64 protein-coding genes and 1 riboswitch (1 of these 65 running past the window's edge) are annotated in these 57,092 nt (G+C 36.2%); of the genes, 27 read left to right on the plus strand and 37 right to left on the minus strand.

Annotation, left to right across the window (positions count from 1 at the left end; genetic code table 11):
• Positions 1–92: 92 nt before the first annotated feature.
• The 6 genes from DEU40_RS19080 to DEU40_RS19105 form a co-directional block, all read right to left on the minus strand.
• Positions 93–1,415: a hypothetical protein gene (locus tag DEU40_RS19080; protein ID WP_110011321.1), complete on the minus strand. Its 1,323-nt coding sequence runs from the start codon at positions 1,413–1,415 to the stop codon at positions 93–95.
• Entirely contained in the window at positions 1,412–1,957 is a 546-nt protein-coding gene (locus DEU40_RS19085; protein ID WP_110011322.1) for a hypothetical protein, read from the minus strand. Before DEU40_RS19085 ends, DEU40_RS19080 begins: the two co-directional genes overlap by 4 nt.
• 146 nt (positions 1,958–2,103) lie before the next feature.
• Complete coding sequence (locus DEU40_RS19090; RefSeq protein ID WP_110011323.1) at positions 2,104–2,649, minus strand: cupin domain-containing protein; 546 nt, start codon at positions 2,647–2,649, stop codon at positions 2,104–2,106.
• 141 nt (positions 2,650–2,790) lie between these two features.
• Complete coding sequence (locus DEU40_RS19095; protein ID WP_110011324.1) at positions 2,791–3,558, minus strand: GLPGLI family protein; 768 nt, start codon at positions 3,556–3,558, stop codon at positions 2,791–2,793.
• A 59-nt stretch (positions 3,559–3,617) separates the two neighbouring features.
• On the minus strand, positions 3,618–3,887 hold the full coding sequence (locus tag DEU40_RS19100) for a hypothetical protein (RefSeq protein WP_110011325.1): 270 nt from the start codon (positions 3,885–3,887) through the stop codon (positions 3,618–3,620).
• 204 nt (positions 3,888–4,091) lie between these two features.
• Positions 4,092–4,667, minus strand: a complete 576-nt coding sequence (locus tag DEU40_RS19105) for a hypothetical protein (RefSeq protein ID WP_110011326.1) — start codon at positions 4,665–4,667, stop codon at positions 4,092–4,094.
• A gap of 83 nt (positions 4,668–4,750) precedes the next feature.
• Here DEU40_RS19105 and DEU40_RS19110 point away from each other — a divergent pair, with 83 nt between their 5' ends.
• On the plus strand, positions 4,751–5,263 hold the full coding sequence (locus DEU40_RS19110) for a thioredoxin family protein (RefSeq protein WP_110011327.1): 513 nt from the start codon (positions 4,751–4,753) through the stop codon (positions 5,261–5,263).
• A 77-nt stretch (positions 5,264–5,340) separates the two neighbouring features.
• Here DEU40_RS19110 and DEU40_RS19115 read toward each other — a convergent pair whose 3' ends face one another.
• From DEU40_RS19115 to DEU40_RS19130, 5 genes are all read right to left on the minus strand, one after another.
• Positions 5,341–5,940, minus strand: a complete 600-nt coding sequence (locus DEU40_RS19115) for a hypothetical protein (RefSeq protein ID WP_110011328.1) — start codon at positions 5,938–5,940, stop codon at positions 5,341–5,343.
• A gap of 128 nt (positions 5,941–6,068) precedes the next feature.
• A complete protein-coding gene (locus DEU40_RS19120; RefSeq protein ID WP_110011329.1) occupies positions 6,069–6,464 on the minus strand; it encodes a hypothetical protein in 396 nt (131 codons plus the stop codon).
• A gap of 51 nt (positions 6,465–6,515) precedes the next feature.
• Complete coding sequence (locus DEU40_RS22790) at positions 6,516–6,647, minus strand: hypothetical protein (RefSeq protein ID WP_262510407.1); 132 nt, start codon at positions 6,645–6,647, stop codon at positions 6,516–6,518.
• 82 nt (positions 6,648–6,729) lie between these two features.
• On the minus strand, positions 6,730–7,086 hold the full coding sequence (locus tag DEU40_RS19125) for a hypothetical protein (protein WP_110011330.1): 357 nt from the start codon (positions 7,084–7,086) through the stop codon (positions 6,730–6,732).
• A gap of 11 nt (positions 7,087–7,097) precedes the next feature.
• The gene (locus DEU40_RS19130) at positions 7,098–7,262 is read right to left on the minus strand and encodes a hypothetical protein (protein ID WP_228406568.1); all 165 of its coding nucleotides are present in this window, start codon (positions 7,260–7,262) and stop codon (positions 7,098–7,100) included.
• Positions 7,263–7,609: 347 nt separating this feature from the next.
• Between DEU40_RS19130 and DEU40_RS19135 the strand changes: the two genes are divergently transcribed.
• The 5 genes from DEU40_RS19135 (at position 7,610) to DEU40_RS19155 (ending at position 11,948) form a co-directional block, all read left to right on the plus strand.
• Positions 7,610–8,623: a nucleoid-associated protein gene (locus DEU40_RS19135; RefSeq protein ID WP_062674158.1), complete on the plus strand. Its 1,014-nt coding sequence runs from the start codon at positions 7,610–7,612 to the stop codon at positions 8,621–8,623.
• A gap of 60 nt (positions 8,624–8,683) precedes the next feature.
• Positions 8,684–9,646 carry a hypothetical protein gene (locus tag DEU40_RS19140; RefSeq protein ID WP_110011331.1) on the plus strand — a complete coding sequence of 321 codons (963 nt, stop codon included), beginning with the start codon at positions 8,684–8,686 and terminating at the stop codon, positions 9,644–9,646.
• 321 nt (positions 9,647–9,967) lie between these two features.
• Positions 9,968–10,171: a bacteriocin-like protein gene (locus tag DEU40_RS19145; RefSeq protein ID WP_110011332.1), complete on the plus strand. Its 204-nt coding sequence runs from the start codon at positions 9,968–9,970 to the stop codon at positions 10,169–10,171.
• A gap of 65 nt (positions 10,172–10,236) precedes the next feature.
• Entirely contained in the window at positions 10,237–11,091 is an 855-nt protein-coding gene (locus tag DEU40_RS19150) for a GLPGLI family protein (RefSeq protein ID WP_110011333.1), read from the plus strand.
• An 83-nt stretch (positions 11,092–11,174) separates the two neighbouring features.
• Positions 11,175–11,948: a cyclase family protein gene (locus DEU40_RS19155; RefSeq protein WP_110011334.1), complete on the plus strand. Its 774-nt coding sequence runs from the start codon at positions 11,175–11,177 to the stop codon at positions 11,946–11,948.
• 91 nt (positions 11,949–12,039) lie between these two features.
• Here DEU40_RS19155 and DEU40_RS19160 read toward each other — a convergent pair whose 3' ends face one another.
• From DEU40_RS19160 to DEU40_RS19185, 6 genes are all read right to left on the minus strand, one after another.
• Positions 12,040–12,792 carry a succinate dehydrogenase/fumarate reductase iron-sulfur subunit gene (locus DEU40_RS19160; RefSeq protein WP_110011335.1) on the minus strand — a complete coding sequence of 251 codons (753 nt, stop codon included), beginning with the start codon at positions 12,790–12,792 and terminating at the stop codon, positions 12,040–12,042.
• Between the two features lie 12 nt (positions 12,793–12,804).
• Complete coding sequence (locus DEU40_RS19165; protein WP_110011336.1) at positions 12,805–14,721, minus strand: fumarate reductase/succinate dehydrogenase flavoprotein subunit; 1,917 nt, start codon at positions 14,719–14,721, stop codon at positions 12,805–12,807.
• An 11-nt stretch (positions 14,722–14,732) separates the two neighbouring features.
• Positions 14,733–15,389, minus strand: a complete 657-nt coding sequence (locus DEU40_RS19170) for a succinate dehydrogenase cytochrome b subunit (RefSeq protein WP_110011337.1) — start codon at positions 15,387–15,389, stop codon at positions 14,733–14,735.
• Between the two features lie 16 nt (positions 15,390–15,405).
• Positions 15,406–16,836 (minus strand): anion permease, encoded by a 1,431-nt coding sequence (locus DEU40_RS19175; RefSeq protein WP_062674169.1) that lies wholly within the window; start codon positions 16,834–16,836, stop codon positions 15,406–15,408.
• A gap of 18 nt (positions 16,837–16,854) precedes the next feature.
• The gene (locus DEU40_RS19180; RefSeq protein ID WP_110011338.1) at positions 16,855–18,021 is read right to left on the minus strand and encodes a porin; all 1,167 of its coding nucleotides are present in this window, start codon (positions 18,019–18,021) and stop codon (positions 16,855–16,857) included.
• Between the two features lie 152 nt (positions 18,022–18,173).
• The gene (locus tag DEU40_RS19185; RefSeq protein ID WP_110011339.1) at positions 18,174–19,223 is read right to left on the minus strand and encodes a linear amide C-N hydrolase; all 1,050 of its coding nucleotides are present in this window, start codon (positions 19,221–19,223) and stop codon (positions 18,174–18,176) included.
• A 381-nt stretch (positions 19,224–19,604) separates the two neighbouring features.
• On the opposite strand from DEU40_RS19185, the gene DEU40_RS19190 reads away from it, so the two are divergent.
• From DEU40_RS19190 to DEU40_RS19200, 3 genes are all read left to right on the plus strand, one after another.
• Positions 19,605–21,803 (plus strand): ATP-binding protein, encoded by a 2,199-nt coding sequence (locus DEU40_RS19190; RefSeq protein WP_110011340.1) that lies wholly within the window; start codon positions 19,605–19,607, stop codon positions 21,801–21,803.
• A 21-nt stretch (positions 21,804–21,824) separates the two neighbouring features.
• Positions 21,825–22,376 carry a biliverdin-producing heme oxygenase gene (locus DEU40_RS19195; RefSeq protein ID WP_110011341.1) on the plus strand — a complete coding sequence of 184 codons (552 nt, stop codon included), beginning with the start codon at positions 21,825–21,827 and terminating at the stop codon, positions 22,374–22,376.
• A 117-nt stretch (positions 22,377–22,493) separates the two neighbouring features.
• A complete protein-coding gene (locus tag DEU40_RS19200; protein ID WP_034699354.1) occupies positions 22,494–23,420 on the plus strand; it encodes a malate dehydrogenase in 927 nt (308 codons plus the stop codon).
• A gap of 209 nt (positions 23,421–23,629) precedes the next feature.
• Here DEU40_RS19200 and DEU40_RS19210 read toward each other — a convergent pair whose 3' ends face one another.
• From DEU40_RS19210 to DEU40_RS19240, 7 genes are all read right to left on the minus strand, one after another.
• Positions 23,630–24,181: an REP-associated tyrosine transposase gene (locus tag DEU40_RS19210; RefSeq protein ID WP_110011343.1), complete on the minus strand. Its 552-nt coding sequence runs from the start codon at positions 24,179–24,181 to the stop codon at positions 23,630–23,632.
• Positions 24,182–24,336: 155 nt separating this feature from the next.
• The gene (locus DEU40_RS19215; RefSeq protein WP_110011344.1) at positions 24,337–25,254 is read right to left on the minus strand and encodes an alpha/beta fold hydrolase; all 918 of its coding nucleotides are present in this window, start codon (positions 25,252–25,254) and stop codon (positions 24,337–24,339) included.
• Between the two features lie 86 nt (positions 25,255–25,340).
• Positions 25,341–25,892 carry a putative glycolipid-binding domain-containing protein gene (locus DEU40_RS19220; protein ID WP_110011345.1) on the minus strand — a complete coding sequence of 184 codons (552 nt, stop codon included), beginning with the start codon at positions 25,890–25,892 and terminating at the stop codon, positions 25,341–25,343.
• Between the two features lie 113 nt (positions 25,893–26,005).
• The gene (locus DEU40_RS19225; RefSeq protein WP_110011346.1) at positions 26,006–26,236 is read right to left on the minus strand and encodes a hypothetical protein; all 231 of its coding nucleotides are present in this window, start codon (positions 26,234–26,236) and stop codon (positions 26,006–26,008) included.
• An 80-nt stretch (positions 26,237–26,316) separates the two neighbouring features.
• Positions 26,317–26,853 (minus strand): GNAT family N-acetyltransferase, encoded by a 537-nt coding sequence (locus tag DEU40_RS19230; RefSeq protein WP_110011347.1) that lies wholly within the window; start codon positions 26,851–26,853, stop codon positions 26,317–26,319.
• Between the two features lie 9 nt (positions 26,854–26,862).
• The gene (locus DEU40_RS19235) at positions 26,863–27,255 is read right to left on the minus strand and encodes a VOC family protein (protein ID WP_110011348.1); all 393 of its coding nucleotides are present in this window, start codon (positions 27,253–27,255) and stop codon (positions 26,863–26,865) included.
• A 19-nt stretch (positions 27,256–27,274) separates the two neighbouring features.
• The gene (locus DEU40_RS19240) at positions 27,275–28,060 is read right to left on the minus strand and encodes a hypothetical protein (RefSeq protein WP_110011349.1); all 786 of its coding nucleotides are present in this window, start codon (positions 28,058–28,060) and stop codon (positions 27,275–27,277) included.
• Positions 28,061–28,162: 102 nt separating this feature from the next.
• Between DEU40_RS19240 and pafA the strand changes: the two genes are divergently transcribed.
• Positions 28,163–29,809 (plus strand): alkaline phosphatase PafA, encoded by a 1,647-nt coding sequence (gene pafA, locus DEU40_RS19245; protein ID WP_110011350.1) that lies wholly within the window; start codon positions 28,163–28,165, stop codon positions 29,807–29,809.
• 92 nt (positions 29,810–29,901) lie between these two features.
• Here pafA and DEU40_RS19250 read toward each other — a convergent pair whose 3' ends face one another.
• Positions 29,902–31,032 (minus strand): tetratricopeptide repeat protein, encoded by a 1,131-nt coding sequence (locus tag DEU40_RS19250; RefSeq protein WP_110011351.1) that lies wholly within the window; start codon positions 31,030–31,032, stop codon positions 29,902–29,904.
• Entirely contained in the window at positions 31,029–32,636 is a 1,608-nt protein-coding gene (locus DEU40_RS19255) for a helix-turn-helix domain-containing protein (protein ID WP_110011352.1), read from the minus strand. The genes DEU40_RS19250 and DEU40_RS19255 overlap by 4 nt, the downstream gene beginning before the upstream one ends.
• Before the next feature lie 154 nt (positions 32,637–32,790).
• On the opposite strand from DEU40_RS19255, the gene DEU40_RS19260 reads away from it, so the two are divergent.
• From DEU40_RS19260 to DEU40_RS19270, 3 genes are all read left to right on the plus strand, one after another.
• Positions 32,791–34,104 (plus strand): T9SS type A sorting domain-containing protein, encoded by a 1,314-nt coding sequence (locus DEU40_RS19260; RefSeq protein ID WP_110011353.1) that lies wholly within the window; start codon positions 32,791–32,793, stop codon positions 34,102–34,104.
• A 137-nt stretch (positions 34,105–34,241) separates the two neighbouring features.
• Positions 34,242–34,420, plus strand: a riboswitch (cobalamin riboswitch).
• A gap of 31 nt (positions 34,421–34,451) precedes the next feature.
• A complete protein-coding gene (locus DEU40_RS19265; RefSeq protein WP_110011354.1) occupies positions 34,452–36,278 on the plus strand; it encodes a TonB-dependent receptor plug domain-containing protein in 1,827 nt (608 codons plus the stop codon).
• Positions 36,279–36,299: 21 nt separating this feature from the next.
• Entirely contained in the window at positions 36,300–37,358 is a 1,059-nt protein-coding gene (locus tag DEU40_RS19270; protein WP_146207879.1) for a YncE family protein, read from the plus strand.
• A 153-nt stretch (positions 37,359–37,511) separates the two neighbouring features.
• Here DEU40_RS19270 and DEU40_RS19275 read toward each other — a convergent pair whose 3' ends face one another.
• The 10 genes from DEU40_RS19275 to DEU40_RS19320 form a co-directional block, all read right to left on the minus strand.
• Positions 37,512–38,930, minus strand: a complete 1,419-nt coding sequence (locus DEU40_RS19275) for a CCA tRNA nucleotidyltransferase (RefSeq protein ID WP_110011356.1) — start codon at positions 38,928–38,930, stop codon at positions 37,512–37,514.
• Between the two features lie 37 nt (positions 38,931–38,967).
• Positions 38,968–39,312: a nuclear transport factor 2 family protein gene (locus DEU40_RS19280; RefSeq protein ID WP_110011357.1), complete on the minus strand. Its 345-nt coding sequence runs from the start codon at positions 39,310–39,312 to the stop codon at positions 38,968–38,970.
• Between the two features lie 107 nt (positions 39,313–39,419).
• Positions 39,420–39,968, minus strand: coding sequence for an L-threonylcarbamoyladenylate synthase (locus DEU40_RS19285; protein ID WP_110011358.1), 549 nt, complete (start codon positions 39,966–39,968; stop codon positions 39,420–39,422).
• Between the two features lie 112 nt (positions 39,969–40,080).
• Positions 40,081–40,677 (minus strand): hypothetical protein, encoded by a 597-nt coding sequence (locus tag DEU40_RS19290; protein WP_110011359.1) that lies wholly within the window; start codon positions 40,675–40,677, stop codon positions 40,081–40,083.
• Positions 40,678–40,683: 6 nt separating this feature from the next.
• Positions 40,684–41,130, minus strand: coding sequence for a hypothetical protein (locus DEU40_RS19295; RefSeq protein WP_110011360.1), 447 nt, complete (start codon positions 41,128–41,130; stop codon positions 40,684–40,686).
• Entirely contained in the window at positions 41,121–41,633 is a 513-nt protein-coding gene (locus tag DEU40_RS19300; protein WP_110011361.1) for a DinB family protein, read from the minus strand. The genes DEU40_RS19295 and DEU40_RS19300 overlap by 10 nt, the downstream gene beginning before the upstream one ends.
• Positions 41,634–41,721: 88 nt before the next feature.
• Entirely contained in the window at positions 41,722–42,171 is a 450-nt protein-coding gene (locus tag DEU40_RS19305; protein ID WP_110011362.1) for a GNAT family N-acetyltransferase, read from the minus strand.
• Positions 42,172–42,238: 67 nt separating this feature from the next.
• A complete protein-coding gene (locus DEU40_RS19310) occupies positions 42,239–43,378 on the minus strand; it encodes a cystathionine gamma-synthase (RefSeq protein WP_110011363.1) in 1,140 nt (379 codons plus the stop codon).
• Positions 43,379–43,510: 132 nt separating this feature from the next.
• Positions 43,511–43,834 carry a gliding motility protein GldC gene (gene gldC / locus DEU40_RS19315; protein ID WP_002977443.1) on the minus strand — a complete coding sequence of 108 codons (324 nt, stop codon included), beginning with the start codon at positions 43,832–43,834 and terminating at the stop codon, positions 43,511–43,513.
• A 32-nt stretch (positions 43,835–43,866) separates the two neighbouring features.
• Positions 43,867–44,850, minus strand: coding sequence for a gliding motility protein GldB (locus DEU40_RS19320; RefSeq protein ID WP_110011364.1), 984 nt, complete (start codon positions 44,848–44,850; stop codon positions 43,867–43,869).
• A 52-nt stretch (positions 44,851–44,902) separates the two neighbouring features.
• On the opposite strand from DEU40_RS19320, the gene DEU40_RS19325 reads away from it, so the two are divergent.
• From DEU40_RS19325 to DEU40_RS19350, 6 genes are all read left to right on the plus strand, one after another.
• Positions 44,903–45,541 carry a leucine-rich repeat domain-containing protein gene (locus DEU40_RS19325; RefSeq protein ID WP_110011365.1) on the plus strand — a complete coding sequence of 213 codons (639 nt, stop codon included), beginning with the start codon at positions 44,903–44,905 and terminating at the stop codon, positions 45,539–45,541.
• 10 nt (positions 45,542–45,551) lie between these two features.
• Entirely contained in the window at positions 45,552–46,082 is a 531-nt protein-coding gene (locus tag DEU40_RS19330; protein WP_110011366.1) for a GNAT family N-acetyltransferase, read from the plus strand.
• Complete coding sequence (locus DEU40_RS19335) at positions 46,079–46,612, plus strand: GNAT family N-acetyltransferase (RefSeq protein WP_110011367.1); 534 nt, start codon at positions 46,079–46,081, stop codon at positions 46,610–46,612. Before DEU40_RS19330 ends, DEU40_RS19335 begins: the two co-directional genes overlap by 4 nt.
• Positions 46,613–46,624: 12 nt before the next feature.
• Positions 46,625–47,416, plus strand: coding sequence for an NAD(+) synthase (gene nadE / locus DEU40_RS19340; RefSeq protein WP_110011368.1), 792 nt, complete (start codon positions 46,625–46,627; stop codon positions 47,414–47,416).
• A gap of 52 nt (positions 47,417–47,468) precedes the next feature.
• On the plus strand, positions 47,469–47,972 hold the full coding sequence (locus tag DEU40_RS19345; protein WP_110011369.1) for a ribonuclease domain-containing protein: 504 nt from the start codon (positions 47,469–47,471) through the stop codon (positions 47,970–47,972).
• Between the two features lie 184 nt (positions 47,973–48,156).
• Positions 48,157–48,465 carry a barstar family protein gene (locus tag DEU40_RS19350; RefSeq protein ID WP_110011370.1) on the plus strand — a complete coding sequence of 103 codons (309 nt, stop codon included), beginning with the start codon at positions 48,157–48,159 and terminating at the stop codon, positions 48,463–48,465.
• Between the two features lie 276 nt (positions 48,466–48,741).
• Here DEU40_RS19350 and DEU40_RS19355 read toward each other — a convergent pair whose 3' ends face one another.
• Positions 48,742–49,224: a cytidine deaminase gene (locus DEU40_RS19355; protein WP_110011371.1), complete on the minus strand. Its 483-nt coding sequence runs from the start codon at positions 49,222–49,224 to the stop codon at positions 48,742–48,744.
• A gap of 99 nt (positions 49,225–49,323) precedes the next feature.
• Between DEU40_RS19355 and namA the strand changes: the two genes are divergently transcribed.
• The 8 genes from namA to DEU40_RS19390 all read left to right on the plus strand — a co-directional run.
• Entirely contained in the window at positions 49,324–50,376 is a 1,053-nt protein-coding gene (gene namA, locus DEU40_RS19360) for an NADPH dehydrogenase NamA (RefSeq protein ID WP_110011372.1), read from the plus strand.
• A 29-nt stretch (positions 50,377–50,405) separates the two neighbouring features.
• A complete protein-coding gene (locus DEU40_RS19365; protein ID WP_110011373.1) occupies positions 50,406–50,684 on the plus strand; it encodes a DUF2752 domain-containing protein in 279 nt (92 codons plus the stop codon).
• Between the two features lie 267 nt (positions 50,685–50,951).
• A complete protein-coding gene (tssD, locus tag DEU40_RS19370) occupies positions 50,952–51,356 on the plus strand; it encodes a type VI secretion system tube protein TssD (RefSeq protein WP_002977458.1) in 405 nt (134 codons plus the stop codon).
• A 147-nt stretch (positions 51,357–51,503) separates the two neighbouring features.
• A complete protein-coding gene (locus DEU40_RS19375; RefSeq protein WP_110011374.1) occupies positions 51,504–53,435 on the plus strand; it encodes a type VI secretion system Vgr family protein in 1,932 nt (643 codons plus the stop codon).
• A 1-nt stretch (position 53,436) separates the two neighbouring features.
• Positions 53,437–53,607, plus strand: coding sequence for a hypothetical protein (locus tag DEU40_RS22520; protein WP_156106421.1), 171 nt, complete (start codon positions 53,437–53,439; stop codon positions 53,605–53,607).
• Between the two features lie 61 nt (positions 53,608–53,668).
• On the plus strand, positions 53,669–54,643 hold the full coding sequence (locus DEU40_RS19380) for a DUF2931 family protein (protein ID WP_228406569.1): 975 nt from the start codon (positions 53,669–53,671) through the stop codon (positions 54,641–54,643).
• 34 nt (positions 54,644–54,677) lie between these two features.
• A complete protein-coding gene (locus tag DEU40_RS19385; RefSeq protein ID WP_110011376.1) occupies positions 54,678–56,090 on the plus strand; it encodes a T6SS phospholipase effector Tle1-like catalytic domain-containing protein in 1,413 nt (470 codons plus the stop codon).
• Positions 56,091–56,144: 54 nt separating this feature from the next.
• A protein-coding gene (locus tag DEU40_RS19390; RefSeq protein ID WP_110011377.1) for a hypothetical protein crosses the window boundary here: on the plus strand, positions 56,145–57,092 show its 5' portion. 96 nt of this gene lie beyond the right edge of the window; only the first 948 of its 1,044 coding nucleotides appear in the window; it begins with the start codon at positions 56,145–56,147; the stop codon falls past the right edge of the window.

Raw genomic sequence — 57,092 nt, forward strand, 5'->3', positions numbered from 1 at the left:
TTTTGATGATTTTTTGTTGTGTTGTCATAATACTTAATCTGTTTTAAAGTTATTTAATTTGATTATAACTGTCAGATTAAGTATTGACTAATTCATCTTAAAGCATCAAGATTTCCAATGTACTTACTAATTAAATGTAAATCATCTCTTTCCTCGGTATTTAAATCAGTTTTGTTAAGCAGTGATACGATTTTAGCATAGAAATTATTATTAAAACCATCATAGGCCTTTTGATATTCAATATCAGTATGTGATATTTTAAAATCATCAAATGAAAACGTAAAACCGATATTTGAATCAAATAGCATATCAATCAAAATTTCCTCGGTTAATATAAGTGAAGGTTTATCTTTTGGAACAATTTCTTTTAATTTGAAAGTCGTTTCATATTTTTTAAATTCTTCAGATTTAAGCGTTTTCTTTGAAACTTTTCCCTTTTCAGATGTACGTTTAAGAGATATGGTAGTGACAAGTTCACCGATATCTTCTTGAGACAATGTTTTTGTTGTTAGTAGTTCTTTTTTTTGCTTGTTAACAATTTTTGGAATATACTTTTTTGAAAATGAATCGGTATCATAAACTCCGATGCTATAGCCTGAATTATTTGATTTGATTTTAGCTAGAGGTCTAAAAATTTCATTAATTTCCTCCTCTGAAAATTCTTCCTTAATTTCACTAATTTGTTGTTCACCAAGAGGATTAATGAATATCTCATTATGGAAAGTTTTTACAATATTTGACTTTAAATTAACGATTTCCTTTTCTTCGTCATTTCTTTTCATCCAGTCATTAGCAATTGAGAATCGAAAGCTTCCATAACTTGAGTTAGTTATGACTGGATTGATAATTCTGTCAATTTCCTTTTGAAGGTCACCGATACTATCATCTCTAAACTTAGCTAAACGCTTTACTTTAGTAAGTGCAAACGCTTTTAAAGATTTCAAATAATTATCTGTAAAATCTTTAATCATTTCTAAAGTAACCGAATGGCCGAATTCAAGTTTAGTAGGCTCAATAGTATAATGTGTGCTGTTTTCCCGAAGAATGCTTAAGTAGGTATATTCTTTGGTCTGACCAAAAGGATTAATGTTTTTTAAAGAAACTAAAATCTCTAAGGCATCATCTAATTGCTGTTTAACTTCCTCATCGTTACTATTTGTTAAACCAAAAAAAATAAATTTTTGTGCTTGTTGAATTTCTCCTGCCTTTAAATTTAGAAATGCTGCACTCCTAACCAATATACTTCTTGTAGGTTCAAGGTCTGGTTTGTCGAAATAGAAATCTGCTACTTCACTTTCTAATTTAGCGGCTTTTTTATACAGTTCTAATGAAGCTTCAAAGTCACCTTCATCTAAAGCCTGTTTTGCTTTAAATGAGTATTCCATAGCTTCTCTATGTTGTAACTTTGGTTTCATTTATGAATCTCTTTTACGGTTGTTGGTTTAGCAAAAAGTGTGACAACTACTGATGATGATTGGTCTCTCTTTGAGCCTCTATTAATTTGTTCGTGCTTGTTCTTGATACGATTAACTAAAGTATTTGATTTTTTTTCTTCCAAAATACCGGATATTTCTACAAAATGATATTCTTCATCAAGAAAATTTAAATCGTCATCATCGGGTTCGGTTTTGGAAAACCTGTAATCAACGCCATCGCCAATTTCCGTTTGCTCCACGTATTTGTAATCCATTATGACAGACATTACAAACCAAGCTAATGCAACGCCACCGTGGTTAGCAATATCTTTGTCTTCTTTCATTGCAACTTTTGGAAATTTTGAGTCCCAGGTAACAATGTTTTTGGTTGATATCCCATCAATGTTAAATTCAAATTCAGCTTTAGAGTTCTTATGATAACGATCAAGCCCAACAGCAGCCCAGTAATTATTTACTTTTATATGCTCTTTAGTTGGTCCGCTTAGTTTATCTATAGTAAGATCAAGATGAAGTTCTGTCATTAAGTTATAGCAGTTATTGTTTTCATCAAATATACAAATTAATCGTTTCAGTATTTAAATTGTGATTTTAAACCACTTTTATTTAAAATAAAACTGTAAAACAAAATATCAGTACATATGAACATAATAGTTATTTGTTGCAAAGCTTAAATTTCTAAACCTAAATCCATTATGTTATTTATAACTTTTAATGTTTTAAAAGCATTTTCCCATCCACCACAACATTCAGGACTTAGAGCAATTGTCAGAACATCTATTTTATCCATATTTTCCAGCAAAATTGTTGCGACATTTATTATTAGTTCATCAGAATAAATCTTGTAAAGTTTTTTGTGTTGAGAGTAGAAATAGTCAATATCCAAATTAACAATTAAACCATTTCTTGAGTTTTTAATCCAAAAATTTAAGTTCCCAAGAAATTCTTCTATAGTTGACTCGAAATCAATAAACTCACTAGTGGGATATGACTCTTCCGGTACAACAAAAAGAATGGTACAGCCATGTTCAGATTTCACGGAATGTTTGAAATCAGGCGGAGTATGTAGATAATCTCCTTTTTCAAGTCGGGCTCCTGCAATAGTTGCAACACCTTCCAGTATAAATAATTCCTCTCCTGCAGGATGGTTATGATAAGGATAGCTGGCTTCTGGTTCAAATTTTAAATTGATGTAACTGGATGGAACAAAACGGATATTGTAGAAATCCTTTTGATGATGCTACAACTGTAATTACAGGTACACAGCTCACTCATAATGCTGGCTATAATGATATAATGATGTATAGAAATAATGAGTAAAAAATGGAAAACCTGTAAATTCAGGTGTTCCATTTTTTTATTCTAAAGAATTGTTATATTTCCTTTTATTATCCTCAATCATTTTTCTATACTCAGGGTTATTAATTTTACCTTGATACGGGTCATTCATATATTCTTTTCTCTTTGTTATAAATTGATCTTTGGATACAATTAACCCTTTTTTTTGCTCAATGGGTAAACTCGTTTTATTTATTGATATAAGTTCAAAACCTATATAATTATTCAACTCATTGATCTTTAATATTAATCCAGGAAGTCCTCTAAATTTGTATGGACCATCACTTATCGGAATATCATAAGTAAACCAAGCTATAAACTTTTTTCCTCCTACACTTACAACTGCTTTATTACATTTATAGCCGCCAATAGTAGAAGTGCTTTTATTATCAATTTGCCAGTCAAGTTTATCAGGACTCTCATAGGTGTAATAATTTCTCCCTAAATAATTTGATATATAGATTTTGTTTTCATCCTTATATACATTATGCTTTACCTTAGATCTCGGAAGAGAGCCGGGATCAACAATATTTCCGGTCTTCATTGCATCTTCCAGTTTTTTCCCAAAACCATCCACTGCAGCCTTATAATTTTCACTATAATATATAGATTTTTTCCCATTAGTGAGTAATACCATAGGCTCATTAATTGTAGATAATTTATCCAAAGTATCTTGTACAAAAGTATATTTATACTTTACTTCGATTTCCGAATAATCTTTTTTTTCTTGACCTCTCACATAGTTAAAACAAAGAAATAACAAAAAAATTCTAAAAAGTGGTTTCATAGGTACTCAAAATATTATAATTAAATAGGCTGTTAAAAGACAGCCCATTATTTTTTTCATTACGTCATTGGATTTTCATAACTGGAATGTCCACAATCTTGATTGTTATACATTTCCCATTCGTTGTAAAGGCAATCACTTGAATCAAATTCAGAATCAAAAACTGTTTGATAAGTAGTTCCACAAATAGTTTTGATAGTCACCAAATACCTTGTAAAGGCTGCAATTTGCTGTTTTTCCTTTTTTGCCTCTAATTTGTTAGAAGTGCTTTCTTTAGCACAAACAAGTCCAGCAACCATAAATGCTGAAAGTAATAATACTTTTTTCATAATTATATTTTTTAAATATTTAATAATTTAAATATAAAATTATTATTCTAATCATAAAATGTGGAAAACCTTAAGGATATTAAAAAGATTTTAAGTCTTGTTTGAATACTCTTTAAAATAAAACCATTATCCAACGAAAATTCGGCGGGTATAATAATATTTTTTATACTTTTGGTTTTGCCGATTATATTGAGCAGATAAATTTTAGTTTGATTTTTTATTATCAATTTTTTCTAACTGCTTTTTAACTGCATTGATATTTTCTTCCGTAAGTTTCCCATAACCCAGCTCCTTGATTTGGTCTAATTGTAATTTTGATATTTCATCTTGCTTATCTTTATTTTTTAATAACTGATCCCGCAGCGAAATATAATACTGGGTAGAGTATACTTCATCTTTTAAAAATTCTGAAATATTTTTATTTTTTCCAACACAGCCTTGAGTATATTTCATAATCAAAGGATTGGCGGAATAAAATGTATAGATATCTAAAAATCTTTTATCATTTCTTTTAAATAGTTCCTGACCAGCATAAACCCTTAAAGAATTGCTACCATTCATTGCAAAATAATAGAGTTCATCATTACTGGCTATTTTGGCAACTTTTTTAAATTGACTATAAATTTTGCTTTCTTCACCTCCAACTCCAATATTAGGAGACTCTGCATATGAGACATTGTCTAAAGGCTGTGCCAGTTTTTTTACTGCTTCAGAGACCTGAGCATTAGATATTGTAAGACTAAACGTGAATAGAAAACAGTAAAAATATTTATAGCTCATTATTTATAAGATAATTAAAGTTAGATAAAATAACTGAACGATTAAATACCTAAATTCGTTTAGATTTTAAATAAAAATTCAGAATGAAATACTCAAAAATTATTATCGTTATAACCCTGTTATTGTTTCAGTTGGGAGCAGCACAGGAAAAAGCAGATGTTGTCTTAAATAAGGCTTTCACAGAAGCTAAAGCAGGTAAGAAAAATGTTTTACTGGTGTTCCATGCTTCATGGTGCAAATGGTGCAAAATGATGGAAAAAAATATGGATCTTCCTGAAACCAAACCTATTTTTGATAAGAGATTTGTCACAGCCTACATTGACGTTCAGGAAAGAGGTGATAAAAAAAGTCTTGAGAATCCCGGTGGACAAGAGCTGATGAATAAATTTAATGGCGAAAATGCCGGACTCCCTTTCTGGCTGATTCTTAATTCCAAGGGAGAATTTTTAGCGGATTCTTTTGATGCCAAAGGAGAAAATCTGGGATCACCGGTCACACCGGAAGAAGTTACAGCTTTCATTACAAAGCTAGGGAAAGCCTCAAAACTAAGTAATGAAGAAGCACAGATCATAGAGAAAGTATTTGTGAAGAAATAAGATCTATCACCTTTTATAAACAAATCCCCGGAACTTACTTTTTCCGGGGATTTGCTTTGGATAATCATACATGACAATTATTCCTGATAAGAATATTCAATATTGCTCCATAAAACCTGATCTCCTGTTTTGATCATTTCAGAAGGTTTGGAGAATATATTACCGAAAATATTTTCGTATTGAGTTGTTCCAAAATGAGAACTTTTGGTAATTAATAGTGCGTCCTGGTCATCTCGGGGAACTTTTTTAACGTATCGGTACGTTCTTTTTAAGGTGAATGAAGAAGTGTCTTTATGGAAATCACCAATGTAAGATGGTTTATTATTGTTGTTCTCTTTGATCAGCACAGAGTCATTTACGATGGTGAAGCTGTAGGTAAAATCTGTAGTTGAGGTTTCTGAGGATAACCTGATCGTCTTGCTTTTAAGATCCAGGTTTATTTTTTTCCAGGCAGGTTCCTGGTATAAGCTCCAGTAATCGGTAAGATAAGATTCATCCGGAGTAGATTTTTCTCCGTTTGATCCTTTGTACAAAACCGTATTTTTTACAGTATAACTTTTAAAGTGAAACGAGTAAACATTTTTATCAACAGGTCTCGGATCATCAATTATATTATCGTTGTTTTCACACGAGATCAATGACAATGTCATTATCAGGGTATAAAAAGAGTATTTCATGGTATATTTATAAAGAAGTTTCACATCTATTAGGGAAACGAAATAGAGTGGAAGTTATAATTGGGCAAAGGTAAAAATAAAAGGTGAAAAGGTAAACATGTATTTACCTTTTCGCCTTTTGACTTAATTTATTTCCCAAAATATATCTGATCCTGCTTCTGCTGTTCATTATAAATGATCTGGAAGCTGACAGGCATATATTGGTAAAGAAGTTTCCAATGTTGGATCTTTGCGTGTTTCTTGAAGCTTTCGAAAGATCTTACAAACAGGTTTTCAATCATGGTTCTTACATAAGAATTCCCGTTTCTGTAGATCCAGTCCATCAACTTGATGTGATGGGCAATGATATTGATCTTCGATTCCTGCAGCAGGTGCTTCAGATAATTTACGGTAGCCTGCATGATCCCGGCGAAATTGTCCTGTACAGACAGCTGGGTGATTTCATTGCGAAGTGGCGGATAGAAAAATTTTAAGTATTCAACAGCTATTTTTTGATTAATAGTTTGCATTTGTACTTTCATCATAATTAAGAATTTTTCAAACACTTTTTAGTGCAGCGAAATGTATACCAAAATTTAAAGACAGGCTGCAAAAATAAATACTCCGACGATCACAGCAATGTGAGTGAGTAATATCTCTGCATTGTGCCTGTTAGTCGTTGTTTTCCAGGTTTTCCAGTCTGAAATTTTTCTGATTTTGTTTTTCATAATCTATTGATTGTGAGTTATTTTTAATTTTGTTTAATTTAAACACTTTGTAATGAAACGGATAAAAAATGTAACAAAACGTTTATATGCCGTGAGTGTAAATTTGTCTTGAATATACTTTCTGAAGGTTGGCAGAAATATGACTAAAAATCACTTTTCTGTATTCCTCACTGCAGAAAGCAGTACAATTGTCCAGAGAATAGATAAAGGTTGTCTCAATTGCATTCTTTAAAACTGTATCTCCGTCAGTGTAAATTTTGTCCATCTTTTGTAAACTCCTGAACAGCAGATTTCTGTCATTCTGTCGGATCATGTTTTTAATACGTTCCGTGAAGGTGCGGATAATGCTGTATGAGTTTTGAATTTTAATTTCCTGTACTTCTTTTTCAAAATCGGGAACCACATCGGTGATTTCCTTTACGGCTTGTAAATAGTTCATCGTATTATATTTTAATGGTGATAGTGTTCGAGTATTTTGATGAAAGCTCCAAAAATGAAAATGGTTAAAAAAGCAAAAAAGAGCATATGATAGGGCTTAAGCCATTTTGGAGTTGCAGGTCCTTTGCTTTTTAACCTTCTGAGCTTGTCGATTCTGTTTAAAGTCTTTAAGTCCATTTTTCTATGTTTTCAAATGATGATGCCAATGATATTCCGATGAAAATGGAATTTAATTAAGATATTGATATATAATCTGTTGTGATTTTGTAGTTGAATTTTTAAATCAAAAAAGCCTGTCAAAATGATAAGGTTTTTATCAATTTGGAAAAAATAAAAAGACAAAAATTGCTGCTATCACACCTTCTTACTAATCTGAGGACTGATAATTCCCATCCTTTGGAGGGGTGGCGAAAATTCAAAGAATTTTTGACGGGGTGGTTAAAAGAGAGTGATATAAAATGACAATTTTTAAGTTTCGCAGAAAGAATAAGAATGAATATCTTTGCAGTCCAAATATTCAGAAAATGTTTTCAAAAATAATAGTACACAGAGTCGGAAATAAGATCAACGGAGATTCGCTGACACTTTCCCAGGAGGAGTTGAAGTTGGAAGAAGGAATGGCAGAAATGCTTGAAGATTACTTTTTAGGATCCTTCAAATCAGAAGAAACTTTTCATTTTTACAGTGACACCTATCTGGTGAATAATCCGGTGTACAGTGCTGTTTCTGAAATTTTTGATGATAAATCCAAATTTATCTGGGAATCCGAGAACATTGCCAAACATCTTTTTGAAGCTGCAGAAAACCCAAGGGTTCAGAGCGGTGAACTTTTCATCGTACTTTTTGAAGATGAAAGCGACCGTCCGGACAGGGTGGATAAAATCGGTATTTTTAAAACAGAAAAGAGAGAATCTTTCCTGAAAATCAATCCTGCTGAAGAAACATTTGATATTGAAAAAGATCAGGGAATCGGGTTATCTAAAATTGATAAGGCTGCTTTGATCTACAACAATAATAAAGAAACCGGATATGTACTTTCCGTGGTTGACAACAATAAAAACGGAGATATGTATTACTGGTTCGAAGATTTTCTGAAAGTAAAACAGCGTGATGATGAATATTTCCACACGCAGGAAGCTTTGATGGTGTATAAAGATTATATTACCAAACAGCTTCCTCAGGAATTTGAAGTTTCCAAAGCAGACCAGGCAGATTTCCTGAACAAGTCTATCAATTTCTTCAAAGAAAAAGAAGAATTCAAGCTGGATGAATTTGCCAATGAAGTCTTGGGAGATGAGCATGTGATTGAAAGTTTTGTAAACTTTAAAACAGACTACGAACAGGACATGCAGGTAAATATTGCTGAAGAGTTCCCGATCAGTGAAGCAGCTGTAAAAAAGACGCAGAGACACTTTAAAAGTATCATTAAATTAGATAAAAACTTCCATATCTACATCCACGGAGACCGGCAGAAAATCGAAATGGGTGAGGATGATAAGGGAAAATATTACAGACTTTATTTCGAAAAAGAGGTATAAAAAGAAATCTCCCATTCATAATAATATCATAACTTTATTCCTGATTACAAAATAACAGTTATGAAATTGATGATCATTTTCTGGGGAGCTTTTCTCTTCTTTTTCTGTGTTCCTTTTCCAATTTTCATTTACATGATGACAGAGGAGCTGGCAACAGAACCGAGAAATTCATTAGCGGTGAGCTATGGGTATCTCGGTTTTTCTTTGTTAATATGGGGATATGTGATTATTTTCTTTATCAATAAGCTTTTCATAACAACTTTTAAAGAGAAAAATACGATCCGGTCCATTGTACAGAATGGAATTCCAAGAGAAGCCAAAATTATTGATTATAAGCTTCTGAAATACATTCCTAAAAAAAACATGAATCTCATTCAGGTCGGGCTTTCATTTCCCAATCTCAGCAATACGCTGATAGAACATGAAATGATGTTTCATGATTCCAGACCGCAGGAGAAAAGATTTGATGTAGGAAACAAAATCAAAGTACTGCTGAATCCTAAGGTATCACAGGAACCTTATTTTATTTTAAGTGACCAGAAAGTGGGATTCAATACATCAGGAATGATTTTAAGAATCGTATTTCTTGTATTATTGATGGCTTATGTTATTGGCATATACTCTTATTTCTATTGGCGAGAATCTTTTGATTTCGGCTGGAGGTTTCTGACATTCATGCACCCGATTATTTTCAGCGGGGTGATGACCATTATTTATGTCCTGGTTTTTCAGCTTATTTTCGGGAAGTTTTTAAAAAATACAAAAGAAGAACGTATTCTTTTTTCAGGAAGAAATGCTGAAGCCAATATTATCAGTGTAAGCCAGACAGGCCTTACAGTGAACGATCAGCCACAAATCATGTTTCAGGTAAGTTTCAAGGATTTCAGAGGGACTGAACATATTGCTGTTTATAAGAAAATTGTGAGTCTTTTAAAGCTTTCTTCCATTCCTCAACAAGGAACTATTGAGATCATGTATGATGAAAATGATCCGAAGAAGATTATGATTCCCAGAGGGTTGTAGAGAGTAAAAGACAAAACAGCAAAAAGCAAAAACGCTAAATCTGATAATAATACATCAGAATAATTACATGTTTTCAGACTTTAGATGTAAAGTCTCTGTTTGACATTGACCATTTAACATATAAAAAAATATTCAGATGAATTTTTTTAATGAATGCATTTTGTTTAAGTAACAGGATAAAAATCAATTCAATTTTATACAGAAATTTTTAAGTAAAAAATATGTTTTTATCAGATAAACAATTATTTAACATAATGAAAAATATCCTTCAGATGTGAGTTAGTTGTATATATTTGAGACTTAATTTAAAAAACATATTTTATGAAAAAAATTAAAAAATTGACTCGTGAAGACCTTAAAACTGTAAAGGCAGGTCAAGTTTGGTATGCTGAAACTTCTTGTGGAGTAAAAGCTACAACTACTCAAGATTGGACCGCTGAGCAAGCAAATGCTTGGATTGATGCTCTTGAAACAAATTATTGTAAGCCAGCTTCTCACTATGGACCTAGTAATAATCTAGCCTAATTAATGTAAATGCACTTATAGTAATAGTTAATACTATAAGTGCAATTTATAAAAAAAAATCTCTTATGCATTACCATAAAAAACTAATACAAATATTCATTTTATTTTATAGTGTTTTATTTTATACACAATCATACAAACAGGATACTCTGCGTGGGGAATTTACCTATCAATTAAAAGCAAAATTCGATACACGGACTGATTATCGGCATGAAGAACAATTCTCATTACAGATAGGAGATAACCGTGCATTTTTTGCAAGTGTTATATCGCTAAAAGGTGATTCGGTAATGGCCACTTCAGGAACAAGTACAAAGAATGCTGATGGCAGTATAACTCTTGGCTGGAAAAAAGGGGTAGTGATTCCAAAAACAGGTTTATCTTTTGCCATAATTCAATCCAACGAAAATATACAATATTTTAGATCAGCTGGAATGTCTTTACTTACCTATAAAGAACCAATAATAAAGAACTGGAGGCTTGTGGATGAGACCAAAGTAATCAATACAATTATTTGTAAAAAAGCAGAAGTTACTTTTAAAGGTCGGAACTGGATAGCATGGTATGCTCCCGAAATTCCGTTGCCTTACGGTCCATATAAATTTAGCGGATTACCAGGACTGATTGTTAAAATAACAGATGATAAAGGAGATTTTGATTTTGAATTGGTAAAATCTATACCTGCATCTAAATTAAATGGTAAATTAATTACCATTAAAAAGAGCAGATATACAGATGCTATAGAAACCACACAACAAAAATTAAAACAAGCAGTTAGAAATAATGAAGCCAATGCCGCTGCTGTACTCGCAAGTTATGGAACAACCATTATACAAGGTCAAGAAATAATAAGGCAAAGACAAAAAGAACGGGAAGAAAATAAAAAATACGAAAACCCATTAGAATTAGAAAAAGATTAGTAACAGCTAATCTTTTTTTCGTTTGCTAATATCTATTCGTTTTTTTACCTTATTCATTATCTTTGTCTTCTTAGCTAAATCATATGAAAACAAAAATTGTCGATCTGACAAAGCCTATCCAATACAATGCAGGAGATCCGTGGTTTATGCGGGTGAAAATTAAACATAAAGCACATAGAAAATCACATTGGCTCATTCGTCTGGCATTAAAACTTCCATCAAGACTTTTTCCTAAAAACTGGACAGGCTGGGCTGATGACACGATCAAAAATATGGGGCTTCATGCTACAACACATATTGATGCTCCCTGGCATTATGGCCCTGTAGTGGAAGGAAAGCCTGCTAAAACGATAGACCAGATTCCACTGGAATGGTGCTACGGAGATGGAATTGTGATTGATTGTTCGCATAAAGAAGATTTTGTTGCTATCACTGTTGAGGATTTGAAAAAAGATCTCGATAAAAACGGAATTACCATTCAGGAAGGAAATATTGTTCTGATCAGAACGGATCGTGACAAAATGATGGGCACTCCGGATTTTGTGGAAAAAGGAACGGGAATGAGCAAAGAAGCTACAGAATGGCTGATTGACCAGGGTGTAAAAGTAATGGGAATTGATCAGTGGGGCTGGGATCTTCCTCTGAAATATATGGCTCAGAAAGCGAAAGTACTCAATGATCCTGAATTCTTCTGGGAAGGTCATCGTGTAGGAATCGAAAAAGAATATTTACACATCGAACAGCTTACAAATCTCAGTGCATTACCTCCATCCGGATTTAAAATCTGTGTATTTCCGTTAAAAATTGTTGGCGGCTCTGCAGCTCCGGCGAGAGTGGTGGCGATGATGGATGCATAAAAAGAAAAAATCATCTCTGACAAAAAATAAAAAGGGCGAATTTGAAGATTCAAATTCGCCCTTTTAAATGTAGCATCCTTATTTTCTCGGGTTAATTCTTCTTTCTGAAAAACAAGGCCCTGTTATATTCAAAATTCATTCTGGCAATATTCAGGACAGAAATTCCCTGAGGACATTCTACTTCACAGGCTTCTGTATTGGAGCAGTGCCCGAATAATTCCGTATCCATTTGGGTTACCATATCCAGTACTCTTTTGCTTCGCTCTTCTTTTCCCTGAGGAAGGAGTGCCATGTGAGTGATTTTTGCAGAGGTAAATAAAGCTGCACTTCCATTTTTACAAGTGGCAACACAAGCTCCACATCCGATACACGCAGCAGAATCAAAAGCTTCCTCAGCCGTCTGGTGAGTCATGGGAATTGCTGTGGCATCAGGAGCCTGGCCTGTATTCACAGATACAAAACCTCCCGAAGATATAATTCTGTCAAAAGCAGAACGGTCTACTTTTAAATCTTTCTTCACCGGAAATGCTTCAGCACGGAATGGCTCTATCAGAATCGTTTCCCCATCTTTAAAGGACCTTAAGTGAAGCTGGCAGGTGGTTGTATTTTTCAAAGGACCATGGGCAATACCATTAATCATCATCCCGCATTGTCCGCAGATTCCTTCACGGCAGTCGTGGTCAAACTCAACGGGTTCATCACCCTCAATAATCAGTTTTTCATTTAAAGTGTCCAGCATTTCTAAGAAAGACATGTGTGGATTCAACCCTTTAAGGTCGTAAGGAACCAGTTTTCCTTCACTTTTTCTGTCTTTCTGTCTCCATATCTTAAGATGTAAATCCATAATTTTCTGTTTTTATTTGTAACTTCTTACAGTTGGCTGAATTTCTTCAAAGATTAAAGGTTCCTTAATTAGTTCAGGTTCACCATTTTCACCTTTCCAGGCCCAGGTAGAAATAAATTGGTATTCTGCATCATTTCTCATGGCTTCTCCGTCCGGAGTCTGGAATTCTTCTCTGAAGTGAGCACCACAGGATTCGTTACGGGTTAATGCATCGTAGCACATCAGTTCTCCGATTTCGAAATAATCGGCTACACGGCCTGCTTTTTCCAGTTCGGTATTCATTTTATCTCCCTGTCCGGAAACTCTTACGTCTTTGTAGAATTCCTGTTTCAGTTTTCGGATTTTCTGAATGGCGTATTTCAGTCCTTCTTCATTTCTGGCCAGTCCGCAATAATCATACAGGAGTTTTCCTAATGTTTTGTGGAAATAATCAACGGTTTTGGTTCCTTTGATATTGATGAAGCCATTAATTTGATCTTTAACGGCCTTTTCAGCCTGTTCAAATTCAGGAGTATCCGGTGAAATTTTTCCGGTGTGAATTTCATCCGCAAGATAATTGGCAATGGTGTAAGGCGCAATGAAATATCCGTCAACTGAGGCCTGCAGAAGTGAGTTGGCACCTAATCTGTTGGCTCCGTGATCGGCAAAATTAGCTTCACCTAAAGCAAACAATCCCGGAACAGTAGTCATCAGTTCATAATCTACCCAAAGGCCGCCCATTGAGAAGTGCGCAGAAGGGGAGATCATCATAGGTTCTTTGTACGCATCATATCCTGTTATTTTAAGATACATATCGAATAAGTTTCCATATTTTTCTTTAATCTTATCTTTTCCCTGTTCCTGTATTGCTTTGGAAAAATCAAGATATACTGCATTTTTCAAAGGTCCGATTCCGAAACCTGCATCAATTCTTTCCTTGGCTGCACGGGAAGAAATATCTCTTGGAGCAAGGTTTCCGAAAGCCGGATATCTTCTTTCAAGATAATAATCCCTTTCATTTTCCGGAATGTCATTGGGTTGTCTTGTTTCCCCTTCTTTTAATGGAACCCAGATTCGGCCGTCATTACGTAATGATTCAGACATTAAGGTCAGTTTAGACTGATAATCTCCGGATTGAGGAAGGGAAGTAGGGTGTACCTGAATCCAGCTTGGGGAAGCCATTAAAGCTCCTTTTTTATGGGCTCTCCAGATGGCAGAGCCATTACATCCCATGGCAAGGGTAGACAGATAATAAATTTTTCCGTAACCTCCGGTTGCCAATATTACAGCGTGTGCTGCATGTCTTTCAATATCTCCCGTGTCTAAATTCCTTACGATAATTCCTCTGGCTTTGCCGTCAACAGTCACCAGATCCAGCATTTCATGTCTTGAAAATAATTGAACGGAACCTTTTCCAACCTGTCGCATTAAAGCCTGATAAGCTCCCAGAAGAAGCTGCTGCCCCGTTTGCCCTCTCGCATAGAAAGTACGGCTTACCTGAACTCCTCCGAAGGATCGGTTGTTCAGATATCCGCCATATTCCCGCCCGAAAGGTACACCTTGTGCAACAGCCTGGTCGATGAGGTTCAGAGAACATTCTGCCATTCTGTAGACATTGGCTTCACGGGCTCTGAAGTCTCCTCCTTTCAGTGTGTCTACAAACATTCTGTAGACACTGTCGCCATCGTTTTTATAATTTTTGGCAGCATTCACGCCTCCCTGTGCTGCCACAGAGTGTGCCCTCCTCGGGCTGTCCTGGAAACAGAATGATTTGACATTATATCCCATTTCTCCCAGAGAAGCAGCAATTGAGCTACCCGCCAGACCTGTTCCAACAACAATGACATCCAGTTTTTTACGATTGGCAGGATTAACGAGTCTTGCTTTCTTTTTATAATTTTCCCATTTATGTTCCAATGGGCCTTGTGGTATTTTTGAATCTAAAATCATGACCGTTCTGTTTAATGATAAGTAAAGAATACATAAATTGGCATCAATGCAAAGCCTGCACAGATAATAATTGAATAAGCAATTCCTATCGTTTTGAACCAATGTACAAACTTAGGATGATATAATCCCAGGGTTCTTACAGCACTGTGTATTCCATGAATCAGGTGATAACACAAAGCGATCATTGATACAACATAAATGATAACGTACCACCATTCTTTAAAGACATTCACTACCAGAATGTAGAGGTCTTTATTTCCGTTCTCATCCAAAGAAGGATTTCCGAATTTGTAGATATACCAGAAGTTCTGGAAATGGATCACCAGGAAAATCAGAATTAATGTTCCCAGGATTCCCATATTTCTGGAAGCCCACTTGCTAGCTCTTCCACGTCTGTCCGTTTGATAATCGCCTCCTGATTTTTTATTTTTTAAAGTAATCATCAGTCCGTCTACTGCGTGCAGAATAATACTGGCATATAAAACGTAAGAGACTATTTTGATAATGATATTTCCTGATAAAAAATGCGAATAAGCATTAAACTGCAGGTGCGCTTGTTCTTGTGGAAGAAAAAGCTGAAGATTTCCAAGGAAATGAATCAACAGGAAGAATCCCAGAAAGAGTCCTGTAAGGCACATCAGCATTTTTCTTGACAGTGTTGATAACATATTTTTGATTTATTGGTTAATAATATCCTAAGACTTTCATCCACAATCCTCCTACAACCATATAAATGATCAATAGAACGATTCCAATTTCAAGACCTCTGAGCCACCAGACTTTCAGGTCAACATATCCGCTTCCGAAGAATACCGGTGCAGGACCGTGGCCGTAATGAGTAAGTACCCCGTAAATTGAACCCATGAAACCAAGCATCATTGCCAGCAGCATTGGTGGGATTCCTAAAGAAACACCGACACCCAGCAAGGCAGCATACATAGCCGCTACGTGAGCAGTAGCACTGGCAAAAATATAGTGACTGAAGAAATATACTACAATAATAACCGGGAAAGCTACCTGCCAGCTCAAACCTCCAATCTGTACTTTGATAAGATTACTGAACCATCCAATGAACCCCAACTCATTTAAAGAGCTTGCCATCATCACCAGTACAGCGAACCAAACGATCGTATCCCAAGCTCCTTTTTCACCTTTTACATCTTCCCAGGTTAATACTGAGGTTAGTAGTAATAATGTTAATCCGATAAAGGCTGTAGTAGTAGCATCAATAGAAAGTGCTCCTCCAAATATCCAAAGGGCTAACAGAATGAAGAATGCCAGCAGCATCAGCCATTCATTTCTTGAGATAGGCCCCATTTCTTTTAATTTCTGAGCTGCCATTTTAGGAGCATCACCCGTTTTTTTCAATTCAGGCGGATATAATTTATACAATACCAAAGGAACGATAAAGAATGCTACTGCACCCGGAATAAAACCTGCTGCTGCCCATGACATCCAGGTAATATCAATACCAAGGTTGGCTGCAAACTTCTGACACATCGGGTTACTGGCTGTCCCGGTAAGGAACATAGAAGAAGCGATCAGGTTCATGTAATAACTGTTCAAAGTCAGGAATGACCCTAGCTTTCTATGGGTTTCCGGCTTTTCAGGAACAGAATCAAAGCTTATCGCCATAGATTTCATGATAGGATAAATAATCCCACCACCTCTTGCAGTATTACTCGGAATAGCAGGCGCAAGACAAACGTCGGCAAGTCCTAACCCGTAAGCCAGTCCCAGTGAGCTTTTTCCAAAAACTCTGATGAATAAAAAGGCAATACGGTTTCCCAATCCGGTTTTGATAAATCCTCTGGCAATAAAGAATGAAATCCCGATCAGCCAGATTACTTTGTCTCCAAAACCGGAAAGCGCTTTGGTAATGGATTTTCCTGCGTCTCCCGGAGCTACCACTTGCGTAAGGGCTGTAAAACCAATGGCCATCATACACATTGTTCCCATTGGTGCTGCCTTAAGAATGATTCCTAAAATGGTTGCCGCAAAGATGGCAAACAGATGCCAGGCATTCTCTGCAACACCTTCCGGAGCAGGAATGAACCATATGATCAACGCAACAACAAATGTGATCGCTACGTTTTTAATATTAATTTCTTTCATGATACTACTATTTAATCGTTAAAATCTACTTTGTACCTGTACAATGAATAGATTATTGTTGTATTGTGATGTATTTTCTATCTGATGTTTATAGCGGTCAAACTGAACTCCCAGCTGAATTCTTGCCCCATAATTTTTCAGGAATTCCAATCCGAACATCGGGGTGATCGTCTGTCTTGGGTTGGAAGCCATTCTGAAATTGGTATCAAGATATTCGTAACGGCAGGATAATTCGAAGGCGCTGAGGTTTTTGTGGTTGATCTCATATCTTAGGTTCGGAAGAAAATAGGCACCACGGATCAGATATTGATCTGGGTTTTCAGGACGAATTTCAGGAGCAATAGAATTGTACAGAACATGGTTGGTAGCCTGCTTAGCTTCCAGCTGCATATCAAGGCTCCATTTTGGATCAAACTGAATCAGTGAGCTCAGATCTACGCCCAGCGCATATACTTTTTTGCTGAAAACTTCCCCGATACCGCCATTCAGACCTACATTGAAATTGTATTTTTTTGATAATCCGAAAACAAGGCGGGTAGAATACTGTTTTCCGTTGTCATTATCATTAACCTGGTTTTTTCCGTTTCCGTTCACCACTGAAACCGCATATTGGAAAGGAATTTCTCCCAGCTGAAGCTGTCCTGTAGCAGACATTCCGATCTGGAAACTTGTCCAGCCCAGCTTTCCGAATTCCGTATACTGGTTAGACCAGTCTAAAGATTTAATAATATCAATAGGGTAAGTCTCTTCAATACCGAACCAGGGTCTGAACTGTCCTACAGTAATCGCTAATTTGGGATTGAAAGTATACTTCAGGTAAGCATTTTCAAGAACTCTGCTTTTGGGATCATTTTTAAAATCGGCAAGGTTGGCCAAAACTACAACTTCAGTACGTTTACTGATCTGCGCGCGAACCTGAACCCTCATGTATTTGAGCATGAAATTATTGTCAGTTCCGGAACCATCGGTGTGATGAAGTCCGTTTACGTCTACATCTTTACTCATCCCAACAAGGTAACGTGCCTGAAAAAGACCTTTGATCTGCAACTGCGGATATTTAACATCATTTTTTTCCTGTAGAGCAGAGGTGGTCTTAAGAGAATCCTGATTTTGTGCATAAGCAGATAACCCACAGGCCAGCATACACAGAATCAGGCTTTTCTTTTTAATCGAAAAAAAGGCCATATCTATTTTGTTTTTTTAATTGTGAATTTTATTTTACCACATGTATCTGATGCATTTTGAATGATCATACATTCACTCATAGTGCGGAATACTTAGGTCTTCATCTGCAGGGACCAGATTTACTTAAGCATAAGTAGTTTGTGGTGAAATATCTATTTTAATCCTAAGAATGTGAACGGAGCAGATTCTTTAAATTCTGCATTGGATTTTCCGTTGTAGGTGCGGTAATTACTAAGATCCAGTTTCATTACTTTACCTTTTGGACTTAAATCAAATTCTTTAAGATCTACCCAAAAAGTGTTTGGAGTAAAGACTGTTTCAAAATAATACACAAGGTTTTTCTGATCAGAAACAGAACGCCATCTTGTAGAAGAAATATTAGGCTCTGTGGCAGAAGTGATCCCGTAAGGAACAGAGCAGTTTCTGATTACGCTGAAAACACTGGCTACTGCTGTGCGGGTATCTGCAGTCTGAGGAATCGCGTTGATATAGTAAGAAGCTCTTACGAAGCGGTCTGCTGCCCGGTTGGTTCCCGGAAGCATAACGGTCCCCGGAATACCTTTCCAGTAATTGTTAAGGGCAAGCTGCTCCTCAAAAATAGGAGAATTGGTCATTACCGTGTAAGACGGGTCATGATGAATGACAAGCTTTCCGTCAATATATTCAAATACTGCATTGTCTCCTGAAGCATCCGAAATGGAAAGATGGACGGTTGTAAATCTTTCAGTTCCCGGAATATAATCACTAACAATTACGAAAGGCTCTTTGCGTGAAAATTCTACGGCTTCTTTTACTGTAGCGAAATTATCAAGATAATATTGTGCCCATAATGAAATGGCAATACCTTTTTTACTACCTTTTCCATCAAATTTAGGATATTGAGATTCTCCCAGCCAAAGCAGGTTGGCAACCAGCCCTTTTTCGTTCATGCCGTCAGCTGAAGCAATATCCCATGAAGAGCTTACAAGGCTTCCATATTTGGCGGTCCATTTCACAGATTTAGAGCCTACCAGTCCATTTCGTTCTATCCCTTTTGGGAGAACCCAGAGATTGACAGGGATTTCGTCACGCCAGTCCATGGAACGGGCTGTAATAACGGTATTCTGGGGACCTTTGTACACTACTCTTGTACATGCTTCAGAAGGATTCCATAATCCTATAGAAAGGATCAGAGAAAATAAAATTAATGGGAACTTTTTCATAATAGTATTATTTGAATTTAAATTTTATATTGAATTTGTTGTGAATAATTCAATGTATTTTAATCATATTCATTATTTAGTGATATAAATTTAGCAAAATTTGTTTAAATAAAGTAATCATTTGGATTAATAATATGTAATTTATGTTATGAATCATGGTTAAAGAATGATAATTGGATAGTTTAATTTTTTTTTGTATATTTTAATGATATGATATAAAAGGGATGAAAAAATAAAGAATGTTTTAATGTTTTTTTTCTTCTGTATTTTCACTGTTTTGTGTTGTAAAGTGTTGGTATTGTGTGTTTTAAAATTAGATACCACAAAATAGAAAGCTGTTCAGAAAAATCGTTATATTTGATTAACAGACTGAAAAGATATATGAGTTTTATAGAATGCCATGAAGAGCCTATCCATATTCCGGGTTCTATACAAAGTTTTGGCTATTTGATTGGCATTGACGCAGAGTTCCGTACCATTACTTTTTTTAGCAGGAATATTTCGGATCTATTTAAAATTGAGCGCTCAGAGGAGCTGTTCGGAAGAAAGATTACTGACTTTCCGGAAAGTTTTCAGGGCATTATTGATTCAGAAATCTATACTTCACTGGATAAGTTTACCAGACGTAAGAATGAAACTTATTTCGATAAGATTTTTATTAATGGTACAGAATATCATTTCTCTGTTTTCAGAAGTGAACTTTATATTTTTCTGGAGTTCGAAGAGGTTATCATTAATCCCAATAAACGAATTTCCAATAAATATGATAACTTTTACATCATCGATAATGAAAAGGAACTCTGGAACCATCTTCTGGAAACTCTTTCAAAGGTGGTGAATTATGATCGTATGATGGTCTATAAATTCATGATGGACGGTTCCGGAAAAGTAATCGCAGAAAAGAAAAACGAAAATATGGAAAGCTTTCTGGGGCTTCATTACCCGGAGTCTGATATTCCGAAACAGGCCCGCGATCTTTATCTGAAAAAAAGAAAAAGAATCTTCAGCAATGTATATGCGGATACGGTTCCTATTTTAAGCAGAAGCCCTGAAAATATTGATCTTACTTACTCCGCATCCAGGGGAATGTCACCGGTTCATGCACAGTATCTGAAAAATTCGGGAGTGGCGTCCAGCTTCAGTGTTTCCATTATTATTGATGATCATCTCTGGGGCCTGGTAACCTGCCAGAATGTTGAAGCTAAACATATTGATCTTGAAGATAGAGTACAGGCCGGAATTTTTACGGCTCTGGCAGCGAATGCCTATTCTTCTTTTAAATCAAAAAACGAACTGAATTACCGGTTGGAACTCAATGAGAGAATGTCTCAGCTGAAAACGGAATTTTTAAAGCATAACAATCTCTTTGATTCTCTTATTGAATGTAAAAAAGAAATCAGAAACTTACCGGAAGCTGATGGTCTTGCCATTGTTTCTGATGAAAATATAATAACAGACGGAAGTACTCCTGATCATGAAAATATTGGACGAGTTGCAGCATGGGCTCTTAGTAATACCAATGAACGTATTTATGTGAGCCGAAACTTCCTTAAAGATTATGGCAAAGAACTTGAACTGACTGAAAATGCAGCAGGAATTGCCATCTATTTTATTGAAAGGGATAAAAATGAAATGCTGATCTGGTTCAGAAAAGAGTTTGATGAACATATCAACTGGGCAGGAAATCCGGAGAAGAAAGTAAGTGTGTTTTCTCAGAACGGAGAGGAAAGACAAATGATATCTCCCAGAACTTCATTCCGCATTTTTACAGAAAATATCAAAGGGCATTCAAAAAGATGGAATTCCAGAAATGTAAGTGCAGTACAGGCTGTAAGGGATCTGATCTTAGAAACTTCCCATAAAAATTACAATGCGATTAAAAGGCTTAATGATGAGCTTAAAAAAGTAAATGAGGAACTTGACAGTTTTTCATACACTATTTCTCATGACCTGGGAACACCTCTCACCGTGATGAAACTGAATGCACAAATGCTTCTGGGAAATCTTGCTGATAATTCTGAAAAAAGTAAAGCCAAGATCAATGCAATTATTGAAGAAATTGATAATATGGCTGAAATGATGCATGACGTCCTGCAGCTGAGCCGTGCCAAGCACAGCGAAATTCAGCTTGAAAGTCTGAAAACAACGTATACTATTGAGAAGATATCTGAAAATGCCAAGATGACCTACGGAAGTGCCAACAGTGAGATTATCATCAAAGAGTGTCCGGATGTACTGGCTGATAAGACAATGCTTCATCAGGTGTTTCTGAACATCATCAACAATGCTGTGAAATATTCTTCCCATAAAGATCTTCCAAAAGTAGAAATTGAAGGGATAGAAGACGGGCAAACCATTATTTACAGGATCTCAGACAACGGTATTGGTATTCCTGTGGAGGAAAAACATAAAATGTTTAAAATCTTTAACAGGATGGATAATGCCAAAAAATTCAAAGGAAACGGAGTGGGACTATCTATTGTGCACCGCATTATGCAAAGACTTGGAGGAAATGTTGATTTTGAGAGTAATAATGAGGGGACTTCATTTATTTTAACGTTCAAAAAGCCTTACATTTGAGAAACTTTTAAAACGTTATTTATGGTATCAGAATATCTTAAACAGAATACAGCAGAGTATCACGATGCAGCAGAAAAACTTTTTAATTCTGAGAAGATTTTCAACAAAACCTTCACTTTAGAGGATTATAAAAAAATCATCCATACCAATTACCTGATGCTTCTTCACAGTGAAGATAAAATATTCAGCAGCCTTTCTGACAAGTATACAGAAAAACTTCAGCTTGACGCAAGAAAGAAGCTTTCCCTTATTGAAAAAGACCTGAAAAGCCTTTCTATTGAAAATCAGGAAGTTTTTCAACCTCTGGATTTTAATAATGAGCATGAAGCGCTTGGAGCAATGTACGTGATTGAAGGTTCTACCCTTGGTGGAAATGTGATTGCAAAGCAGCTTTCTAAAACAGAAGGTTTCGATGAGGTTACCTTCAACTTTTTCGGATGTTATCAGGAAAATACAGGATCAATGTGGAAAAGCTTCAAGGAAGTTCTGGATACAGAAGTCGCTGAAAAAAACTACCATGAAGTGCTTTCCGGTGCGAAAAAACTATATACGTTTTTACTGAACGTCAACTAATTTATTTTAAATCTAATTAAATTCCTGAAAAATTGCGCAATTTTTCAGGAATTGTTAAATTTGGGGAGTTTCAAATTAAAATTTAACTAACAAAAAAATAATTTAAAAAGTAACAATATGAAAGTAACTGTAGTAGGTGCAGGCGCTGTAGGAGCAAGCTGTGCAGAATACATCGCGATGAAGAACTTCTGTTCAGAAGTAGTTTTGGTAGACATTAAAGAGGGGTTTGCTGAAGGGAAAGCAATGGATTTGATGCAGACAGCATCTCTTAACGGATTTGATACAAAAATTACGGGTACAACAGGAGATTACAGCAAAACTGCAGGTTCTCATGTAGCAGTAATCACTTCAGGAATTCCTAGAAAGCCTGGAATGACAAGAGAAGAATTGATCGGTATCAATGCTGGTATCGTGAAAGAAGTTACTGAAAACTTAGTAAAACACTCTCCGGAAGTAATCATCATCGTGGTTTCTAACCCAATGGATACTATGGCTTACCTTGTTCACAAAACTTCAGGTCTTCCTAAGCACAAAATCATCGGAATGGGTGGTGCATTAGACTCTGCAAGATTCAAATACAGATTGGCTGAAGCTTTAGAAGCTCCGATTTCTGATGTTGACGGAATGGTAATCGCTGCTCACAGTGATACAGGTATGCTTCCATTATTGAGCAAAGCAACAAGAAACGGAGTTCCTGTAACTGAGTTCTTAAGTGATGAGCAACAAAAATATGTCATCGAAGAAACGAAAGTAGGTGGTGCTACGCTTACCAAATTATTAGGAACTTCAGCTTGGTATGCTCCAGGTGCTGCTGTTTCTGTAATGGTTCAGGCCATTGCATGTGACCAGAAGAAAATGATTCCTTGTTCTTTAATGCTTGAAGGAGAGTACGGACAAAATGATATCTGCTTAGGTGTTCCTGCGATTATCGGAGCGAATGGAGTAGAATCAATCGTAAATGTAACTTTAACTGCTGAAGAGCAATTGAAATTCGCTGAAGCTGCTAACGCGGTAAGAGAAGTGAATGGAGATTTGAAATTTTAATGATTACCAGCTTTTAAGCAGGGAATTAAAATAAATATAATCCGGCTGTTTCAATTTTGAAACAGCCGGATTTTTTTATGAATGTTTGAATGGTGGAAGTTTTTGGCGCGGCCGGTGGCCGCGCCGAAAACTTTTCATAAAAATAAACAACTGTTATTACTTCGTTGTTTTCCCTTTTGCTGGCGCGAGCGTCCCTCTCGTGTCCACAATCATGAATTAACATCTATTTCAAGAATCTCATCATAATCATCACAATAATTCCTGGCACTACTGTGTTTCCATTCCCAAGGCTCCATGACAAAGCCCGCCTTCACAGGGTTTTGATGAACGTAATTTAGTTTTTGCTCAAATACTTTCAACGTCCATATTTCTATTGGATTATTATTCTGCTGCCAAAACTGGTATTTTTTTATATTAGAATTTTGGCTTCCTGCTTTTTTGAACATCCACAATAACCATTCTTTTCTGCTTTCCTGATTATTTTCTTCTATGGCCTTAAGCAACTTTTTAGCAGTAAAACCCTTAAAATCTCTTATTAATTCTGAAGGTTGACCTTTTTCTGATCTGAAAATTAAATGTATATGACTGGGCATGATACAATATCCGAAAATAGTCATTCCTTTATTCTTTCTACAATAATTTAATGCTTCAATAATGATATTGAAATATTCAATTCTTGTAAAAATATCAATCCAAAATACCGTAGCAAAGCTTATAAAATATGCTCCTTCTTTTTCATGAAATTTGTGTTTTCTGCTCATAATCTAAAAGTAATAAAAACTCACATTATTATTTTTAGAAATTAAATTTTTAAAAATAAATTATTGTGGGGGAGACGCTCGCGCCAGCGTAGGGAAAGTTTTTGGCGCGGCCGGAGGCCGCGCCAAAAACTGATTATAAAAATAAACAGCTGCTATTACTTCGTTGTTTTTACGAAATAAATAACAGCCTTCACAAATTCTTTATTTTTTTCGTAGTACAAAAGATGTCCGCCAACAATAGGAACTACTTTTTGATTGGGAAACCGGAAGGTTTTATAATGCTGAGTTCCGACTGCTTTATCATTTTTTCCGGTAATGATAAGTACCGGAACACGAATGTCTCTGGTGATGGGTGCATAATCGGCATAATATTCCGGGAATTCTTTGGGTTTTGAGATCACTGCCATTCCAAAGTCGATGATGCGGGGATGAAGAGAATCTATTTTATCAGACTTTTTTATGGTTTCAATATCTTCGGTCAGGAATTTATATCCGATTCTTTTCTTTCTTAAAGCGCTGCTGACTTTTGAAAGCTCTGAAGAAAGATTGTCTTTAGGAATCACTCTGTTTTTTAACTGTAAAAGGCTGTTTCCGTATTCAATCTGTTCTTTCACAGATTCATCATTCAGAAAATGAAGGGTAACGTTCGCAAGAATGAGTCCTTTGGTATACTCTGGATATTTTTTTGCATAATTGACTGCTATGATTCCGCCAAAGGAATGAGCCAGCAAGAATACCTTTTTCAATTTCAGATGCTGTCTCAATTCTTCAATATCCTGAATCATTTTATCAAGATGATAGTTGTCCGATGTGCCGGATTTTCCGGAACCCCGCTGATCCATATAGATCATCCGTAAGTTTTTTTCCAGATTATTTCCACCCATCAGCTCAAAAGATGGATATCCCTGTCCGGGACCACCTGGAATATAAATACAAGCTTCTCCTTTTCCGGAGACTTTATATTTGATCTTTACGTGATCTGAGGTTTCAAAGAACCCTGCTGATGGCCTATTCTGAGCGGAAACGACAGTCAGGAAAGTGAGAAAAAAGAGTAGGATAGCAATTGTTTTCATACTATTATAACAATTGTAAGGGGTTATTTATTACTAAAATAGCCAATTATCTTCCTTTGCTTTATCACCTCTTAATTCTTATGGTATTAAAGTTCTGCAATCTTTTCAAACAATTCAGGGTAGCAGGTGACTAATCCACTTTCGTCCACCGAAATTTCAGCCTTAAAATCGGTTTCGATATTTTCATACAGGTATTTATTAACAGCTGTCCGGGTATATTGTTGTTGAACAGGTCTGATCTCATGTTTTAACACGTCAATGTACAGAACATCAATTTTTTGAGAATCCCTCTCAGGAAGTTTTAAATTGTTGATTGGTAGAGTGTTGGTGAACGGAGTGAGCGAAATGTCTATGAAATTGAAATAATCAAATTCAGGATTTACAACACCATTGATTTCCCATTGACCTTGATTTCTTTTACCCAAAGAAGTTCTTTTAATTGTATTGACCTCGGATTCGATCAGAAAATCCTGAACGATCCAGTTTTTATCAGAATGGATTTTATACTCTACATTGTATATTTTATCTTCAATACAACCGATGATTTTTGATTCTATAGTGTAATTTTTATCATCGGATAATAAATTGAAATATTCAAGGGACTGATAATAGATTCCTTTCCAGATTAATGTCTTCATAATGATATTCTTTGATGTATTATTAAGAGATGCAAGTTAATGAATGCTATGGCTGATTGCAAAAAAAGAGCGGTAAACACCGCTCTTCCAAAATTTTATCTAACAAAATGCATTTACATATAAACACATCCACATCCTGTTTCCCATTCCTGGCACAGGCGCATTGGCTCATTACATCCGGGATTACTGCCACCACCCGAAACTCTGTAACAGGTACCATCACTGCAATAGTAGGAACCTATTGTCGGAGGGCAGTTGCCATCCAGATCACATAAAGCATAGGGAGTGTCACCACCACTGATCAGCACCAGCTGATTTCTCTTTAGTTTTTTAAGGTTTTTCATAGTAATTATTTTTAATTTGTTGATTACTAATGTATAAAAATTTTAACACACCAGCAAGTGTTTTAATGAATAGGATGAAATTACTCTATATCCAAAGTCATGAAAAGCGCAATTTCCTCTGTATTTTCATACAACCTTGTGTTGAGCCCGGTAATATTAAATCCCATTCTTCTGTAAAATTGTATCGCAGGATAATTGGTATTTTGTGTTTCCAGTTCAATAACCCTGCAATTTAATCTCCTGGCCTCTTTAATGGCATTTTTAATCAGCATGAGGCCGATTCCCTGCCGTCTGTGTTTTTCGTCAACCAGAATGTTTTCTATATAAAAACTATTGTTCCACGTTCTGTGTTCGCAGATGATCCAGCCTGCCAGCTCTTCATTGACAAAAGCACCAAAGGAATTTCCCTGTTCAATGATGGTATTCATTTCTTCAAGGTCTTCGGAAGTCGTTTCCCAGATTTTGGTATAAGGCAAAGACTTTTCCTTTATAATAAACTCAAAAGAACCTTCAAATTCAATAGAGGAGACCACATATCTTATGTCTGTTGTATATCCGTTATGTCCCCATCCTGAGCTGGGATTGGAGGACAGCTGCTGTAATTTTTTTATTTCCACCTTTACATTTTATTGCATTTCAGTACAGATTTCTACCAGATAATTGCTGGGATCTTTGATATAAGCTGTTTTTTGTCCCCATGGTTTTACCGCGATATCTTCGTAAAGAACAGACCCGTTTTTTAGTGCCTTTTCTACCAAGGCTTCCACATCATCCGTTGCAAATCCCAGTTCTATTCCAAAAGGTTTGTCTTCTTTTTTTGCAGTTAAAAAGCCCTTTTTGATATTGGAATTGGCCAGGCTCACAGAAGCAAATGAAAGACTTGTTTCCCCGGTCAGCAGTTCGCCATAATCTTTTTCAGGAGTGATGAATTTTATTTCGGAACCAAAGGTGTTTTTATAAAAATTCATGGACAGTTCTACATCTTCCACGTACAGAATAACATATTTGAATTTGATCATAAGATTGAATCTGAAAGGTTTATTTCTTGTTTACAATATATTCTTCATCTACTATCAACACTGAATGGGGTCCTTGTAAAGGATATTCCTTAAAGCTTCCGAAATGACCGAAATGAAGAGGGTATTTCCGGCTAAGCTGCCTCACTTTACGTCCAAATGAATTGATGTCAACCTTTTGCAAGGAATCTTTTTTCTGTCTGCCATTGGTGAAAAAGAGCATCAGATTACAATGATCTTTACAATCAAAATCATTATAGTAAAATACATGGAGGTTTTCTTCTCTGGAAATCCGGGTCAGGTCATCAATCAATTCTTTTTTATGCTGTAAAGGCAGATTACAATCTATTCTGGCTGCATAATTTTCTGCATTACTTTTTTTGAAGTCAGAACCCACCATCTGAATGAAGTGGTGTTCTATATTTTTGAATTCCTCCTTTTCCGGAGGATAGTTTTTGCTGGATTGAATGGCAAAAGGAAGACTTGTATCCAATAATACTGCATTTTCACGGATCAATAGCTCTTCAACCTCTTTAGCAAACTGAAAATGAAAATCAAAAAGCATATGGTCTCCAATATTGATGATGATTTGATTTTCATCGATATTCAGGTGTAAATATGTTTTCTTGAAATCTGATTTTAGTGCTTCCAGTTTAGGAATAAAGTCATCTGTATTTTCCACTTGTACCCTGGCAGTCAGTTCAGCAGGAGTATCGGCATGTCCTCCAAGTCCAGGAGAAAATTTGAAAAACTGGAAGTCATATAATTGTTCCGGAAATTTGAAATACCAGTATACGCCTAAAATCATAGAAGATTGGTTGATAATTGTACAATAATCAAAATTAAATAAAATTTCACACTCCAAAACTTTCAAAACCCTTAAATTTGTCAACAATAAAAATTTACTTGGATGCTTAGGAACATTTCAATTGCGGCAGCTACTTTATTCTCCGTAGTTACAATCAATGCACAGAAGAACAGAAATACTCAACTGGAAAGACCTAAATTAGTCGTTGGTCTGGTAGTAGACCAGATGCGTTGGGACTATTTATACCGTTTTTATGGTAAATATGGAAATGACGGTTTCAAAAGACTTTTAAATACAGGATATTCTTTGAATAATGTACATATTCCTTATGTTCCTACCGTTACAGCGTTGGGACACACATGTATCTATACAGGTTCTGTACCCGCTATTCACGGAATTGCAGGAAATGACTGGACGGATAAGGAAACAGGTAAAGGTGTTTACTGTACTGCAGATGAGAACGTTCAGCCGGTAGGTACTACCAATACAAAGACGGGAAGTCACTCTCCGAAAAACCTTTGGTCTACCACAGTAACTGACGAATTGAGACTGGCAACAAATTTCCAGGGAAAAGTAGTCGGTGTCTCTTTGAAAGACCGTGCTTCCATTCTTCCTGCAGGCCATACTCCAAACGGGGCTTTCTGGTTTGATGACAGCACAGGAAATTTCATTACCAGTACATGGTATATGAATGATCTTCCACAGTGGGTAAAATCATTCAACTCTCAGAATCTCCCTGAGAAATTAGTAGCCAATGGCTGGAATACATTACTTCCAATCAATGAATATACAGAAAGCGCACCAGACAATTCACCTTGGGAAGGCTTGTTGGGAAGTGCAAAAACACCTACTTTCCCTTACAGTAATTTAGCAAAAGATTACCAGACTAAAAAAGACAATATCCGTTATACACCTTTTGGAAATACATTGACTTTAAAACTGGCAGAAGCTTCTGTAGAAGGTGAAAAGCTGGGTGGAGATAATATTACAGACTTTTTAGCCATAAATCTGGCATCTACGGATTATGCAGGACATAAATTCGGGCCGAATTCTATTGAAGTAGAAGATGTATATATCAGATTAGATCAGGATTTAGCTGAGTTTTTCAAGTATCTTGATTCAAAAGTAGGAAAAGGCGAGTACACGGTTTTCCTTTCTGCTGACCACGGTGGAGCACACTCTGTAGGATTCCTTAAAGAACATAAAATCCCTACAGGCTTCTTTGGAGAAGATGCGGAAAAGAATCTGAACCAGAAACTGAAAGAAAAATTCGGAGCCGATAAACTGGTCAACGCCATTGATAACTATCAGGTTTATTTCGACAGAAAAGTATTGGCAGACAACAAGCTTGAATTGGATGATGTTAGAAATTTCGCTATAAAGGAAATTGAGAAAGATCCTACCGTTTTATATGTTGTTTCTGTGGACAAAATTCAGGAGTCAAGCATTCCAGAGCCAATCAAACAAAGAATTATTAACGGGATCAACAGACAGAGAAGCGGAGATATTCAGTTAATTTCTCACGATTCTATGCTTCCGCCATATTCTAAAACAGGAACTACACACAGTGTTTGGAATTCTTACGATTCTCATATTCCACTGATCTTTATGGGGTGGGGAGTGAAGCAGGGAGAAAGCAATAAAGAATATCACATGACGGATATTGCACCTACAGTATCTTCTTTATTGAAAATTCAATTCCCAAGTGGAAATGTAGGAAACCCGATTACTGAAGTTATTGGTAGATAAATGAATGGTTCACTGAACATTTTATTGATAAATTAAACAATTACAGTATAAAAAAAACATTCCAACCCGGAATGTTTTTTTGTTTTCATGGCTTAAGTTCTTCTTATCATCTGCTGTATCTCATGATGAAACTTCTTATTTTGCTTTCTGATTTTTATAATAAGATATAACAGTAGAATTATAAGAATACCTCCCAGGAAAACAGAACCTATTTTAATATAACGATCATCAGATTTTAGTTTCTCACTTTTTAAAACGGTTTCCCTGTTATGATTGTCGATCACCTGATTAATAGACTTCAGTTCATTCTGCTTTCTTTGAAAACGCATTTCCAGGTATTTTTTATTATACTGCTGATAAAGATCCTGTTGTCCTAAAGCAAGATAATTTTCAGCCAATTCCTTGTAAAGCCCTTCATTCAGAATGATATCTCCGGTATTTTTACAAAGTTCCCCGGCTTTTAGTAAGAGATCTATTGCGGCTTGATTTTCATGCTTTTGTTTGTGTATTTCAGCAATTCCTTTCAAAGCAAATGCTTCCAGACTTTTACCATAATTCTTCCGGGCATAGCTGACAGACTGTAAAAATGACTCTTGTGCTTTGTCAATCTCATTAAGGTTCAGATAACAGTATCCAATATTGTAGTATACCACACTCATATTGGAGTAAGTGGTTTTCTTTACAGGAACCTTTTCATAATTCTGTATGGAAATCAGGAACTTTTCCAAAGCAATTTCTGAATTAGACTGGCTTTTGTAAACCATTCCTCTTATCGCATAGCTTGCTGCAGTCTCACTATATTTTTCAGGATTTTTTTCAGGAATTTTTGCAATATACTGTTCAGCCTCATTCAGTGTTTCAAGACATTTGTTAAAAAGTTCCATTTGCTGATACTGGATAGCGACTGAAATGAGAACCCCGGCCTGGCTTCTGGGATCATTGGTTTTTTGTAGAAGTTCTTTTGCTTTTAAAATATATTGTAAAGATCCCTCAAAATTTCTTTTAGCAATATTGGCTGTTGAAAGCAGCATATAGAGATCAATGGAGGTTTTTATATCATGAGATTTTTTTAATAATTGTTCTCCGATTTTGATGGTGTTATCGGGGTTGTCATATATTTCAAGTTTTGCCTTTTTTATTAAGACACTATCGGGTGTCTTTTGGCCTTTCACACAATGACAAAAAACAGCCAGCAGCAGTACTATTTTTAAAATTGATTTCATAAGACTTTTGTTTTACTGATTTCCTGAATATAGGTGTTGGGAGACATGCCGGTAACAGATTTGAAAACAGTTGTAAAAGCACTGTGTGAAGAAAACCCGGAATATTCTGCAAGATAGCTCACTTTATAATTAAGAAAAGTAGAATCAGTTCTTAATAGCTGTACAATATGATTGATTCTAAGTTTATTAATGTATCCATTGAAGTTTTTTTCCTTACTGTTAATAATTTCGGAAAGGTACTTTGTATTGATTTCCAATTGAGAAGAAAGCAGCGACAGAGACATGTTTTTATTGAGAAACCTATCGGATTTTTCAAATTCTTCTAGCTTTTGGAGAATTTCATCTTCTTTTTCCTTTGATATTTTTGGCACCCCGCTATCTTTTATTGTATTTGTTTTTTTTAATAGGGTTGATTGGGTCCTTTGACTGGTCTGTTTTTCAAAGAAATCAAACTGTTTTTTTAAGTCTTTATTTTTATTTCTAATGACTAAAAAGTAAGCAAGTAAGCCTAAGATTATCAAGGATAAAACGAGGATCAAAGACCAGGAAGATCTTATAAGCAGATGTTTCTGAAATTCAATATTTTTATTCTGATTGGTTTCCACAAGCTTCACGAGATATCGTATCCCTTCTTTTGAACCGGAATCTGTTTTTGTTTTTAAATCAGTGTAAAGTTTATTGTACTGATGATATTTTGCATCATTATGTACCGCGTAATAATTACGGGACAGTGATTCGTAAATTTTAATTTTTAAATTATTAAACGGAAGATTCTCGATCAATCGAAGACCTGCCTCCAGTTTTTGAATAGAGGTTACATAATCCTGTTTCAGGAAATAGTATTGGGACAGATTCTCATAAGCCAAACCTAAAAGAAACGGCTGGTTTTTCTGAGATTCAAGATCAGCAATCACATTTTCTATAAGTGTTTTATACTCTATTGATTTATTCTGCTTCAGCAGATAAGAAGAGCGAAAAATTCTGTTTTCTATTTTTAAAATTCTGTTCTCTTCATTATGATTCCCAAGGTATTGGTTGCTTTTATCAAGATTTTGTAAGGCTTCAGGATAGTTTCTGTTGATTCCTGAGTTTAATGCCTGAAGCTGATACAATTTTGCAGTGGTGATTCTTAATGCCGGATTACTACTTTTAAGAAGCTTCTGATCATACAAGAGATGAGAAATAATTCTTTTCGATTGATTGTACAAACCCAGATTCTGATACTGATCAGCAAGATTATAACCATTGAAGACCTGCATACAATATGAAAGGTCATTGTTCTGATCACTATCTTCTTTTTGAGCAAAAATATTGACAGACTGTACATAGTCTACCTTCAGGGCAAAAGCTTGTGAAATAATATTTTGAAGTACAATTTTGTGCTCTCTGTTTTGATCACTTACAAGAATTCCCTGGGTATAACTGATGCATTCGTCGGGATTCTGATACAATTTCAGAAATGCTTTATCTGCTAGCATATTGAAGTCGGGGCCGGACTGTCCTTTGGTAATAAGGAAGCAGAAAATAAACAGTAAGATTTGAAATAATTTTTGTCCTGATAAATTGTTTTTTGTGTTTTTTTGAATAATTTCGGTAAAATCCATATTCAAAATATTGTTTTATATCTGTTTGATTATTAGTGTTTTGAAAATTAAACTCTTTTAAAATTCACGAATTATGAAAGTCAATTTCTTTTAATTGATTGAATGTTGTATTAATATTGTTTTCACCAATTCGAAACGCTAAATATAATAAAATATGAAAAATTTTTACAGAATGTCAATGAAAATATTGATAGCTTATCTTTTCCTGAAATTTGGTTTTGCAGAAGCGCAGCTTACTGTAATCGGCCTGGGAAATTATAATGTAGGCGCAGTATCGGATAATGGAGTAGTAAGCTTGCACACCAGTGCAGGAAGTATATATAAATGGAATGTTGCAGGAGGACTCGTACAGATAGGTTCTATAACAAACGGATATCCGGCTGCAGGCAGAACCATTGTTTCGAATGACGGAACCAAAATATCGTCCTCCGTTACCAATGCCGCAACAGGATTCAATGAAATATCTACCTATGATGTCGCTACGGCCACATGGGTAAACAGAGGCGGCCTTGTACCTACAGGATGGGATGGCAGCGTAAGCTCTACCTGGGGAATGTCGACTGATGGAAATACTATAGTTGGTCTTGGTTTTCTCACCGCAGCGAATGCGCATGCTGTGAAATGGGATGAAGTAAACGGAATGGTAGATCTGGGAAGTATAGTTCCCGGACGCAGCTCCAGAGCAAACGCAATCAATGCAGCAGGAACAGTGATCGTAGGCTGGCAGGATGAATCAACCGGAACAAGAAGCGGAGCAAAATGGCAGGATGGAGTGGAAAGTTTTATTACAGATAATAATGGGAATCATGTAGGAGAAGCAGGAGGAATTTCTGCAGACGGAAATACAATAATAGGTTCGGCAAACCCTAATCCTTATGTATGGAATGCTGTGAGCGGACTTACTTATATAACGCATCCTAATGCTTCTTTCAGCTTCAAAGGAGGTGCCACCGGGATTTCTGCTGATGGGAAAAAAGTGATCGGGTATTACAGAGCATTTGGGGCTCCTCCCATGTCAGGAGAAGGCTTTATCTGGACCTCTGCCGCCGGGAGAATTAACCTGAATGATTATGCGGCATCTTTAGGAATTGCCACTAATGGAGTAACAATGGGACTTCCTCTTGCGATTTCACAGGACGGAAAGAAAATTGCCGGGTCAGGGACGAATGCTTCAGGGCAGATGATTGCTTTTTACCTGGATACTTCTGAATTTTTATCGGTGAGTGATGCTGTGAAAGAGAAAAACAATACAGGTATCTATCCTAATCCAGTGGCTGACATCCTGTATTTTAAAGGAAAAGGAAAAATAGAGAAAGCAGAAATTTATAATATGGTTGGACAAAAGGTAAAATCATTGGATACTGTAGAAGGACAGATTGATGTTTCATCTCTGTCAAAAGGAGATTATATTTTACAATATTCCGTAAAAGGAGTACAACAGGAGTCTTATAAATTTATTAAAAAGTAACATATATAAATAGTAAAGTAGTGGGATGAATGGCTGTTTTCAATATTGAAAGCGGCCGTTCTTTTTTGTGTATATAACAAAAGGATAGCATGTTTTGTATAGAAAAGTCTGGTTTTTGGCAAATACATATAAAAAACTATCTTTGCAAAAATTTTGGTTTCCAGTATTTTGGAATGAAAAGGGAATCGGGTGTAACTCCCGGACTGTCCCCGCAACTGTAAATCGCAACACAAGTTTCTGCAAAACGCCACTGTGTAAAAACGGGAAGGAGCAGAATGCGAAAGTCAGGAGACCTGCCAGGATTATAATTAAAAAACATATTGCTTTCGGAGGAAAAGTAAAAAAGTATGGATATAAAAAGATCTTTAGTACTGCTTTTTTCATCTTATGGGTGTTTTCTTTTTGGACAAGAGAAAACCATTGACACTATTTATGTCTTCGACAACCAGATGAACAGGGTGAAACTTTTTCATCCCGTAAAAACAATTACAGCAGAAGATGCTGAAAAAAACTCCGGTAATCTTTCGGAGCTTCTGAGGTTTCAGTCGCAGGTTTTTATTAAAGAAAATGGCCGCGGAGCCGTGTCTTCACCTTCTTTTAGAGGAACTACCGCCCAGCAGACTGCATTCGTGTGGAACGGAATTAATATCAATTCTAATTTTTTAGGGCAGGGAGATATCAATAATATTGCTTTGTTCGGCTATGATCAGATCGGTATCAAAGCTGGTGGAGGAAGTGTAGTGTACGGAAGTGGTGCCATCGGGGGAAGTATTCACCTGAATAATACCCTTGATTTTAATAAAGGTTTCCATGGTTCTTTATTTTCTGAAGTGGCTTCCTTTAATACCTATAATAATTTTGTGAAAGGGTCTTACAGCAATGATAAGTTCAGTTTTAAAGCCTCCGGAAATTATTCTGTAAGTGAAAATGATTATAAGGTAAGCGATCTGAATTACATCAACAGAAACGGGAATTATTACAATACGACATTCAATGTAGGAGCATCCTATAAAATTACAAACGATCATAAGGTTTCGTGGCAAAGCCAGTTTTTTGATTCTTCACAGCATTATCCTGTGTATGAGGAAACGGGAACAAAAACAAAATATACAACTCAAAGTGTAAGAAGTCTTCTTTCTTGGGACTGGAACAAAGCGAAGTTCAGCAATTCCCTTAAAGCAGCCTACACGGAAGAGAATTTTCAGTATTTCGGTTCGTTAAGCCAGCCTAAATCCAGTGGAGGAACCGGGAAGAATTATATCTTTAAAAATGATTTTAATTATTTCCTGAATTCAAAATGGAATTTTAATATCATCGGAGAATTTCAGATTAATAAAGGAGAAGGGTACGAGAGCGGAATATCCAATGTCAGCAGGAATATAGGTTCTGTTTCAGGATTATTGCGGTATTTTGCAACAAAAGATCTGCGTTTTGAAGGAGGATTCAAAAAAGATTTTGTAGAAGATGTAAAGTCTCCTTTTATGTATTCATTCTCCGGAAAATGGAACGCCGCAAAATGGTATGATCTGAGTATTAACGTATCCAAAAACTTCAGATATCCTTCATTTAATGATATTTATTATGAACCGGGAGGAAATAAAGATCTGAGACCGGAAACCTCTACTCAGGTGGATATGACCAATGAGTTCAAAGCGGGAGATTTCAAACTTACTCTGTCTCCCTACTATATGAACATCACAGATCTTATTGTATGGCTTCCAACGGCTATGGGATACTGGCAGGCATACAATGTCAATAAATCCGAATCTTACGGGCTGGAATCTCAGTTGTCTTTCAGCAAGCACTGGGGAAATCATAAATTCAGAGCCAATGCAGCATATTATTATGCAAAAGCTATCGATAAAGAAACGAAGATGCAGAGACCTTACGTTCCCATGCACAGGGGAAATGCCGGTATAGATTACGAATATGGTTTCTTCAGGTTTTATGCACAGGGACAGCTGAACGGTGTTACCTACACCACAAGTGATGAAAAGAGATCAGAAGCTATAGATCCTTATTTTCTTTTAAATATGGGAGTTTCTACCACCTTAGCAAAAAAATATACCTTAGGGTTTAAAGTGAATAATCTAACCAATACCTACTATAAAACCGTTTCTTTCTATCCTTTACCAAAAAGAAACTATAGTGTGTATGCAGCAATAAATTTTTAATAAATTAAAATTGAATAAATTATGAAAATAACTAAACTTTTAACTGTCTTATTTGCAGTTGTACTATTGTTTAATATGTCTTCATGTACAAGTGACTCTGCCGAGTTTGAAATTTCTCCGATCACTTACCAGAACGGATATTTTATCTCTAATGAAGGGAATTTTAACAGCCAGGGTGCTAAAGTAACATTCCTGACAAGAGATTTAAGCTTGAAACAGGATGACGTATATGGGTACAATAACAATAAAGAAATTCTGGGTGACGTTCTTCAGACCATTGGTCTTAATGGAAATAAGGCTTATCTTGTGATCAATAACTCAAACAAAATTGTTGTTGTAGACCGTTATACATTTAAGAAATTAGGAGTAATCACCAATCAGATTGATAACCCGAGAGGAATTGCTTTTGCCAATGACTTTATCTATGTTGCTAACCTAAACTTCTCTACGAATGCAACAAGTGTAACGAAATATAAGGCTTCCGACTATTCATTTGTAAGCAAAATCACGATGACAGGCGGGGCTGATAAAGCAGTAGAAGCAGGTGGAAATATTTTTGTACAGAATGCTACTTCAGGATATGGAAATATGATTACTTATATCAATACTTCTAATGACAGTAAAACTGAACTTACTGTTCCGAATGGTAAGATCAACAGTACTATTTCATACAAATCCAATGTATATACAATTTCTTCTACAGCTACTGATTCTTATATCTATAAAATCTCCGGCACAGGGACTATGACGCCGGTAGTTACATTGACAGGAATTCCAAGTGCTACCAATCTTCAGATTGATAATGATAAAATCTATTTCAGTTCTGCCAATAAAGTGTATACAACAAGTTTAGCTACACCAACAGTTCCTGCAAGCCCGCTATTAACAGCTGCAGATGGTGGTCCTTATTTTACGCTTTATGGATTTAATGTTATTGATGGTAGAATTTTTGCATCAGATGTTAAACAATTCACTCAGGAAAGCGAAATGACTGTATATTCAGCAACTACGGGTACCAAGCTTACTTCCCTTAAAACAGGTGGTCTTGGTGCTAACGGAACTTTTCTTAACCCGCAATAATTATTACTTCTAAAAATAATTTTTTATTTTTTCATCATTTGTGTTTTTTTCCGGCCGGTTTCGAAGAAACCGGCCGGCTTTGTTTCCTTAAGAAAAAAAATTCCGGCGGGATGGAACATCCCGCCGGAATTTTTAATATTTTTCTAAATTGAATTATAAGGTTAATCCCAGTTTCTCAGCTTCAGCAATGACAAACTTCGTCGCTTCTTCTTTTTCATTGGGAATTTCACCTTCAAGAATAGCTTCTTTCACTTTCTCTTTCAGGATACCAATTTCACGGCCCGGCTTAAGATTAAACATTTCCATAATTTCTTCTCCGGTGATAGGCGGCTGGAAGTTTCTTACCTGATCTTTTTCTTCCACTTCCTTGATCTTGACCGCTACATATTCAAAGTTTCTTTTGAATTTCTCCTGTTTTTTAGAATTTTTAGTGGTAATATCTGCCTTGCAAAGGGTGAAAAGGTCTTCCAGATCTTCTCCTGCATCAAATAAAAGTCTTCTTAATGCAGAATCTGAAGCATCATCCGTAATCAGCGCAATTGGCCTTGATGAAAGCTTGACCATTTTCTGAACATATTTCATGTCACTTCCCAAAGGTAATTTCAATCTCTGGAAAAGTGTTTTTACCATTTTTGAACCTAAAAATTCATGCCCGTGAAAAGTCCATCCTGTTCCTTCTACAAACTTTTTCGTCGGAGCTTTCCCAATGTCATGAAGAAGGGCAGACCAGCGAAGCCAAAGATTATCGGTATTCACAGAAATATTATCCACTACTTCCAGCGTATGATAAAAATTATCTTTGTGAGTTTGTCCTTCCACTTCTTCCACGCCTTTCAGTTCGATCAGTTCAGGAATAACAAGCTTCATAAGACCGGTTTGTTCCATCAGTCTCAATCCGATAGACGGTTTTTCAGACATCATGATTTTGTTAAACTCTACCATGATTCTTTCCATGGAAACAATCCTGATTCTTTCTGCTTCCTGTTGGATCGCTTTCAGAGAATTTTCCTCAATTTTAAAATTTAAAGTGGAAGCAAAACGCACTGCTCTCATCATCCTTAACGGATCATCAGAATAGGTTTGTGCCGGTTCCAGAGGAGTTCTTAAAATTTCTTTTTCAAGATCATCAATCCCATTGAAAGGATCAATCAATTCTCCGAAATTATTTTTATTTAAAGAAATAGCCATCGCATTGATGGTGAAATCTCTTCTTTTCTGGTCATCTTCAAGACTTCCGCCTTCCACTTCCGGCTTCCGGCTGTTTTCTGTGTAGCTTTCCTTTCTTGCTCCCACAAACTCAAGTTCAAGTTCTTTATACTTGATCATAGCCGTTCCGTAAGTTTTGAATACGGAAACCTTCAATTTCGGATCTATATCCTGCGCTACATTCTGAGCAAGCTCAATTCCGCTTTGTTCCGTTACAAAATCTATATCGGTAGATGCTTTTCTGTTCATCAGCAGATCTCGCACATAACCACCCACAATGTATACGGACTGGTTATTCCTTTCTGCTGCTTCAGAAATGATTTTAAATAGTTTTAAATTCTTATTTTGATTAAGATTAATTTTCATCGTTGATAATAGTGACAATTTCTACGTATGTTACCCATTAATCATAATGAGCATACATTCTACTAATTTTTCCCTCTTCATTAAAAAACATGACTTCAACGGCATGTTTATCCATAATCGACTTATAAAATAATGCTACCGAATCTACTCCTGCTGTGGAATGGATCAGATCAAAATGGAGGTCCGGAAATTTATCCAATGCCTTTCTCCAATATTCACGAACAGCTTCTTTTCCTTTTAAAGAACTTTCTTTACCGCCTGTAGCCAGTGCAATCATAGGAGTTGTAATCTCAATATCATCTGAATAGTGGGAAAGTACATCCTCCAGATCATGAGAATTCCACGCATTGATCCACATTTGGGCAAATTCGTGATGATTCATAGCAAATAGTTTATGAGTTGAGTTTGCAAAGATAGAATTAAAAAAAAGAAATCCTGCCGATATGAACTGGCAAGACTCTAAAAAGTAAACATAAAAGTTCAGAATTCTTATTCCCGAAGAACTTTTATTCTGTTGTCATTCCATATTTTGATCACCGAAGAACCTGAGTATTTTGAAACTTTTTCTCTGTCTTCTTCCACTGCATAATCTACAAGGCTGATTATTTCCTCAGAAATATCAGAGAATTTCAATGGACTTTTTTCACCGCTGAAATTGGCAGAGGTAGATACCAATGGTCTGTTCAGTTTTGTAATCAGTTTTTTACAGAAATCATTTTTTACAAGACGAATTCCGATACTTCCATCCTCTGCAAGAAGTTCTTTAGGTAAACCTCTTGGGTTTTCATAAACAATGGTTACCGGTTTCTCACTAAGATCAATAATTTCCCATGCCATCTCAGGAACGTCGACAAGGTCCTGAAGTCTTTTTTCTGACTCTACAAGGATGATCATGGATTTGTTTTTTTCGCGCTTTTTAATGTCAAAAATCTTATTGACCGCTTCTATATTGGTGGCATCACAACCAATTCCCCAGATAGTATCAGTAGGGTAAAGAATTGTTCCGCCGGATTTTAATATTTCGATAATATGTTCCATAATTGTAGTGAATTCAAAGAATGGATAAAGGTAGAAAATATAAGAATTTCAGGCAAAAAAATGGGGTTTAAATATGATTTTTCAGCTTGATTATTATGACAAGATGCAAAGATTATAATCCATGAAAAAATGAATTAAAATAAGTTGTACGCTTAATAGGCTCAATATAATCAGGATGTAGTATTTTTTTGAAATCTTTTTTGGTAAGATGTTGTGAAATCAAGACAGGGAAATTTGATCTTGAACCTTCTTTAATTAAAGTATAAAGAATCGCATTGTTTTTAAAAAATACAATGGTTGTCTGTTCATAATCTTTACCCAAACTGTAGAGATCTGTCGGTTCATTAAGGAAAATCAGATTCCCAGAAATCTTTGAAATTCTATGATGATGTTTTTTTCCATACTCAATGATTCTGCTTTTAGCTTCTTCTTTAGGAATTTCAAACTTAATTTCTTTCAAATGTTTTTCGGTGTATTTACAATACAGCACATATACGCTACAGATGAATAAACTTATAAGAATTGCACACTCGAAGCTGTTATTAAAAGAAAAATCTACTTCTTTTAATAACAGCAGAGAAGCTCCTGCCAATGCAGAAAATCCAAAATAGATCGAGATCGTATCAAACTTATCGTATGAACTTTCTTCAAAAACTAATTTTTCAGTTTGAATACTTTCTGTGATTCTTAAATTTTTTATAGATCTCATTGCACATCAGGATGAGAATTTATGATTGATAAATTTAGATTTTATGGATAAATATAATGAGCCAGCTATTAAAAATGCAATAGAAGCTATCCACAAAAAATAACCTGTTTCCAAGCTGTATATTCTTCCCATTCTTCCATTTTCTGCAGCCAGAATTTCCTTCCAGAAAAAAAATGTTCCTGCAATTAAAAAAGCTATTGCAGCCAATATCATAGAAATTAAAAAATATTTTTTATAACAGAATACCACTGCAATAAAGAACCAAATATTAGCTGTCCATACCAGAAATTCAAATAAGCCCCCGCCTAAAAAGCTAATCGAACCTATAAGAAAAGTTTCAAATGATTTATAATCTTTAATCTCTCCCATATCTTCAACTTTAAAAGCTGTAAAACAAAAAGAAATTATGAAAATTAACAGGCTGGCAAGGGGAATTCGTTTTCTTACATCCATCCCAATTTCGATAAATACCTTTCCTCAATAATATTCAGGTGGTGATAATTGTGCCCTATAATCAGTTTTCCGATGGTTTCTACAGATATTTCATGGCCATTGGCTGTTCCTGTATTCTGTAAAGCAGAAGGTTGAAGAGTTTCTAATAAAATCTGTGAAGATTTTCTCACCAGTTTGTATTCTTCCAAAAGTGATTCAAGGGTTCTTTCACCTGCAAAAGAATTTTCTGCATATTCATCTTCATCAAATCCGGGAAGATTGTTTTTTTCTCCTCTCGCAAAAGCTAATATTCTGTATTGGAAGACTCTTTCTGTATCAGATAAATGGAGTAGAAGTTCTTTTAAAGTCCATTTTCCTTCTGCATAAGCAAAATTGGATTGTTCTTCGGTAAGGTTGGAATAAATTCCGATGGTTTTGTCTGCTGATATCTGCAGTTCACTGATCCAGTTTCCTGATGGAATCTGGTCTAAATATCTTTGGATGTATTTTTGAAAGTCGGTCATATTATTTTTTGTTTGGGTTACGGGTTACGGGATTCGGGATTCGGGGTTTTGAGATTCGGGATGGTGAGTGTAATGTATCAATTACTCATTACTCATGATTCGTCCACTCGTAGAAATTCACGGAGTCATACAGTTCAAATCCACAGGATGGATAGAGTTGATTTCCGATGTCATTACTTTTTCCTGTTTCTAAAAGAATACCACAGGCTTTTGAAGATCGACAATGTTCTTTGGATTTTTCAATTAATTCTTTAGAATATCCTTTTCCTCTGTGGTTTTTATTTACGTACAGGTCGTTCAGCAGCCAGTAACGCTGCATTCTTGTAGATGAAAATATAGGATATAGCTGTACAAAACCTGTCAGGTTACCATTTTCTTCCGTAACAAAAATTTCGGAATCTTTGTTTTCAAGTCTGTCCTGAAGAAAGGTTGTAGCAGCAGGAATATCTGATTCTTTGTGATAAAATATCCTGTACTGATCAAATAATTCTGAGAGCTGTGGTAAGTCGGAAATAGTTGCTTTCCTTGAGTTTTTCATAATATCAGTTGGTGTTATAATAAATGAGAAGGATTATCAAAACCCTTCCCATTTAATGTATTGTATGTTAAGAAAAAGCTTTCTCAAGATCTGCAATAAGATCTTCTGCATCTTCAATACCTACGCTTAAACGTACAAGGTCGTCCGTGATTCCCAGTTCAGCACGTTTTTCTGCCGGGATTGAAGCGTGAGTCATCAACGCAGGGTGGTTAGCCAAAGATTCTACGCCTCCTAAAGATTCCGCAAGGGTAAATACTCTTACTTTTTCTAAGAATTTGACAGCATCTTCTTTCTTACCGGATTTAAAAGTGAATGAAACCATTCCCCCTGATTCCTTCATCTGGGATTTTGCCAGTTCATACTGTGGGTGAGATTCCAATCCCGGATAAATTACCTTATCTACAGCTGGATGTGTCTCAAGGTACTTCGCTACAGCAAGACCATTGTCCGAATGTCTCTGCATTCTTAAGGCCAGTGTTTTAATTCCTCTCAATACAAGATAAGAATCGTGAGGACCTAAAATACCACCGCTTGCAAACTGAATAAAGTGAAGTTTTTCTCCCAGTTCGGCATCTTTAGCAATAAGAGCTCCGGCAATCACATCAGAATGGCCTCCTAAATATTTCGTTGCGGAGTGCATTACAATGTCAGCTCCCAAATCAATAGGTCTCTGGATATAAGGCGTAGCAAAAGTATTGTCTACTGCCACCAGAATATCTTTCCCTTTTGCAATTTCTACTACTGCTTTGATATCTACTAATTTCATCAAAGGGTTCGTAGGAGTTTCTACCCAGATCAGTTTTGTTTTATCTGTAATGACATCAGCAATTTTAGAAACATCGTCAAAATTTACGAATGTGAATTTCAGCTGATATTTTTCGAAAAGTCTCGTGAACATTCTGTAAGTTCCTCCGTAAAGGTCATCTACAGCAATCACTTCATCACCTGGGTTTAATAATTTCAAAACACAGTCGATGGCTGCAAGACCGGAACCGAAAGCCAGACCTCTCGCTCCGTTTTCAATACTTGCCAAAGAATCTTCCAATGCCTGTCTTGTAGGATTGGCTGCTCTTGAATATTCGTATCCGGAGTGTACTCCCGGGCTTTTCTGTGCAAACGTAGAGGTTAAAAATACAGGTACATTTACAGAACCTGTTGCAGACTCGTGGTGCTGCCCTCCGTGAATTACTTTTGTATTAAAATTCATAATTTTTTGCTTTAGGCTTAGCATTAAACAATAAAGTATATTGCTTAAGCGGATTGTTTTATTAAAATTTGCTCTAGCTGAATACAAAAAGCTTACCGCTTACTGCCTGCAGCTTACTGCAATTATATTTTTTTACTTAATAGCGGATTTTACCGCAAATTCTTCTGCAATTTCCTCCATCCACTGTGCAACATCTTCTTCTCCTGTTGCTCTCTGATACGTATTTCCTAAAGATATTAAAATCTGGTGGATAAACATCTTCATCTGGTCTACAGGCATTTCTTTGGTCCAAAGATCAATTCTTAACGCTTCTCTTGTTTTATCATCCCATACGGAAATCATGGTTGCTTTGGTATCTTGTTTTTCAATACCGCCATCCTGAGCGTTCCATGTAATATTTTCCGGTACGTGATTTTCATCAAGCTCTACATCTATCGTAATCTGAGTCTTTCTCATTTTTCTATTTTTTCTAAATTCTAAAATTTCTGTTATTTAAGTTTCGGTTTATAACCGGATTGATTAAAAATTGTGGTAGCATCCATTTTCAGGAACTCTGTTAACTTTGTTTCAGGCTTTTCCTTAAAGTATGTTTTACAGATCTGCCAGCCTGTAAAAATCCCGATTTGTGGTGAAGATTCATTGTCAATTTCTGTATAAAACTTCGAGAATGGGCCTGGGGAAATAAAACGCTCTCCCAGTCTGGGATCATCTCCGAAGATCAGATTACTTTCTACAAAATAATTCCAGATATTCGCCTCATTACTGGTTGCCCATTCATACTGCTTTTGAGTATAATTCATTTTCAGATAATCGGGAGTATCCGGAAGAAAAGCATCCTGAAGAATCATTACTTTTCCGTTCAGAATCATCTGATCAATGAATTTCTGATGATCAGGAGATTCCGTTACAATATTTTCTGCAAACAACTGTGATACTTTAGGAACAATATTCTGTGGATTCATAGATTTTTGGAAATACAATTCAAGTCCTTTGTAATTAGGATTTCCATCACCCATAAAACCGGTTACATCTATGAATAACAGATTGCCTTTTTCATCATAAAATATAGGATCCTGTACCATCTGTAGAGCAGATGAGAACAGATATACTTTTGGATTTTTAAATTGAGGAAAGTAATATTTGATATGAGAAAATAAGCTTTGAAGCTCATTTTGCAGCTTTGCCTGATCTATTTTCCCGATAGCTTCCTTGTAGATTTTTATCTCTTCAGCATCTGCTCTTCTTTTTTCGAAATCAGCATCAGAAACACTTCCCTGGAACCATGGAAATTGAGCTTTAAACTGATCCAATGGAATGTTCTGATTATAGAATTCTTTGGAAATATCTGTAATGTCAACTTTTTCGGCAGTTTGTTTGACTTCGATCTTCCATTGATTTTCAGGTTCTTTTTTGCAGGAAACAAGCCCTGCAGCTAAAACGGAAGAAAGCGCAATATATCTAAAAATCTTCATTATTTTTACATGGAATTTAAGTTTACAAAAATAAGGATTAAATACACAATTCATGATGAAAATTAAAATATTTACAGCGGGTTGTCTTATTTCCGGGCTTTCTTTTTTCTGCGGGCAAAACCTTGAATTTAAAGATAAAAACTTTGAAAATGCAGTGCTGGAAAATTTTGATATGAATAAAAACGGAATACTTGAATCTCTGGAAGCAGGTAGGGTTACCAATCTGTTCCTGGTTCAGAAAGGAATTACCTCAGCAGAAGATCTGTCACTTTTTAAAAACGTGAAAATGGTTGTTCTTGATGATAATAGAATTTCCAGCATTGTACTTAATGACCTGTCTCAGCTTGAATTATTTTCATGTACGGGATGCAAAATTTCTTCATTCAAAGCCGAAAATCTTAAAAATTTAAGTTCATTATATCTCGATAATAATTTGTTGGAAAGTATTTCGCTGATGGAGATTCCGAAAATTGATCAATTAACATTATCTTTAAATCAATTAAAAACAATACATCTGCTTCAGCTTAAAGTATTAAGAAAGCTGAATGTAGAACATAACAAGCTTCAGAAAATTGATATTTCCGGCAACCCGGCTTTACAAACCCTTAATATAATGGGAAATAAGATAAGAGAAACAGATATAAAGAAGGGTGCTAAAACTAACGTAACCATTTTTGGAGCTGAAGAATAAACTAATAATTATGATGATAGAAACAGAACGACTGATTTTAAGAAAACTCGAAGATGAAGATTTTGAACGCATATTTTTGCTGGATTCCAATCCTGAAGTTATGAAATACATTGGTGTACCGGCTTTGACGGATATCAATGAATCAAAAAAGGTCATCAGCATGATTCAGAAACAGTATGAGGAGAATGGAGTAGGAAGGCTTGGAGTGGTAGAAAAAGAGAGCGGACTTCTGATAGGATGGAGCGGCTTGAAACTGCTTACCCATGAAACCAATGGTTATAAAAATGTGCTGGAACTGGGATATCGTTTTCTGCCGGAATCATGGGGAAAAGGATATGCTGTGGAATCCGGAATAGCTTCTGTGGATTATGGTTTTAATGACCTGAATGCGGAAGTCATTTATGCCTATGCCCATTCTGAACATGATGCTTCCAATCATATTCTAAGAAAATTAGGATTTGAAAAAAACAGCGAATTTGAAGAACCTGATGGCATTTGCTTTTGGTACGAACTAAAGCGTGAAAATTACGGTAAAAAATGATAACAATACGAAAAGAAGAAAAAGAAGATCATCAAAAGGTCTTTCAGCTGACGGAAGAAGCTTTCAGAGAAATGGAATACAGTGATCATCAGGAACAGTTTCTGGTAGAAAAACTAAGACGTTCAGAAGCTTTCATCCCGGAATTATCATTGGTGGCCGAAGATGAAAAGGGTACAATTGCCGGACATATTCTGTTTACTAAAATTAAAATTGTCAATGAAGAAAAATCGTTTGATTCCCTTGCACTGGCACCCGTTTCCGTAAAACCTGAGTTCCAGAATCAGGGAATCGGAGCGAAACTGATTCTTGAGGGACATCGTATTGCGGAAGAACTGGGATATGAATCGGTGATACTGATCGGGCACGAAAAATATTATCCGCGCTTTGGTTACAAAAAAACAAGTAATTTTGGAATTTCTTTTCCATTTGATGTTCCGGAAGAAAACGGAATGGCTGTAGAATTGGTAAAAGACGGATTAAAAGATAAAAAAGGAGTGGTAAAATACCCTCATGAATTTGGAATAGACTAAAAAATATAAACAATGCAGACACAAAAAGTAATAGATCATATTGTAAGCTGGTTAAAGGATTATGCTACAAATGCTAAGGTAAACGGATATGTAATCGGGGTTTCAGGAGGAGTAGATTCCGGAGTAGTTTCTACTTTAGCAGCAATGACAGGCATGAAAACATTACTGATCGGAATGCCGATCCGCCAGAAAGCCGATCAGGTAGATCGTGCACAGGATCATATGAATGACCTTAAATCCAGATTTCCCAATGTAGAAACAATATCCGTCAATCTTACGCCGGCTTTTGAAGAGATCTATAAAACCTTCCATGTAAATGATGAGGTATACCCAAATGAGAATTTGACTTTTGCCAACACAAGAGCACGTCTCAGAATGCTTACACTTTATTATTACGGACAGCTGAACGGGCTTCTTGTTTGTGGAACAGGAAACAAAGTAGAAGATTTCGGAATTGGATTTTATACGAAATATGGAGATGGCGGGGTAGATGTTTCACCGATTGCTGATCTTTATAAAACTGAAGTATATGAACTTGCTAAAGGATTAAATCTTATCAAAAGTATTCAGGAGGCTATTCCTACAGACGGGCTTTGGGATACGGAAAGAACAGATGAGCAGCAGATTGGCGCTACGTATCCGGAACTGGAAAAAATCCAGAAAGAATATGGAACGAAAACGGCTGATGACTACGAAGGAAGAGATAAAGAAGTGTTCCTGATCTTCGACAGAATGCATAAAGCTGCCAGACATAAGATGGATCCTATCCCGGTTTGCGATATTCCTGAAGAATGGAGAGCATAACAATACTATTCATTGGTAAGCTGAATAATACATCATATAGTAAATAATAGTTATGAACGGAAAAATAAGATCTGTATTTTTTATATGTCTGGGACTCCTTTTCGGAATGTCTGTAATGTATGTCTACAGAAACTTTATTGAAAATAAGAAAGATCGGTCAGATTCTGTAAAAAAAGAAACAGTGAGTTACGGAAGTACTTCTTCCGATGGAAGTTCATCTGGTCAGGTTTCTATAGATCAGCTTACAGAAGAGAAAACGGTAATCAGCTATGTAAAGCAAAATCATAAGCTGCCGGATTATTATATCACTAAAAAAGAAGCAAGGAAACAAGGTTGGAATCCTTCTCAAGGAAATCTTTGTGATGTACTTCCCGGAAAAGCTATCGGCGGAGATCATTTCGGAAACAGAGAAGGACGTTTGCCGGATGGAGAACGATACTTTGAAGCAGATGTAAACTATCATTGTGGTGGAAGAAATGCTGACCGTATCATCTATACTCAAAATGGCGATGTATACCTTACCAAAAACCATTATAAAAGTTTTGAAAAACAATAATGCGTAAATAGCATCAGGTCATTGCTTCGTCACTTTGTTCCTCGCAATGGATAGTGCATAATTTGTATTTAAATAATGATAAGTCGTAATTTTGAAAAATAAAATATTGTATGAGTGGCTCTGAAAAGATCCGCAAAAAATGCAAGACTTTTTTAATCAATAAAAATTGGAAATTTAATTCAATATGAAGACAGTATATATAGATTTTACAGACATAGGTGACTATGAAGATTTTTACACCCAGCTAAAGGAGAAAGTTGAGCTTCCTGAGCGTTTTGGGGATAATCTTGACGCCCTTTTTGATACCATCACCGGTAGTCTGGAAATGCCGCTCCATTTAGAATTCGTCAACATGACTGTAGATCAGCTGGAGATATTCGAAGATCTTCTGACGACGCTGGAGGATGCGGAAGAAGAAGTGGATGATTTTAGTTTTACCTATTATCTCGAGCAGTATGAAGACGAAGATGACGATGTAGAATCTGAAGAATAATAAAAAAGAAAGGCTGTTCCAATACAGGAAACAGCCTTTTTTATGCTGATCCTTATTCTATAGTATTGAAATCTTTATTCTTTATCATACAAACCTAACAGGTTTTCAAAACCTGTTAGGTTTCTTATTTTATTTCACTGTAACGTTTGTTCAGGACTAGCCGATGTTAACTTTTTGCTTCACAGCCTGTAAAAGCTTCAAACTTGGACGGTGTTTAAAATATCAAGTTTACTTTAGTTAAAAATCTCATCTTTTCAATTTGCTATCTCGCTTTAGTTACAAAAACGTCGAATCAAAATAAAAAGGAAGCAGATCTTTCACTGCATGTACTTTTACAACCTCCTCATTCATGCTTGAGAAATAAAGATCGATGTTTTCATTCTGTTTGGTTTCATACTCAATTAAACTCTGGCGGCATGCTCCACACGGAGGAATTGGAGGGTTTTTCTCATGAAATTCTTTAGGTCCGCCCACAACGAAGATCTTTTTTATTTTCACATCCGGAAAGTTGGCAGCTACCCAAAAAACTGTCGTTCTTTCTGCGCACAATCCTGACGGATAGGCTGCATTCTCCTGATTGTTCCCGGAATAGATTTCTCCGTTTTCCAGTAATACGGAACATCCTACCAAAAATTGAGAATAAGGTGCATATGCATTCTCACGAGCCTCTTTGGCTCTCTCAAATAATTGTTTTTCTATATCGCTCAGCTCACTGCTATTTTTAAAATATTCGTAACCGATCTGTATGTCTTTTTTCATATATTGTCAACTAAAAAAGGGGGGTAAAATTAGTTCTTTTTAATGAAGTGGGCAATATTTATTCTTCCCCTGAAAAGTTCAATTTTTTAATGTTTAAAAATGTTATACACACCGATAAAATTCAGAAATATAGAGTTGAAAAACAGATGGGTAATGTCACCCATGTGTATGTATTCATGTGAAAACGGAGAGGCTAACGACTTCCATTTTGTACACTACGGAAGCAGATCGCAGGGCGGTACCGGTCTTTTGATGGTAGAAGCTACAGGAGTAGAACCCAAAGGAAGAATTACCAATCACTGCATGGGAATCTGGAATGATGAACAGGCAGTGAAACTGCAAAGAATCGTAGAATTTGTACACAAAAATTCAGAAAGTAAAATAGGAATCCAGCTGGCCCATGCCGGAAGAAAAGGATCAACATGGAATAATATACAGATTCCTGTGGAAGAAGGTTGGGAAACGGTGGCACCAAGTCCTATTCCTTATCACCCTACGGAAAGAATTCCGCATGTACTGAGTACAGATGAGGTAAAGGACATTGTTCATAATTTTAAAAAAGCAGCCCGAAGAGCTGTAAAAGCAGGATTTGATATCATCGAAATTCATGGAGCTCACGGATATTTGATCCATCAGTTTCTGTCGCCGCTTTCCAATATCCGAACGGATGAATATGGAGGCAGTTTTGAAAACAGAATCAGATTTCTGATCGAAATTGTAGATGCTGTTAATGAAGAACTGGACGAAAATACTGCCCTTTTTGTAAGAATTTCAGGAACGGAATATGCTGAGAATGGCTGGGATATTCAGAGTAGTGTAGCGCTGGCAAAAATTTTAAAAGAGCATTCCGTAGACCTAGTAGATGTATCCAGCGGTGGAAATATTCATGGAGCGAAAATCCCGGTTTTCGATGGTTATCAGGTTCCTTTTTCTTCGCAGGTGAGAAATGAGGCTGAAGTAAAGACAGGTGCGGTAGGATTGATTACCAGGGTAGAACAAGCCGAAGAAATCCTTCAGAAAGGGGATGCTGATCTTATTTTCATAGCACGGGAGATTCTTAGAAATCCTTATATTGCTGTTCAGGGATCTTTTGAAATGAAAGAAGACTGCTTTTTCCCGCATCAGTATACCAGAGCCAAAATCTCTTCTTAGTTACCCCAATAATCTGTAAAACCACAGAAATGAATATTGATGATTTCATGCTTACCTGCCCCAGTAAAAAATTCCTTGGGGTAGAATGTCTGGGATGTGGCGCTCAGAGAGCGATCCTGTTGGTATTTGAAGGGAAGTTTTCGGAAGCGTTTCAAATGTATCCGGCTGTATACACTTTATTATTATTCTTTTTGATCCTTGGGGTAAGTTTTATCGATAGAAAAAGAAAATACAGTAAAATTTTAATGATTATGGTGGTCGTTAACCTGATTATTATGGTAATCGGGTATATGTACAAACATTGTTAACTATTAGAATCAACGGTAACTGTTTGATTATTAGTTGATTTTGTGTTTTGATCTTCTTCGGTGTTATATAGAAAAATTTTAATAAAAAATATAATTTATTAGATTAAAATTCCTGTATTGTTTTGTTGTGTAGAATTTTAAAATGTCGTAGAACTACTACAATTTATGAAACAGTGCCTTAAAAACTTTTTAAATTAGAACATGAACTTTATCTTTGTTATATAAATCCTATAGCAGGGATCTCGTTAATGATTAAAATTTAAGAATATGGCAGGAAATTCAAGAGGAATCTTAAAATTCAATGGAGGTGAAGGTCAGAAGTTGTTAAAGCTTAACTATAGTGTGTCAAGATCTACAGATGTTTCAGGACGTGTAGCCTCTGACCCGTCAAACGCATTGATCAAAGTAACAATTGAAGCAACAGAAAAATCTGATGTTTTAGAAAGTTTATTAAACAGTAAATACAAACCGACTAGCGGAGAAATCAACTTTAATAAATCTCACGAAGAAGGAACATTGATCTCTCTGAAATGGGAAAACGGATATGTTATCCAGCATGAAGTAGACTTTGATGCCATTGATAGCAATAATATGCTGATCAGCTTTGTAGTAAGTGCTGAAAGCATCACATATGGAAATTCATCTTATGACGGACTTTGGCCGATGAGCTAAGTCTTTCATGAGCCAGAAATAAAAGACTGTCCTTACAAGACGGTCTTTTTTTACCTAGGACTATATTCTGCAGGATTTTTGTTTTTAATTTTTAAACTCTCTTTCTGTTGGATAATCGTTTAAAAAACAAATCAAATCACTAAAAATATGTCAAATACACCTGGAAACTCACAAGCGGCGTCTTTTCGTCCGACGCAGAATGCAGATGGTATTTCCGAAAACCATCACACAGGTATCAACCGTCTGGTAAAGCTTTCTCTTGTCATAGAAGGGAAAATTATCAAGTACTACAAGCATTTCAGGCTTAAACAAAGTACCAGACGACATCACGAATTTACACTGACACTGGCACACGATACTCTGGGAGACAGACAGACCCACTCACTGGAGGAAGCTAATAAATTTCTCGGAAAAAGACTTACTGCGGTTATTTCCTATAAAGATATAGATAACAGTCCGGAACGAACTTTTGTGGGAGTGATTACCGGAGTAGGATTCAGTCAGGAGCATATGAGTCTGGGAAATATTGTACTCACAGGATACAGTCCGACCATCCTTCTTGACGGGGCACCGCATATCCAGAGCTTTGGAGGAGACCAGCCGGTTAATATCGGAATTATTGCAGAAGAAGTGATCAAACAGGGGATTGATAAAAGCCGTTTTGATATCAGGGTAGATGCCAATAATTTTTCTCAGATCATCTATAGCAGCCAGTATGATGAAACCCATTATAACTATCTGGCAAGAATGGCTGAAGCCTATGGTGAGCAATTTTACTATGACGGTGAAGTTTTACATTTCGGAAAACTTCCGGCTCAGAATAAACCTATTACCCTTACGTACGGAAGCAGCGCCAACGAAATAAAGGTTGAGCTGAAAGCGGTACACACCAAACCACAATTTTACGGTTATAACAGTAATAAAAATGAAAGGCTGACTTCAGGGTCTACACCCATCAAACACGTAAGTGATCTTGCAAAAACAGCATACAGTCATAACGACACTATTTATAAGACTCCGGCTCTGCAGATTGCTCCCATTAAAGCCACTACACATCTGGATGTGGAATATTCGCAGAAAAGCGCTTCAGGAAGTGAGGCAGTAAATGTTTTTTCTGTTTCAGGAAATACAACGGTTCCTTTCCTTCACCCGGGGTGTGTAGCAGACGTCCAGATGCGTAAACAGGATTCTAATGAAACTTCATATTTCACCAGAATCATGATTACAGAATCAGAACATGAAATTGACACCATCGGTCATTATAAAGGAAGCTTCGTAGGAATAGCAGCAGATACAGGGTTTCTTCCAAAGCCGGAATACACCATTCCGAAAGCTGAGCCACAAACTGCCACCGTAATTTCCAATACGGATCCCGAAGGACAGGGAAGGATACAGGTAAGATTTGACTGGCAGACCAACGACACCACTCATTTTATCCGTATGATGAGCCCTGATGCCGGAGGAACAGATCAGATTACCCAAAACCGTGGATACGTAGCAATTCCGGAAGTGGGAGATCAGGTGATGGTTAATTTTGTGCACAGCCATCCGGACAGACCTTTTGTAATGGGGGGAATGTTCCATGGAGGCGTAGCGTTAGGAGGTGGCGTTAACAATCATCTTAAGTCTATTCAAACCAGAAGTGGAATCAGGATTCTGATGAATGACGAAGAAGGAAGTGTAACCATTCTTGATCCGAGTGGTAATACCTATTTTATGGACGGACAGGGAAATATCAGTATGAAAGCCCCTAAAAACTTTACGTTGAATGCGGGTGATAATATCAATATCACCGCAGGAAAAGAAATTTCTATAGGCGCAGGAGCAAGTATTACCAGTACCGCAAACGATAATATTGTTTCCATCGCAGGAAAAGATATGAAACTTACGGCTTCGGGAGATATTACGGAAACTTCCGACACCAGAACGGAAATGATTGAAAAAGAATTCAAAAGACAATCTGAAACCTCCAATGAAATTGCAGGGGAAATTTCCATGTTCAGTCAACTGGAAAATATGACCATGCAGAGCGGAAAGATTGTAGAATTCAACAGTGCTGAAAAATCAAAACTCTTCTGATATGGCAATCATCAAAACAGCAACTAACCTGCGCATAACAGTTAAAGATTCTTACCATCTGAGTGTAGGAAAAAAGGTTGAGAAAATAGCAAAGAAAATCAATGTGGAAGCCCATAGAGATAACCTGGTTTTAGCAAGTAACAAGAAGATTATGTCCCATGGCCATAAGTAAATATAAACTGCTGATTCTTTTTATATGGTGTTTTTCATTAACGAATTGTCAGAATAAAAAAATGGAAGAAAAATACAGTTGGCTGGGAACCGTTTCTGCCCCGGAGGAGTACCCGATGGAAGTCTATGAAGGAGCTATTGTTGCAGATGGTTTTACTTACAGTTTTGATGCCATCTGGGGAACACAGAATACAGGCTGGGGTAAAGAAGGCGGTACCATGAACGTCAATACCGAAAGTATGAGTGCGCCCCATAAACTGGAATTTACATGGTACTCTTTGGTAGAAAATAAATTCTACACCGGAAAATGGGACCTGGATAAAGAAAAGATCAAAAAACTTTTGGATGAGGGGTTTGTAGATCAGGACACAAAAAAGAAAGCCACTTACAATTCCTTTGTGGTAGGATTAGCTCCACAGGGAAGAGTTGTGCTTTGGATGAAAGGTCCGGGAAACCAGAAAGAAGTAGGTGCTTTTCAGGCTCATGATACCATTATCACCAAAGAAAAAGCATACGATAATGCTCAGTATATGTTGAATGAAGGCTTTGCAGAAAGAATGTTGAAAGATCCGTCTTATAAGACATTCAAGCCGGAAATTCGTGAGAAAATTGAAAAAGAAGGTTATCCGCCAGCAGATATTTATAACGTATACCGGGAAAAATACAGCTGGAAACCTTCCGTGATTCTCCCTGAAGGAGCCACCTGGATAGATTTTGGTTTTACCAGTTACAACGGCGAGCAGGAAAATCTTTTTGACCAGAGCTTAAAAGTGAATACGTACAAAAGCAGGGCTATACCACGATTCTGCGGTTTTTACTGGAAAGACAAAAACAACAACAGGTATGCAGTATGGATAGACGCTTTTGATGATAAAGAGATATTTGATCTGTTTCAGAAATCAGGAAAAGACAAAAATATTGATCTGACCATTAAAGTAAACGAAGACAATACAAAGGTCCTGGTCTCTTTAGAATCTGAAAAAGAAAAGCTGGCAGTTACCAAAGCAAAAATAAGGGTGTCCCAAAAGATAGAATAATAATATTCACTCAGTCAATTTAAAAACAAGAACGATGCACAACAATCAATTTGGAAGTTATACACCATCTGTATCCAAAGAGGAAGTACTGGATATTACCATTGGGATTTTTTTTGACGGAACACTGAATAATAAAACCAATACAGAGGAAAGAAAAAAGGGAACAGATGCCCATAAAAAACATGGTGGCGAAGCTAAAGACAATACCAGTTATAATAATGACTGGAGTAATGTAGCCCGCATGTGGGATAACTATGATAAAAACTTCGGAATTTATATAGAAGGTATCGGTACACTGGATAAAGAAGGAGATGCTACGCTGGGATATGCTTTCGGAACCGGAGAAACCGGGATCAGATCAAAAGTGAGAAAAGGCTGCGAAGAAATTGTAAAAAAGGTGAAAACCATTAAAGCAGAAAAGAAAGCCGATAAAATTGCTGTTCTTACTTTCGATGTATTCGGATTCAGCCGTGGAGCTGCTGCGGCCCGTAATTTTGTATACGAAATCGGAAAAGCAAAATATAAAGCCAGTTCACGCACCGTCGCAAACGAAGCTGTTTCAGTGACCACCTATTCAGATGATGATGGGAAAAATGTTGATTCCGAAGAACTTCCAAAATGGGGACATCTTGGCCTTAAGCTTGAAGAAGCAGGATTAAAGGTAGATGTTTTAAAAGTAAGATTTCTTGGAATCTACGATACCGTTTCTTCCTATTCAAAATATCTGTCACCAGTTCCCAATTTCAGCAATGATGTAGAAGAATTAAGCCTGAATGAAATTGGAAAAGCCCAGACTGTAGTTCACTTTATCGCAGCCGATGAACACAGAGAAAACTTTGACCTGACAAGGGTACATATCGGAACTGAAAAAACTTTTCCGGGTGTACACTGCGACGTGGGTGGTGCCTATGAAAACGGACAGGAAACGTGGGAAGAAGTGGAAACATCCTGGACAACCAGTTCCAAATTAGAAGCATTAAAAGCAGAACTCGTATCAGAAGGTTGGTACGAAAACGATATGCTTACCATTACCCCCGGGTTCTATTTATCATTGAGAGGTTCCCGTTATCTGCTGAAAACTTACAGCTATATTCCTCTACATTTTATGGCTGAATACGGCATTGAAAAAAATCTTCCTATCACCTTGAAAAAAATGACTGATGATAAATATTCCATTTTGAATGATCAGTTTTTAATAGGAATAAAAGACCGTCTCAGAACTTATGTGATGGGAAATGGCAAACCTTATGCCTTCAAACATTTTAAAGCGCTGCGTGATGCTTATGGTGGAAACGAAGTCCCGGAAGACCGTCAGGATGCTTATCAGAAAGAAGTAAAAGAACAGAACGATTTGAGATTCCTTCGTCTTCATTACCTTCACTGGTCAGCAAGAAGAGAAAAAATAGGTATGGATCCGAGACCGAACAGAACAAGAGTTATCCATTAGAATTAAATTTAAAAAAAATGCCATCCAAAGAAAGAAATTGAAGCAGGAACATTTATGCAGAAATATAATATACATACCGTTCAGAAAGATGAAACTTTAAAAAGTATAGCCTCGCTGTACGGGCTGGATAAAGATGCATTAAAACTCTTCCATAATAACCACTGTGCTGTGAAAGATATGATTCTGATCAATCTCAACGGGCAGAAAGAGCTTTTTGTTCCGAGAACAGCGGTTGCTGATCAAAAGAGTCTGGTTAAATTCGGAAAAGGAAACAGCCTTACTCTTCAGCCTGAAAACAAAGTTCGAAGATACAGTGTCGTTATTACCATTGAAAAAGGAGAATCGAAAAACGAATTAAAATATGAAACATCAGTTCGCTGGCTGAAAACAGAAAAAGGACATCATTTTTTTGAGATAGACAGAACATCAAAACTCTATCTCAACGAAGAAGAAGTAAATGAAATTGCAGATCTGCTGGCTTACAGAACCTCCGGGGTTTTATATCCTTTACAGATCAGTGCAGATGAACATGGAAAGTTTGAAACCGTAGAAAATGCAGAGGTCTTTTCCAAAAGATGGGCCGCTGTAAAAGAAGAACTCTATAAAGAATTTGAAGGCGAAACGGTAGACGAATACTGCGGAAAGATTGAAAAAGTGATCAGCCAGCCCGAAGCCATCAATATGTATATTAAAAATGATTATTTCATCCGCTCTTTATTTTTTGGAATATATCAGCGTTTCGGAAATGAATATAGAACTGAGATGACAGAAACCTTTCCGGTAACAGATAATGCCATTGAACCTGCATATAAACTCACACTGGAAACAGATCCGGTGAAAGGAGAAACAGGTCTGATTACCATAGAAGGATATGGAAAGTTATATGAAGAAAGAAATATTGATGATTTTATAAGAAAATCACCTTTTTCATTGATTATAGAAGATCATCCTGTGATGAATGAAGAAGGAAGTTTCAGACTCATAGGCTATCTGAAAGGAGAA

The organism is Chryseobacterium sp. AG844, assembly GCF_003182335.1.
Classification (GTDB): Bacteria; Bacteroidota; Bacteroidia; order Flavobacteriales; family Weeksellaceae; genus Chryseobacterium; species Chryseobacterium cupriresistens.

Coding starts and splice junctions, on each gene's coding strand:
- DEU40_RS19080 (WP_110011321.1), bottom strand. CDS start 1,415: ATGAAACCAAAGTTACAACATAGAGAAGCTATGGAATACTCATTTAAA.
- DEU40_RS19085 (WP_110011322.1), bottom strand. CDS start 1,957: ATGACAGAACTTCATCTTGATCTTACTATAGATAAACTAAGCGGACCA.
- DEU40_RS19095 (WP_110011324.1), bottom strand. CDS start 3,558: ATGAAACCACTTTTTAGAATTTTTTTGTTATTTCTTTGTTTTAACTAT.
- DEU40_RS19100 (WP_110011325.1), bottom strand. CDS start 3,887: ATGAAAAAAGTATTATTACTTTCAGCATTTATGGTTGCTGGACTTGTT.
- DEU40_RS19105 (WP_110011326.1), bottom strand. CDS start 4,667: ATGAGCTATAAATATTTTTACTGTTTTCTATTCACGTTTAGTCTTACA.
- DEU40_RS19110 (WP_110011327.1), top strand. CDS start 4,751: ATGAAATACTCAAAAATTATTATCGTTATAACCCTGTTATTGTTTCAG.
- DEU40_RS19115 (WP_110011328.1), bottom strand. CDS start 5,940: ATGAAATACTCTTTTTATACCCTGATAATGACATTGTCATTGATCTCG.
- DEU40_RS19120 (WP_110011329.1), bottom strand. CDS start 6,464: ATGATGAAAGTACAAATGCAAACTATTAATCAAAAAATAGCTGTTGAA.
- DEU40_RS22790 (WP_262510407.1), bottom strand. CDS start 6,647: ATGAAAAACAAAATCAGAAAAATTTCAGACTGGAAAACCTGGAAAACA.
- DEU40_RS19125 (WP_110011330.1), bottom strand. CDS start 7,086: ATGAACTATTTACAAGCCGTAAAGGAAATCACCGATGTGGTTCCCGAT.
- DEU40_RS19130 (WP_228406568.1), bottom strand. CDS start 7,262: ATGGACTTAAAGACTTTAAACAGAATCGACAAGCTCAGAAGGTTAAAA.
- DEU40_RS19135 (WP_062674158.1), top strand. CDS start 7,610: ATGTTTTCAAAAATAATAGTACACAGAGTCGGAAATAAGATCAACGGA.
- DEU40_RS19140 (WP_110011331.1), top strand. CDS start 8,684: ATGAAATTGATGATCATTTTCTGGGGAGCTTTTCTCTTCTTTTTCTGT.
- DEU40_RS19145 (WP_110011332.1), top strand. CDS start 9,968: ATGAAAAAAATTAAAAAATTGACTCGTGAAGACCTTAAAACTGTAAAG.
- DEU40_RS19150 (WP_110011333.1), top strand. CDS start 10,237: ATGCATTACCATAAAAAACTAATACAAATATTCATTTTATTTTATAGT.
- DEU40_RS19155 (WP_110011334.1), top strand. CDS start 11,175: ATGAAAACAAAAATTGTCGATCTGACAAAGCCTATCCAATACAATGCA.
- DEU40_RS19160 (WP_110011335.1), bottom strand. CDS start 12,792: ATGGATTTACATCTTAAGATATGGAGACAGAAAGACAGAAAAAGTGAA.
- DEU40_RS19165 (WP_110011336.1), bottom strand. CDS start 14,721: ATGATTTTAGATTCAAAAATACCACAAGGCCCATTGGAACATAAATGG.
- DEU40_RS19170 (WP_110011337.1), bottom strand. CDS start 15,389: ATGTTATCAACACTGTCAAGAAAAATGCTGATGTGCCTTACAGGACTC.
- DEU40_RS19175 (WP_062674169.1), bottom strand. CDS start 16,836: ATGAAAGAAATTAATATTAAAAACGTAGCGATCACATTTGTTGTTGCG.
- DEU40_RS19180 (WP_110011338.1), bottom strand. CDS start 18,021: ATGGCCTTTTTTTCGATTAAAAAGAAAAGCCTGATTCTGTGTATGCTG.
- DEU40_RS19185 (WP_110011339.1), bottom strand. CDS start 19,223: ATGAAAAAGTTCCCATTAATTTTATTTTCTCTGATCCTTTCTATAGGA.
- DEU40_RS19190 (WP_110011340.1), top strand. CDS start 19,605: ATGAGTTTTATAGAATGCCATGAAGAGCCTATCCATATTCCGGGTTCT.
- DEU40_RS19195 (WP_110011341.1), top strand. CDS start 21,825: ATGGTATCAGAATATCTTAAACAGAATACAGCAGAGTATCACGATGCA.
- DEU40_RS19200 (WP_034699354.1), top strand. CDS start 22,494: ATGAAAGTAACTGTAGTAGGTGCAGGCGCTGTAGGAGCAAGCTGTGCA.
- DEU40_RS19210 (WP_110011343.1), bottom strand. CDS start 24,181: ATGAGCAGAAAACACAAATTTCATGAAAAAGAAGGAGCATATTTTATA.
- DEU40_RS19215 (WP_110011344.1), bottom strand. CDS start 25,254: ATGAAAACAATTGCTATCCTACTCTTTTTTCTCACTTTCCTGACTGTC.
- DEU40_RS19220 (WP_110011345.1), bottom strand. CDS start 25,892: ATGAAGACATTAATCTGGAAAGGAATCTATTATCAGTCCCTTGAATAT.
- DEU40_RS19225 (WP_110011346.1), bottom strand. CDS start 26,236: ATGAAAAACCTTAAAAAACTAAAGAGAAATCAGCTGGTGCTGATCAGT.
- DEU40_RS19235 (WP_110011348.1), bottom strand. CDS start 27,255: ATGATCAAATTCAAATATGTTATTCTGTACGTGGAAGATGTAGAACTG.
- DEU40_RS19240 (WP_110011349.1), bottom strand. CDS start 28,060: ATGATTTTAGGCGTATACTGGTATTTCAAATTTCCGGAACAATTATAT.
- pafA (WP_110011350.1), top strand. CDS start 28,163: ATGCTTAGGAACATTTCAATTGCGGCAGCTACTTTATTCTCCGTAGTT.
- DEU40_RS19250 (WP_110011351.1), bottom strand. CDS start 31,032: ATGAAATCAATTTTAAAAATAGTACTGCTGCTGGCTGTTTTTTGTCAT.
- DEU40_RS19255 (WP_110011352.1), bottom strand. CDS start 32,636: ATGGATTTTACCGAAATTATTCAAAAAAACACAAAAAACAATTTATCA.
- DEU40_RS19260 (WP_110011353.1), top strand. CDS start 32,791: ATGAAAAATTTTTACAGAATGTCAATGAAAATATTGATAGCTTATCTT.
- DEU40_RS19265 (WP_110011354.1), top strand. CDS start 34,452: ATGGATATAAAAAGATCTTTAGTACTGCTTTTTTCATCTTATGGGTGT.
- DEU40_RS19270 (WP_146207879.1), top strand. CDS start 36,300: ATGAAAATAACTAAACTTTTAACTGTCTTATTTGCAGTTGTACTATTG.
- DEU40_RS19275 (WP_110011356.1), bottom strand. CDS start 38,930: ATGAAAATTAATCTTAATCAAAATAAGAATTTAAAACTATTTAAAATC.
- DEU40_RS19280 (WP_110011357.1), bottom strand. CDS start 39,312: ATGAATCATCACGAATTTGCCCAAATGTGGATCAATGCGTGGAATTCT.
- DEU40_RS19285 (WP_110011358.1), bottom strand. CDS start 39,968: ATGGAACATATTATCGAAATATTAAAATCCGGCGGAACAATTCTTTAC.
- DEU40_RS19290 (WP_110011359.1), bottom strand. CDS start 40,677: ATGAGATCTATAAAAAATTTAAGAATCACAGAAAGTATTCAAACTGAA.
- DEU40_RS19295 (WP_110011360.1), bottom strand. CDS start 41,130: ATGGATGTAAGAAAACGAATTCCCCTTGCCAGCCTGTTAATTTTCATA.
- DEU40_RS19300 (WP_110011361.1), bottom strand. CDS start 41,633: ATGACCGACTTTCAAAAATACATCCAAAGATATTTAGACCAGATTCCA.
- DEU40_RS19305 (WP_110011362.1), bottom strand. CDS start 42,171: ATGAAAAACTCAAGGAAAGCAACTATTTCCGACTTACCACAGCTCTCA.
- DEU40_RS19310 (WP_110011363.1), bottom strand. CDS start 43,378: ATGAATTTTAATACAAAAGTAATTCACGGAGGGCAGCACCACGAGTCT.
- gldC (WP_002977443.1), bottom strand. CDS start 43,834: ATGAGAAAGACTCAGATTACGATAGATGTAGAGCTTGATGAAAATCAC.
- DEU40_RS19320 (WP_110011364.1), bottom strand. CDS start 44,850: ATGAAGATTTTTAGATATATTGCGCTTTCTTCCGTTTTAGCTGCAGGG.
- DEU40_RS19325 (WP_110011365.1), top strand. CDS start 44,903: ATGATGAAAATTAAAATATTTACAGCGGGTTGTCTTATTTCCGGGCTT.
- DEU40_RS19330 (WP_110011366.1), top strand. CDS start 45,552: ATGATGATAGAAACAGAACGACTGATTTTAAGAAAACTCGAAGATGAA.
- DEU40_RS19335 (WP_110011367.1), top strand. CDS start 46,079: ATGATAACAATACGAAAAGAAGAAAAAGAAGATCATCAAAAGGTCTTT.
- nadE (WP_110011368.1), top strand. CDS start 46,625: ATGCAGACACAAAAAGTAATAGATCATATTGTAAGCTGGTTAAAGGAT.
- DEU40_RS19345 (WP_110011369.1), top strand. CDS start 47,469: ATGAACGGAAAAATAAGATCTGTATTTTTTATATGTCTGGGACTCCTT.
- DEU40_RS19350 (WP_110011370.1), top strand. CDS start 48,157: ATGAAGACAGTATATATAGATTTTACAGACATAGGTGACTATGAAGAT.
- DEU40_RS19355 (WP_110011371.1), bottom strand. CDS start 49,224: ATGAAAAAAGACATACAGATCGGTTACGAATATTTTAAAAATAGCAGT.
- namA (WP_110011372.1), top strand. CDS start 49,324: ATGTTATACACACCGATAAAATTCAGAAATATAGAGTTGAAAAACAGA.
- DEU40_RS19365 (WP_110011373.1), top strand. CDS start 50,406: ATGAATATTGATGATTTCATGCTTACCTGCCCCAGTAAAAAATTCCTT.
- tssD (WP_002977458.1), top strand. CDS start 50,952: ATGGCAGGAAATTCAAGAGGAATCTTAAAATTCAATGGAGGTGAAGGT.
- DEU40_RS19375 (WP_110011374.1), top strand. CDS start 51,504: ATGTCAAATACACCTGGAAACTCACAAGCGGCGTCTTTTCGTCCGACG.
- DEU40_RS22520 (WP_156106421.1), top strand. CDS start 53,437: ATGGCAATCATCAAAACAGCAACTAACCTGCGCATAACAGTTAAAGAT.
- DEU40_RS19380 (WP_228406569.1), top strand. CDS start 53,669: ATGGAAGAAAAATACAGTTGGCTGGGAACCGTTTCTGCCCCGGAGGAG.
- DEU40_RS19385 (WP_110011376.1), top strand. CDS start 54,678: ATGCACAACAATCAATTTGGAAGTTATACACCATCTGTATCCAAAGAG.